Genomic DNA, 57,671 nt, shown 5'->3' with positions numbered 1-57,671 from the left:
CGTCCGCCGCGGCTCTGGACACGGATGTTGTCGTATTGATGCTGAGCAACGATGCCGTCGTACTCGAAGCGGTCCTTGGCGAACAAGGAATCATCCATGGGGTGTCGGCCGGACAAACGGTCATTGACTGCAGCACGGTATCTCCCGATACCAGCAAGCGCATCGCGGGCGAGCTTCTCGGACGAGCCGTCGATTTTCTCGATGCTCCCGTAACCGGCAGCAAGCCCGCCGCGGAAAGCGGTACGCTTGTCTTCATGATCGGCGGCGAGCAGGCTGTGCTGGAGCGGCAGCGTCCCGTATTTGAAGCCATGGGCTCCAAAATCGTCTACATGGGTCCTACCGGGTCCGGCTCTTACGCCAAGCTGGCGCATAATACGATGGTCGGCATTAACGCGCTCGGGCTGGTCGAAGGCCTATCCATCGTGACCAAGGCGGGCCTGGATGCAGAGCAGTTTCTGCAAATCGTATTTGCAGGCAGCGGCAACAGCAAGCAGGCGGAGCTCAAGGGCGGCAAAATCATCAACCGCGACTTCAGCAATCAGTTCTCGCTTCAGCTGATGCTCAAGGATCTGCTGCTGGCTAACGAGGTCACCAACCGCTTCCAGATGCCTTCTCCAATGCTCAAGGCAGCGGCAGGCATATTCCAGATGGGGCTCAGCAAAGGACTCGGCGAGGCTGATCTGTGCTCTGTAGCTCAAGTCTACGAGGACTGGATGCAGCAGCAGATCGGCAAGGCATCCCCCGTGGTGGAGGAGCGCCGCAGATCAAGCCGGGTGCAGCTGAACATTCCTCTGCATCTATCCGTTCATCAGTGGGAGCAGGAAGGCGCCTTTACCGGTCAAACGATCCCGGGCATCCTGTACGACTTGTCCGAGAACGGACTGCAAATCATCTCCCAGTTCCCGCTGGCCGAGGACATGTTTGTCGTCATTCACTTCCCTAAGGAGGCGTCTCTGCCGCCAGTAACCGGACGAGTCATCCGCATCGAGAGTGACAATAACGGCTCCTTCCGTTACGGCTGCCTGCTCTCCGGACTGGCTCCTTTTGACAGGCTGCAGTTGGAGACCTATATTGCCAGTCACTTGAACCAACAATAAGAGATTGGTTCTGCCGGGCTGCAATGTGAATCATCGAAGCTTTTTTCATCCATCGGCGCTCCCCTAAGGATCCGAGCTTTTCTCGACAATAGGAATGTCCTTCACTACGATCATGCTTTAGTGAATTAAACCTCCTGCCGGGAGAAAAAATACCCTGCTGCAATGCATCCTCCTTGGAGTTGCTTGGCGGCAGGGTATTTCTCATTCCATCATCCGTTACAGCTGCCTGGACTACTCTGCAATATAAGAGCAGCAATAGTCAGTCGGTGTTTTCACCTGCAGCTTGAACTTCGAATTCGCAGGAACGGTGAACTCCCCTGTGCCTTGGATATGAAGCCATTCGCTTGCTCCTGGAAGCAGAACCTCCAGCTCGCCGGCTTGGATCTCCATGATTTCCTTAGCATCCGTTCCGAATTCGTACTCCCCTGGAAGCATAACCCCCAGCGTCTTCTTAGTTCCATCCGCGAACAGTACGGTACGGCTGGTTACTTTACCATCGAAGTAAAAGTTCGCTTTTTTCAATACGGTCACATTCTCGAATTGGGACATGGTTCGCTTATCTCCTTTGGAAGCAAGACCGGGCTGATCAGCCCGGTCTACTGGTATTCTTTTATTTCAAAAGCTGCTTCACGCGGGCAACTACGTTCTCCACGGTAAAGCCGTATTCCTTAATAACTACAGGACCTGGTGCGGAAGCTCCGAAACGGTCGATGCCAAGAACGCTGCCTTGCTCGCCTACATAGCGCTCCCAGCCGAAGGAATGACCCATCTCCACTGCAAGACGAGCTTTCACTTCCGGCAAAATAACGGAGTCCTTGTATTCTTGGGATTGCTTGTCGAACAGCTCCCAGCTTGGCATGCTGATAACGCGAACTTGTACGCCTTCTTCAGCCAATTGCTTCTGAGCAGCTACTGCAAGCTGTACTTCCGTACCGGTAGCGATAATTTGCGCTTGAGGCTTGCCGTTAGCCGCATCGGACAGAACGTACGCACCACGGCTCAAGCTAGCTGTCGCTTGCTCTGTGCCTTCCAGCTTAGGAGCAGCTTGGCGGGAGAAGATGAGAGCTACAGGGCCTTTTTTGTTCTCAACCGCATAACGCCATGCTGCAGCCGTCTCATCGCCGTCTGCCGGACGAATCACGGTAACGCCAGGAATGACGCGCAAAGCGGCCAATTGCTCGATTGGCTCATGAGTAGGGCCGTCTTCGCCGACACCGATACTGTCATGAGTAAATACATAAATTGCAGGTACGCCCATGATGGCAGCCAAGCGAACAGCCGGACGCAAGTAGTCGGAGAAGACGAAGAACGTACCGCCGAATACTTTCAGACCGCCATGCAGCAGCATACCGTTCACTGCAGCGCCCATACCGAACTCGCGCACGCCGAAGTAAATGTTTTGTCCGCTGTAATCTTTGTGTGTCATCACGCCAAGATCTTTCATATGCGTCATGGTGGAGGACTCCAGGTCCGCAGAGCCGCCTACAAGAGATTTTACGTTCTTAGCGATAGCATTCAGCACGATACCGGAAGCGGTACGAGTTCCCTTTTCCGCAGGAGCGGCAGCAGGAATGTCTTTATCCCAGCCTTCAGGAAGGTCGCCGTTAACAGCTGTTTCGAACTGCTTGGCAAGCTCAGGATATGCCTTAGCGTACTCAGCAAACATTTGCTGCCATGCAGCATTCGTTTCGATACCTTTTTGCTTTACAGCGGCAAAGTGAGAGCGTACTTCTTCAGGCACGTAGAAGTGTTGATCCTCAGGCCAGCCGTAAGCTTTCTTGGTTAGAGCCACTTCGTCTACGCCAAGCGGAGAACCGTGAGGACCAACGTGACCGCCTTTTCCTGCTTTGTTCGGGCTGCCGTAGCCGATGACGGTTTTTACTTCGATCAGCGTAGGACGCTCGTCTTTCTTAGCTTCCTGGATCGCTTTGTCGATCGCGTTCAGATCGTTGCCGTCTTCGACGCGAAGCACTTGCCAGCCATAGCCTTCAAAGCGTTTGGTCGCGCTCTCGGAGAAGGACAGGCTCAGCTCGCCATCCAGGGAAATGTCGTTCGAATCATATAATACGACCAATTTGCCCAGCTTCATATGTCCTGCAAGCGAAGCCGATTCGGAAGAAATCCCTTCCATCAAGTCTCCGTCGCCGCAAATGACATACGTATAGTGGTCAATGATATTGAATTTATCTTTATTGTAAACTGAAGCCAGATGTGCCTCAGCGATAGCCATACCTACTGCCATACCAAAGCCTTGTCCCAATGGGCCTGTCGTTGCGTCAACACCTGGGGTATGTCCAACTTCAGGGTGACCCGGGGTTTTGCTTCCCCACATACGGAACTGCTTCAGCTCTTCCATAGGCAGATCATAACCGCTAAGATGAAGCAAGCTGTACAGCAGCATGGAGCCATGGCCGGCGGACAGAACGAAACGGTCGCGGTTAATCCAGGTCGGATTGTCCGGATTATGGTTCATTACTTTCGCAAACAGCTCATAACCCATAGGCGCTGCGCCCATCGGCATTCCCGGATGCCCGGATTTTGCTTTCTCGATGGCATCGATGGATAGTGTACGGATCGTGTCAATGGACAATTGCTCGATCGTTTTATTCATTACTGTCATGAAAAAAAACCTCCTACTTATTTTAGTGAAAGCGGCAATTCCGGACGCTGCTCGGCATAATCGGCAGAATGTACGGAAATGAACGCCATTGTTAACGTGTGCATGATCAATTGCACGGAAACTCACTGGCACCATTTTACCATTGTCCGTATCGGTTTGCCAGCTTAAACCTGAATTAGATAGAAAAAATTCATACGGAAATTGTGACGGACACTAGAGGAATTTGTTTTAATCTGGCGAATATGTAGTATTCTGTGGATGAATGAATCCTGTTTACTTGGAGTGGTAGAAGTCAATTATGGATCTGTTATTGGAGCTTGCCAAGACGCGTCAAACCTATCGGAAGATGCTGAATTTATACTGGATTACCATCCTGTTCACCGTGGTTCTGGAATACCTGATTCACCGCTTGGATCCTTCCGGAGGCGAGAAATCGATCTTAAGCCCGCTGGTCCTCCAGGCGATCGGATTAGCAGCCGTGACCGGTACGTCGGAGATGCTTTACAGGTATCGCAAATTACAAAGCGATGATTTAATGATTATTACCGGCATCATCTTCGCCTCATCGATCATCTATTTGAACCCTAACATCGGCATTGTACCTGCAATCTACATTTTTCCCATCCTAACATCCGTACTATCCTTCAACAAGAAGCGAATTGTGATAGCCCTTTCCTTGATACTCATTTGTTTTGCCGCCATGTATGCCATCACTCCCGAGCTGCGTATCTCCATGAAGCCTATCCATATTATCGGTACTTTATTTTTGTACATCGGCGTCACGATCATTGCCATGAACATTTCGAATAGCGGCATTGAGCTGCTGAACAATCTGAAGAACGCGACCGAGACGAAGCAGGAGCTGCTGGTCAAGACGATTATTATGGACAAGCTGTCCAAGATGGATGCATTGACCGATTTGTACAACCATAAGACCTTCCACGAGTACTTGGAAAAGCTGATTGAGCAGAACGAACGGAATCATCTGTCGCTCCAGCTGGCTATTATCGATATCGATAATTTCAAAAAAATTAACGATACGTACGGTCATTGGGTAGGTGACATTATGCTGCAGCGGGTGGCCAACATCATTAAAGAGACCGTTACGCCGAATGATTTTGTGGCGCGTTATGGGGGTGAGGAATTCGCGGTTATCTTCACGGAGAAAACGATGGAGCAATCGTTCCGCATTGCCGAACAAATCCGCCATAAGCTGTCCGTCACGCTGCAGCCCGAGCTCGATTCACAAGCGGTTACCCTAAGCATCGGGCTTCATGATTACAAGACAGGCGAAGGCAAGGAAGCGCTCTTCAAGGGTGCTGACGCCTCGCTCTACTCCGCCAAACGAACCGGCAAAAATAAAACGGTCATTCAGGCGCTCATCGGCGACCATAAAGGTGCTTGAGCGGCGGCTTGGAGGCAAAATATCCGCACAAAGCGGGGCGCAATTTATACACACTGCATTTGAAAAAAAAGAGACTGAGCGTCATGGGAATGACGGCTTCAGTCTCTTTCGATTTCTATTAATTAAATACAACGGTTTTGTTGCCGTGAATGATCACTCGATCCTCAACATGCCAGGATACGGCACGCGCAAGAACGATCCGCTCGATATGGCGTCCGATGCGCTTGAGGTCGTCTACGTTATGGCGATGGCTTACACGCTGCACGTCCTGCTCGATGATCGGGCCTCCGTCCAGCTCTTCCGTTACATAGTGTGCGGTAGCGCCGATAATTTTCACGCCGCGGTTATAGGCCTGCGCATAAGGCTTGCCGCCCACAAACGCCGGAAGGAACGAGTGATGGATATTGATGATCCGGTTAGGGAAATGCTCGATAAACTTCGGTGTAATGATCTGCATATACCGCGCCAGAACAACCGCATCCACCTTGCCCACCACAAGCTCCAGCTGCCGGCGCTCGGCCTCTGCCTTCGTTGTCGGTGTCACCGGAATGTGGTGATAAGGAATATCGAACGATTCGACCAGGCTCCGCATGTCATCATGGTTACTGATAACCATGGCAATATCGGCTTCCAGATCTCCCGCCTGCCACTGCCACAAGAGCTCCAGCAAAGCGTGATCCTCCTTCGATACGAACACGGCTAGACGCTTCTTGCGGCTGGCGCGGGTAATGCTCCATTGCATCTGGAACTGTTCCGCAACCGCTGCAAAATCCTCTTTGAGCTTCTCTCTGCGGTCATCCAGATTATCCAGGTCGAACTCGATGCGGATGAAGAACATGCCGCCTTCCGGGTCCATCGTATATTGGTCCGATTGTACGATATTCGCACCTTGTTCATGTAAAAAGCGGGATACCGCCGCGACGATTCCCGGCTGATCCGGGCAGGAAACTAGCATTCTGGCGCGGTTCTTCAAATCATCCCGCTGGGCTTTTGGCAAAACATTCGGTGTCATGATACAAACTACTCCTTCGTTATTTCAAAATTTCCGTTACAGCTGAAATACTTTTTGGCCTGCAAACCACGCCGTCAAGCGCTGGTTAATTTGCTCTTCCGATAATTCCGGCAGCACGCGATGCTCGGCAACCAGATCGTACAGGCGCTCCATCGGCTCGCGGCCGTCCTCTTTTTTGGCTTTGGCATCCGTTTTGAGCACTTCCCATACATTCAGTACATAATCGCGCGGATTGATGTCCTGCTTGTTGAAGAAATGCGCGAGCCGTTCAACATCCTCCAGGAAATTGGAGCCGAACCGCTGTTCGACCGTACCGCTCAGCAGAGCGATCTCCGCTTCGTACATCGGACGCTGCAGCTTGTCCTCTTTTCCGATCCATGGGGTTTCCAGAATCAGCGGCAAATGAGTCAGCTTCTCGTGATGAACTACATTGTTCATCGCCTCAAACCCGATCCAGCCGGCTCCGACAGGAGCATGACGGTCTTTGCCCGCGCCTTTCGGATTTTTACTGTCGTTCAAGTGAACGACTTTGATCCGGTCAAGTCCGACCACTTTATCAAAATGCTCCAGCACCCCGTCCAGATCATTGATAATGTCATAGCCAGCATCATGAACGTGGCAGGTGTCCAGGCAGACAGATAATCTATCATTATTCTCTACCTTGTCAATGATGGCGGCGAGCTCTTCAAAGCTGCGGCCCAATTCCGTTCCTTTGCCCGCCATCGTCTCCAGGGCGATTTGCACGTTCGTATCCTGAACCCCGGCCAGCACCTCGTTCAATCCTTGAGCGATCCGTGCGATCCCGTATTCCGCATCCTTGTCTGTGTAAGCTCCGGGATGAAGCACAATTTGCTTCACGCCCAAATAATCCGTCCGGCGAATCTCTTCCTGCAAAAAACGAACCGCCAGCTCGTAGGTATCATCTTTATAAGAGCCCAGATTAATAATATAAGGGGCATGAACGATGATCTCTCCGATGCCATGCTTGTCCATCAAGGCTTTGCCTTCATCAATATATTGCGATTCTATCGGCTTACGGCGCGTATTTTGAGGCGCCCCCGTGTATATCATGAATGTAGATGATCCGTAAGAGACAGCTTCCTCCGCCGCATTCAGCAGCCCTTTGTCTGAAAACGATACGTGAGAACCGATTTTTACCATCGTATTCCTCATCTCCTTTTTTTCGCACTCACTCTATTTTACTAGGATTGACTCTTATCCACAAGGCTACTTTTGGATATCGCCAAAGTAAGGTATAATAAGGATGAGGTGACAATAATCATGAATTCGGGTTTTATGTATTTTATCTTCTTCTGGGTTTTTGTGCTTCTCTTCTTTATGTCGATAGGCGGCTATTTTATGTTCCGCAAGTTTCTGAAGGTGCTGCCTAAAGCGGACGGCAAGTCCAAGCTGGATTGGCAAAACCATTATGTCGAAGCCTCCCGCCACCTATGGACAGAGGAAGCCAAGGACTTTCTTGATATGCTGGTCGATCCTGTACCGGCCCCGTTCCGGGACATTGCCCGCCATTCCATTGCCGCCAAAATCGGGGAGGTCGCTCTGGAGGACAAAGCCGACCGGATTACGCAGGAGCATTGTCTCCGCGGCTATATTCTGGCCACTCCGAGACGCGATTACAAAAGCTTAACCTCTTATCTCGACAAAAAACAAATCGACTATAGCGCATTAAAGCATCTTCTTCAATGATACAGCAAAGGCTCCCGCCGGATGGCGGAAGCCTTTTTTCGTTGCTATGGATGGATGACCTCAGGATGAGGTCTTCTTACTTCTTACTTCTTCTTGCCGGGTTTAACAGGCTCCGGCTTCTCCTTATCCAGCTTCACCGTCAAGGTGACCGGAGTGCCTGCGATTTTCAGCGGATTTGGTTTCAGCTGGGTTGTACGGAAGCCTACCAGCTTGACTCCTTCCACCGATATCGTTTTGGGCAGCTCCTTCTGTGTCAGATGAGCAATTTTTCCGTCCAGAATGAGGTACAAATCGACCTCATCGTCCGTTTTCATATCGACGGTCAAATATCGATTGTCCTTAGGCAAAATAGCCGCTTCAATCTCGCCGTTCTTTAGATTTTTTTGCAGCACGCCCTTATCGTCGAAGTAATCGCGAACATTGACGATAGAATCATTCGACCAGCTTGCCCCGTTATTGCCGCCGATAATGGATCCCCCTGTATCCCAGTCCGGATACAAAGCCGACGTGTCAGGGTTGTAAATGCCGGAATTGGGGCCGCTGCCCGCTCCGGTTGAGCCTCCCGAGCCGGAACCTTCCAGTTCAATCGTGGAATAGTCGCCCAGCCAGTAGTTTTTGTTTAAATAATTGTATATCCTGTTCAAAATCGTTACCGCCTCGGCACGGGTTACCTTATCCATCGGACGGAAATACCCCAGCTCATTGGCCGTCATGATGCCGGAAACCTGTAAGCTCGCCAGACTGCTCGCCTGGGCATTGGAGAAAGCATCCGTACCGAAGGTGCAGTCGCTCTTTCCTGTTCCCATCATGAGTATGGGCAGGACGCTGTTCGTCTGCAGCAAGGCCATGCCGGATGCGTCCAGGCGGCCATCCGATTTGGCGGCATCGTCATACTTCGCCTTCTCCTCGAACATTTTGATCGGAATATCTTTATATTCCGATACTACGGAGCATACGTCATTCGGGCTCATGCGCCGATCGATCATCCGCGTGTCAAAGAAGGAGTACAGCATATCCGCAAGCTGGAGCCGTGTCAGCTGGGCATCCGGGCGAAAGGTTAGCTCCCCCGTATTCGTTAATCCGAAAACGCCCCAGTTAAACGTTTGGTTGTAAATCTCCGAAATCGGCTTATACGCCCAATGCTGCGGAGATACGTCGGAAAATCCTTCAACCTTTTGCAATCCTGTTGCATATAAATTAGGCCGGTATTTATCGAACAAACGGTATACCATGGTTGTCCATTCGGCTTTGCTGATCGTTTGGTTCGGTTTGAACGTTCCGTCCGGATATCCGGTCAATACTTGCTTTTGCGCCATCAAATAAATGGAATTGACAGCCCAGCCGTTTGCTTGCGCGCTGACATCGCTGAATTGAACCTCTGCCTTGGCCGGCATCGGGGGCAATGCAAGCCCTATCACCGTCAACCATAACAAACAAGTATAGCGGAAGCCTCGTTTCTTTTTCATTGCATACCCTCCAATCCTCTCTACTTATATCGGTTATTGCCGCCTATTTTGTTAATCCATAGAAAAAAAAGACGGCCCCAAAAGAGCCGTCACATTCCAAGTCATGATGATAAATTCCGTCGAAGCCATTCCAAGATGAGCGACCGCGCTATGGTTGGTTTATGCCTTTAGACCTTCAAATCCAGACTTTGTCCCAAATAGGGATGCTGAGCCGCAGCGAAGCCCTGCAACAGCGCATTCACCTGCTCAGTCTGCATATCGGCCGATTTTTTCAACATGGCAATCCCTACGGATTGCTTCAATGCGCTTGCGCTCAGTGCCATGGATGCCGAGCCTATACTTCCTACGTCCATTGTTCGCGGCCCCCTTTCTGTTCGATTTGGACACGATAGCATCCTCTTCTATTATCGGATACTAAAGTCCTAATCTTTAGAAACGGTTTGCTTTCCGTTTGCGGAAAACAAGTCGAGCCAAACCGATTACGATCGCTGCCAGCACTACGCCGATAGAATCCACCATCACGTCAATAGCGTGGCCGGTTCTCCCCGGAACGAAGGTTTGATGCCATTCATCCGAAGCCGCGTACAAAATCGAAAAGACCGCGCCTATACCAATAGAAGGCAAAGGCTTGTACGGCCTTGACAGCAAGGTCATTACGCTAAAAAAGCAGAGGATCGCAAACTCCGTGACATGACCGCCCTTACGGATAAAAAATTCGATAAAATCATACGGCTTCGTCCAGGTGACCAAGCCTCCGTCGTAATAAAACTCCACGTGAGGAATCCAATGAAGCAACGTTTCATAGGGAAGCCACTCGGCCAGCATCGGGCGAATATCCTGCTCTGCATAGGTTTGGGCCGATTTGACAAATATAAGCACGACCCAAAAGCAGGTAAGCGCCAGCCACACCCAAAACGTCCACCGCTTTGCAACTCGAATATGAATCACTCCTATCCGCAAATAAAATAGGTCTGGTTGTTCATATGCGGGGAAAGAACCCCACAAAGTCGGGCCTTGGTTACAAAGCTGATTCAGGTACATTGCGGAAGCCCCGAGATGAAATCAATTGTATGCATTAAAAAAATCCCTTGTTTCCAAGGGATTGTAACGTTCGGATAATAATGCGGTTGAGAGGACTCGAACCTCCACGAGCGTACGCCCACCACCCCCTCAAGATGGCGTGTCTGCCATTCCACCACAACCGCAAGTTAATACTATGAGGGATAAAACATGAGCCATGAAGGACTCGAACCTTCGACACCCTGATTAAAAGTCAGGTGCTCTACCAACTGAGCTAATGGCTCTAATCAAGGCATGCTATTCAATTCGATAACCTTCGAAAAGAATGGTGACCCGTAGGGGATTCGAACCCCTGTTACCTCCGTGAAAGGGAGGTGTCTTAACCCCTTGACCAACGGGCCTCGTTATGCATGTTCTTGGTTGCCTTTTTGACGACAAAAGTTATTATATCTGAATGTCTCGAAATTGACAAGCCTTTTCTTAAAATAATATTTTCGTCTTCAAAAGAATTGTATGATATGCTTTGTACAACGAGGTGAACGTAAAAATGATGATCGTACGCTGTCCGGGTACGGATCATGTGTCGGAGGAAGCCATCCGGCCCTTAACTCCGCATGAGACCGTCTGGATTCATTTGTCCAAGCCGGAGCCCGCCGAAGTCAAGCGCGTACTTGTAGAGATGTTCCACTGCCACCCTCTCGCCGTGGAGGATGCCATCAAGCTGAATCAGCGGCCCAAGATGGACCGGTATAAGGACCATATCTTTCTTACTTTTTTCGCTATTACCGATAAACGATTGGCTCCTGTGGAGATCGGCATTGTCATAGGCGCTAATTATATCGTGACCATATGCAAAAAGCAGCTTAAACTGTTCGAACTGCTGCGGCAGCAATTATTAGCAGTGAAAGAGCTCGCTGATCATCCAGGAGATATTCTGCACCGTTTGCTCGATCTGTGCGTAGATGAATATACCGAAATCACGAATCGGATCGAGGATCAAATGGACGAGCTGGAGCGCAAAATATTCGAGAATCCTTATCTCAAGGTGTCTCATGAGGTGTTTCACCTAAAACGGGCGATGCACCTGTTTCGGCGTATCGCTCTGGAGGAAAGAGCCATCGTGGGATCGATCAGCCACCAGACGTTTCCTTATACCCGTCAGGAAACCGACGCTTATTTCGTCGATATCTGCGACCATATCTCACGGGTGCTGGATTCCCTGGACATGTTCAAGGAATCGTTTACGGCTCTGCTTGAGCTTCAAGTGAATATGAAATCGGACCGGATGAATCAAATCATCAAGACGCTGACGATCGTCAGCTCCATCTTTTTGCCGCTGACCTTCATCGCGGGGGTGTACGGCATGAATTTCAAAAATATCCCCGAGCTAAGCTGGGATTGGGGCTACGCCTATGTCTGGGGAGTCATGATTGGGGTCAGCCTGCTCTTGTGGCTCGTTTTTAAGTGGAAACGATGGATTTAAGAAATACAGGATTACTCAACATCCAGGAAACAGGTGATAGTGTTGCAGACGTTTTTTTTCATCCTGCTGGGTTTTCTGGACGTTATAGCCACTCTCGCGCTCATGTTCAAAACGTTCCGGTGGCCCTTCTGGGAATATTGGCCCCAATTGACAATCATCGGGCTGGTATTATCGATCGTTTCTTATTTGAACCGGATGGTGCTGGATATCCCAAGCTATGATCTGGCCATCCAGTTTGTTTTATGTGTCCTTCTATTGAGATTTCTGGTTAAAGTCAGTCTTGTCCATGCCATTGATGTCTCTGCCATCGGGTATCTCGGCTTTAACGGTATCGTGCTGCTCGTCTATTTCGGCTTGCTGCGATCGGGAATCGTGACCGTTGATGACGGGCAGCAGTCCGCTAACTGGGGAACCTTCATCATCCAGGTATCCGGCGAGCTTGCTGCATTTTTGACGGCCTATCTTCTGTACTATTGTCATTACGGCTTTTCCTTCATCATGAGGCCGCCGCATAATTTGTACTATACCCGTCAATTATCGGGGTTCAAAAAAATAAAAGCCATCGTCAATACGATTGGCATTCTAACCATCTTTGTCTCCGTGTACTGGATTATGAATTATCATGAATCCATCTACATTCTGCTGCTGATCATAGTGGTATCTCTGGCCATACTCGTTTACTTGTCGTATAAGCGGGATCTTCAGGATTGATAGCCGTTCTTTTTTCAATACGCGTGCGGCCTACAGGGAGGATTTTGGAGCTATGGGTTTGCGGTCATGCGCAGTTCTACTCCATTGGGGGATTGCAGGAAAGGATGCTTTTGCAGCCTTCCCTCCCCGGCAGGGGCTGGTCATGTACATGGTCAGAAAAAAGAAAGAACCGTCCAAACGGACGGTTCTTTCTTTTACGGAGAGAGAGGGATTCGAACCCTCGCACCGCTTACGCAGTCTAACCCCTTAGCAGAGGGTCCCCTTATAGCCACTTGGGTATCTCTCCAAAGCTATGGCTCCCCGAACAGGACTCGAACCTGTGACAACTCGATTAACAGTCGAGTGCTCTACCAACTGAGCTATCAGGGAATACATTTTTAAATTTATCATGAATTTTATTTGAAGTCAAGCGTATGCAATTTCAATTTCCCCCTGCATTTTCCACATGCATATTTGCGCGGGTCCAGCTTTCTTTTGCGCATATACTCCGTCTTGCAAGCCGTGCAAACCAGCTTGTACCGGTACGGCTCACGCCGTTTGGCTGTGGGCAGGGATCTGCAGAACCTGGTTCCGCCTACCTGCTTCAGCAGCGCCTTAAAGTCCGCATCCCGGTGCTGGTATCCCCTGTTCAGCAAATGCAGATGATAATGACATAGCTCATGCTTGATGATTTTCTCGACGTCTTCCTTCCCGAATTGCTCCAGCTGATGCGAGCTGATCTCAATATCATGGGACTTTATAAAATAGCGGCCTCCCGTCGAAGTCAGCCTGCGGTTGAATCGCGCTTGATGCAGAAACGGACGGCCGAACGATTCCAAAGAAATTTGCTCCACCCACTCCTGCAGCTGCTGGTCATTCACACTTGTCCACCCACGTTTCTTTCGCTATTCTCACTTGAATTGTAACCGCATCATAGGCTACACTGTCAAGTAGATAGTTTATCCATCGGATAGTTAGAGCAGCAAAAGCACGAGAGGAGTCCTTATTCATGTCCAAAATGAAATACGCCGTTCTGCAGCTGGGCACAGCCATCGAATTTGTCGAGCTGCCCGCTTCCCACATGTACCAATTAACGGCATTAAATTTACGTCTCCATAAAGAATTAGAAAAACTGACCGCATCCAATGTACCTTCCCTTCCTAAGGTTATTGCCGAATGCGACGGCTTGGATATCGTGAATCCGGAATACAAGCTGCATCACGGTCTGGACTACATTAACCAGCTGGAGAAAGCCTTCTCCTCCATCAATGAACAAGCCTACCCGCTGATTTCCCTGCTGACCGAAATTCGCGCACTGCAGGCTCAGCTGGAACAGTGGTACGAGGACGAAGAAGAACTCGCCGATTAGGACCTGCACCTATCAGCCCACCCAGCCATATGCTATACCATAAGAACGAAGGCGCATAACGGAAGGGCGGGAAGGGGCTGATTCATATGCCGCAATGGCTTTGCAATCAATTAATGCGGGCATACTATAACAAGAATTTAAGACAAATCCGGTTGTTGAACGATTGCTGGTTTTTCTACCGAACGCGAAGGAGCGATTCGGAGGAATCCTCATCTTCACAACTTTAATAAAGCGAGTGTTCACCAAAAAATAGAGCATAGCAAGGAGATGTATCTCCGGCTATGCTCTATTTTTATGTAGCCCATAAAAGCTTCTGCTGGCTTTAAGGCCTATCCGGTTTAGCGTATTCCCTTCAAATTGATCGTAGAGGAAATCTCACCTTTTTGCTGGGCATTATGAAGCCCTGGAAAGAAGACGCCGAGACCAGAACCGAGGAAAACGGTTTTGGCCTCGGGCACGCTCCCCCATGCCTATGAGGGCCTTCACATTACCATTAAGGCTTTTTCATGGTCAGGCTAACGCGGCCCTTTTTCAAATCCACGCTCAACACCCATACGGTTACCGTGTCTCCGACAGACACCACATCCATCGGATGCTTCACATAAGAGTCGCTCAATTGGGAAATATGGACGAGACCGTCATTTTTGATGCCGATATCGACAAAAGCACCGAAGTCAATAACGTTGCGCACCGTACCCTGAAGCTCCATGCCCGGCGCCAAATCCTCGATCTGCAGCACATCCGTACGGAAGATCGGGGCTGGCAGCTCGTCCCGCGGGTCGCGTCCCGGGCGCTGGAGGCTGTCCAAAATGTCGCGCAGCGTAGGCACGCCGACACCCAGCTTAACAGCCAGCTCCGCAGGCTCCACCTGCTGAAGCATGTCCTCGAGCTCCTGGGAGCCCAGCTGGGACAGCTTCAGCTTCAGCTCAGCGAACAGCTTGTCCACGACCTCGTAAGATTCCGGATGAATCGGCGTGTTATCCAGCGGATTTTTCCCGTCGCTAATACGAAGGAAGCCGGCGCACTGCTCGAAGGCCTTCGCTCCCAAGCGGGGTACCTTTTGCAGCTGTGAGCGGCTCACGAACTTGCCGTTATCCTCGCGGTACTTCACGATATTTTTGGCTAACGTGCTGTTGATCCCCGATACATAAGAAAGCAAAGAAGGCGAAGCCGTATTCACATCCACCCCGACATGGTTAACGGCGGATTCAACGACGAACGTCAAGCTCTCGTCCAATCTTTTTTGCGTCACATCATGCTGGTATTGACCGACACCGATCGCCTTGGGCTCGATTTTGACCAGCTCAGCCAATGGATCCTGCAAACGGCGGGCGATAGAGATAGCGCTGCGTTCCGCAACATCAAGATCCGGGAATTCGGTTTGCGCCAGCTTGGAAGCCGAGTAGACGCTCGCACCCGCTTCGTTGACGATCAAATACTGCAAGCGGCGCTCCTTGATCTCGCTGATCAGCTCGGCTACGAACTGCTCCGTCTCGCGCGATGCCGTACCGTTACCAATAACAATGAGCTCAACTCCGTAAGTCTCGATCAGCTTGCGGAACTTGGCCTTAGCCTCGGCTACTTTATTGTTAGGAGGGGTCGGATAGGTCACGGCAATCTCCAGCATCTTGCCCGTCTCGTCCACTACAGCAAGCTTGCAGCCTGTCCGGTAGGCCGGATCGACTCCCAGCACCACCTTCCCCTTCACGGGGGCTTGCAGCAGCAAATTGCGCAAGTTTTCGGCGAACACCTGGATGGCCTTCTCCTCCGCCTTCTCCGTCATCTCGTTGCGAACTTCGCGCTCAATAGACGGCGCCAATAGCCGCTTATACGCGTCTTCGATAACCGCCTGGAGCGTGTCCTTCACGACGGAAGGACCCTTGATCGTCCGGCGTCCGATATAATCGTGGATCCGGTCTGTTTGGACCTCCAGCGACACCTTCAGCACATCCTCCCGCTCCCCGCGGTTAATGGCCAGAATACGATGCGGAGGCAGCTTGCGGACCGGCTCCTGGTAGCTGTAATACATTTCATAGACGGATTCCTGCTCGGCATCCTTCGCCTCGGTTCTTACAATCCCTTGGTCATATGTATATTGACGTATCCACGCGCGGATTTTGGCATCGTCGGCAAGCTGCTCCGCCAGGATATCCATCGCCCCCTGCACAGCCTCGTCCGCTGTCTTAACGCCCTTCTCTTCGCTGACGTACTTGCCCGCTTCCGCTTGGAGATCTCCCTGCCGCGGCTGGGACAGAATCCAGGCTGCCAGCGGCTCCAGGCCTTTTTCCTTCGCTACGCTTGCCCGGGTTTTCCGCTTCTGACGGTAAGGACGGTACAGATCCTCCAGCTCCTGCAGCTTGACGGATGCTTCGATAGATTGCTTTAGCTCATCCGTCAGCTTGTCCTGTTCGGCAATAAGCCGAATGACCTCCAGCTTGCGTGACTCCAGATTGCGCAAATACGTCAGTCGCTCTTCGATGTCCCGAAGCTGGTTCTCATCGAGCTCCCCCGTCATCTCTTTGCGATAGCGAGCAATAAAAGGAATCGTATTGCCTTCATCGAGCAAGCCAACCGTAATACGAACCTTGGCTGCGGCTAACCCCAGCTCACCCGCAATTTGCTTCAAAATGCGCTCCTGAATGGCCGCCTTCATCTCTTCATTTAGCTCGGTCCCCGCTTTGTTGTCCTCTAGCTGCAGCACTTCATCCTTCGACATCGACATGTACTCCTTGTCCTCCTCCGTATTCCCACTACTAAGGGCTATCCAGTTCCGGCACAGCCCCCGAGCCCTTGTTTTAGCTGCATGCTGACCCCTCTATGGGGCCAATTTGTAGACTGCCATGCTTATCGAGAGCACAACAGCAACTCTTGTTCACGATGGTCAAAAGCATACAGACAATAAAAAACGAGGGATCCCCCACGCGGTCCCTCGCTTCAATCCCATGAATGCGTTAAAACTCAATCAGTCCCACGCTTACCTGCAATGCATCGTCCACTTTACGCATCGTCTCTTCGTCAAGGTGAGTAATTTTATCTGTCAGACGCTGCTTATCAATCGTGCGAATTTGCTCCAGCAAAATGACAGAATCTCTGTCAAAGCCGTGAGATTCCGCATCGATCTCAACATGTGTAGGCAGCTTAGCCTTTTGAATCTGAGCTGTAATCGCTGCTACGATGACCGTAGGACTGAAGCGATTCCCAATGTCATTCTGAATGATGAGCACCGGACGAATACCGCCCTGCTCGGAACCAACGACAGGTGATAGATCTGCGAAAAAAACATCGCCTCGTTTGACAATCAATAGTTACACCCCGCTAACTAAACGGTCAAGAGTGCTATCCGCTTCTTCCTCCGCTTGAAATGCCTCCGAAGCCATGTGTAAGTTGATTTTCGCCATTTCCATATATCCGCGCTGCATGGATTCCCTCAGGTGACGTTTCTTCCGTTCCACCAGATACAGCTTCATCGCCTGACGAATAAATTCGCTGCGATTCGAGTTTTCCTTTTCCACAATACCGTCTACTTCCTGCAGCAAATAGTCCGGTAAGCTGATCATGATTCGTTTAGTGTTCTGCGCATTGGACACCAAGCATGCACCCCCAAAAACATACAAACAGTATTACCATTATGGCGAATATACAGCAAAATTATACAAGATGAGTATATGCCAGAGGTATAGCAAATATGTTATACCTCTCTTGTTCCCACACCATAGAGTTCCAAGTCATAAGAATCCACAGAAGTATGTATTATACATATTCGCGGCCAAACCCGAAATTCCTCTACTGAGCTTCTATGAAAATGATTGGAAAATGTTCACATCGAGCTGCTATAACCGGGCGTTCCAGCCCTGACGCATCAACGGGTTCACCGTGGATACGACTTCTCCGTCACGGATATATACGCGCGGTACGCGGTGAGAAATCATGCAAGTAATCTCGTAATTGACCGTACCGAGCCAATCGGCATGCTCTTCCGCGGTAATCTTCTCTTCCCCTTGTCTGCCAAGGATAACAACCTCTTCGCCATTGTGGACATCGTCAATTCCCGTCACATTCATCATGCACTGGTCCATACAGATCCGTCCGACGATCGGCTTCCGTTCCCCCTTCACCAGCGCCTGCGCTTTGCCGGTCAGCATTCGGGAGAACCCGTCCGCATACCCGATCGGAAGCGTAGCAATCGTCTCCTCGCCTTGAGTCCGATAAATCGTCCCGTAGCTGATCCCCGAGTTGGCCGGAAGCGTTTTGACCATGACGACCCCCGTTTTGATGCTCATCACGGGCTCCAGCTCAATGACCTGATGGTTCACTTCATCCGATGGATACAAGCCGTACATGCTGATGCCAAGACGCACCATGTTATAGGTTAATTCAGGAGAATCAATCGCTGCCGCGCTATTGCCGGCATGGACATAAGGAAACTCCATACCTTTCTCCTCAAAGTAGGTTACAATCCTTTCAAAACGCCGGTATTGCTCCAGCGTATACGTTTTGTTCTCTTCATCGGCACAAGCGTAGTGAGTGAACAGCCCCTCGACATAAAGCCCCGGTATCGCAAGCGCCCGTTCGATGAACGAAATCGCTTCGGATTTCGTTGTAAGCCCTAAACGGTTCATGCCGGAATCGATCTTGACATGGATTTTCAGCGGCTTCTCTCTCAGCTGCAGCTGTTCAAATGCGTCCAGCAGCTCCTGGCTGTACATATTGACGGTAATATCGTACTCCCAAGCCATCTCCAAGCCTTCCGGAGGCGTATACCCCAATACCAGGATCGGTGCTGTAATCCCAGCCTGCCGAAGCTCCAAGCCTTCATCCAAAAAAGCCACCGCAATATATTCGACGCCGCACTTCAGCGCCTCCCGGCTGACCTCCACCGCTCCGTGCCCGTAAGCATCCGCTTTGACCACGGCCATCATCTTCACCTGGGCAGGCAGCACTCGACGAAACCCTAACAAATTGTGTCGCAATGCGTCCAAGGAAATCTCTACCCGTGTAGGCCGGTAAAACGAATCCATAAGTCCACCTTCTTCTGCGAAAATCAAGGGAAGCTCCCTTAAGCAGGGAACTTCCCCCTTGTCGTTTTCCATGTGTCATTCAATAAACCTATGGTAATCCGATCTACAACAGGTGTCAATGAACAAAATCTTGAATGACGATTAAATTATGAATCTCTTAGAGTAACTAGTTTTGACTTTTTACTTTTACTTTTACTTTATTTGATTCCGAAACAAGTATTTTTTTACTATCAAAAAGCTTAATTTGTAGATCTAATATTCCTGCCTTCGAGTAAAAATTATCAGGAACAATGGCAGTAATAAAGCCTTTATCGCCATACGTGGTCTCTAAAGGTTGATCATTTATATACAGAACACTCCCTGGCAAAATATTTTTTCCTTGAACAGCAATAGCGGATTTTCCCATCCATTGGTTGAAAATTACTCCTGCCTGTATTTCTGAAGGACTAACTCCAGTAATTTCCATCGCTTCTTCTCCAAGTTTATACCTCGGGTTAGCGATTTTGTCTAAAAGATTCAGTTGGCTATAAGCGTACTTTTTACCAAATAATATATCATACTGTAGTTTTGCATAATCTTCTAATTTATTGGGATCAATATTTAACTCTTGATAGTTCACTTCATTGGGTATGACAGGATTCTTTTTATAAATTGAGTATAAGTAATCTGTATAATAAGACCCCTTCAAATCAGCTAGATTAAGAAGATATGTCCCCAGAAAGGAAGGACTCATATAAAGATCCTCTTTCTCGGAGTTCATGTAATTATTCCATATTAGTAATGGAACATTATACATTTTTTGGACATCACTAAAACTATTAAAGATTTTATCATTATTTATATATTTAGCCTCTTTATAAACTTTGTAATCATCACCTAAGATAGGCAAATGGTCTCCATAAAAAGCAATTATTGTAGGTTCATCACTATGTTCATAATAATTTACTAATTGCTCTAACATTTTATCAGCATCTACGAGCCCTTGAAGATATGTTTCTAATATTTTCTTTGATTCTTCTGATAGATCACCTTTCGTAACGGTTATTGTGTTTTCCTCGTACCTGTCTGGTCCATAAGTTCCATGGTTTTGCATTGTTGCGGCAAAGATAAAATCCGGACCTTTAGTTTTTCCAGTCTGTTTTATTATCATATTCCCAACTTCGCTATCGGCTAAAAATGGACCTTTATACTTTTTGTCAAAAAATTCACTACTAATAAATTGTGCAAAGCCCATATAATTATAAACTTTTCTTTGATTATAAAACCAATTATCAAAGGCACTAAAAACTGTTGGATAGTACCCTTGTCTCGATAATATACTCGCTAGGGAGTCAATTTCGCTATTTATATAATCATTATACGCTATCGACCCTTGGCGAAGAAATCTCGTTGAGTTCCCCGTCAATACTTCAAATTCAACGTTTGCTGTACCTCCACCAAAAACTGGAGATAGCATTTTGCCTGAGGAATATTGTTTTTCAAGTTTATGAAAAAATGGCAATGGGTCTTGACTAAATGAAACTTCCTTCATTACTGTAGGGTCCCAAAATGCTTCGCTCAAAATTACAATAATATTGGGCTCCACTGTGGAAATAATATTTTTTTTCTCGATAGAATTTATAATGTTAGCTATATTTTCAGGACCATAGTTACCAGGCTCCTTAACGAAAATAGTCTCTAAATTAAGTCCTGTAGCTAACATAAACCCATTCGCATTATAATTAGTTAACTGATCCCAGTGGTAATCTTGTATACCAAATAAATTCTTTATTTGGAATGGCCTATCTAAGTGTATTGGTACTAAGATCACTAGCCCTACACACAACAAAATGATTCTTTTTTTATAATCAAGTACAGTTCTCTGCTGCGATTTGTACAACCATAGTATACATAATATTATTAACGCATTTATCGCAATAATTAATAAAATGTCTGGCGAAAAAACACCATTTAAATATTGAACTATATCAGTACCTTCATTAAACAAAAACAAATCTGATGGAAGTAAGGGTATACCTAAATATTTAACTTTAGTTTGACTAATAAGTGCAATGATTAAATAAATAATTGCATTAACACAGAAAGTTATCCTTATTCTTCCAATTATTGAATAGAGTACAAAAAATAACCCTAACGATATCACATAATTCAAAAGAAATGACTTAATATTAGAGAATATCCATGAAAGTGCTTCAATAAAACTAGTTCTTACAATAGATTCAAGCAATAGCAATAATAATAACGTTAATACTAAGTATAAAAAAGGTATGCTCTTAAATTTAATTCTGAATCCAAACAAAATAATCCCCCACTCTCTTTATTCGTAAAACAATAATATATTACTTTTTTAATGTATTGTAAATAATATATTACAGTTATATAATATCATTCCAGAACATCCGTTCTTACCAGGTCACAAAATTAGCTGACCTCGTTAACCGAAGTCAGCCTGGAATTTTTTTGTCGCAAAATAGAAATTACTCGATATCATGAATTTCTATTTAGTCGGAAATAATCCTTTACTTGCCCATCTCATCCTGGACGGCTTGAGCAACTTTAATCATCTCTGTCTGATGAAGATCCGCCGTCGACAGCCGGAATTCTACACCTTCATAGGTCCATGTCATCGTCTTCTTCTCGTCCCCGATAACAACAGCCAGGGTGAAGCCCAAATCAACAATGTTGCCCGGAAGCGAGGTTACGGTTTGCGTCTCAGGACGGGACTCCACAAGCGTATAGTTGTACTTGCCGGAGTAGCGCAGCATCACCGCATCTTCATCGCCCAGCTTGATCATCTTGACATCCTGCTTCTTCACGCCGTTAGGTACATAGTGCGGCTCGATTACGCCAAACGACAAGCCTTGTTTGGATGTATCGCCTTTCGTTCCGGCTGCTGTGCCGGTAGTACCTGCTGCGGCACCCGTGGCCGCTCCGTTGGCTCCTGTACTGCTGGAACCGCTTGGCGGGTTGGTCGTCCCGTTCGTCGGATTAGCTGCACCTGTGCCATTGGCAGCCCCCTTGGTTGCCGTACCGCTAGCTGCACCAGACGTCGTTTTGTCTGCCGGCGCTGTGGCGCCAGCATTGCCGCTGCTAGACGTTCCGGCTTTTGTTCCCTTCGCTGCGTCACTGGAAGCTCCGTTAGTGCCTGCAGCGGATCCCGCTTTAGCTCCAGTTGTGCCATTGGCAGTATTGCTGCTATTCGTGGATGTGCCACTGCTGCTAGTCGCTCCGCTAGTAGTGCCTGCCGCTTTATCTGTGGCTGCTCCCTTGCTGTCCGCCTTGCCGTCTATCGTTCCGGCATCATGAGTGCCTGGCTGTCCGGATGTCGGTAAGGACATGATGTTCCAGCTTGTCATATTCCGCTGCATGTCAAAGGAATCCTTATCAAACTTCTTACCGAATTCAAATTGATTGAAATCCACAATCATCATCACATTGGCATTCGCATCGGATACTTCCACGTGCTGCGGCGCGTAATTCTTTTTGTCCAGCCAAATCTTCTGCCGCGCAAGCGATCCGTTCTGGTAATTCGCCAAAACATCGAACACATACGCATTTTGATCCGTCGTAAAATGACGCTCATTATCCATCAGAATGCTTTGAATAAGAGATTGGTACAAATAGACTTGTCCTTGATTTTCCGGCCAATCGCTCTGGAACCGGAAGCTCTTGTTCAAGTGAGGCGTCAGCACAAACACCCCGTCATCGTTACGCAGTACAATCTGAGTAATGTCCTTCTTGGCATTCGTCAACGAGATCCGGTAGTAATGAGGGTTCTGGTACCATACCTCCACTTGATACTCCTGCGGCTCCTGCCCCGTGTGCAGCACCATCCGCCCGCTGCCTTGATAGCTCTGCAGCTTATTCATGACCGAATCCAAATCCTTCACCACTGATCCCGAATCCTTCTTGCCGCAGCCCGCCAAAACCAGGCTCAAGCTCAACACTAAGGCAATCACCCACGTGAATCGCCGCATCTTGAATCCCCTCCACCACACTAAGTTAATTTCAACTGATAACATGTCTATGTGGGGACTTGGACAATTATGCAGACAAGGTTGGGGGAGGAAATTTAAAACTCCTATAACCAGTTGGTTATAGGAGTTGATAGTAATGTCCTCATCACCCAGATATCAAAGAACGAGAAGCTCAATATGTTAGTTTCAACGGTCTAGGATCACTTGACCTTACCTCTTACATTCGATCAAACGAATAAGAGAGCTTGTTATTTCCAATAGGTAACCGAAGGGTTGTAAAAAGAAAAAGTAACACAGTTTTGGGCTAATTAGAATTAACTGCAATTTTCTTTTTCTTAAACACAAAATGTTTTTGTCCTAAATAGTTTAAAACCGTATATAGAAAAGTTCCCAGGAGTACAGCTATGTCATTATTAGATAAATATAAAACAAATAAATCAACAATCTCCTTACTTGCTGTATACGCTATAAAATAACTCCCTATAATCACGATCACAAACTTCCAAAAACTATCTTTTATTAAAGCAGTACTATTAAATGTAAATCTTCGATTAAGTATAAAACTTACAAGGGCACCGATACTATTACCAACAAACGTTGAAATCCAGTAATTGAAACCCATTATTTTTAAGCAGGCATACATTACCGATAATCCAATAATTGTATTAATTATTCCGACTAAAAGGAATTTAACTACACTTGAGTTGCAAATTTTATTTAACATGTTACCTCATACATTAAGAATTTTAGCCAATAGATATTGAATCCTTTGACTTAGTAGTAATAAGTTCATTTTCATTTAATGTCAAATCAATATCAACACAATATTTAGGACGATTTTTTACTTCTTTATATATCTTACCGATATATTCACCTAAAAGTCCTAATGCTATTAACTGAATACCTCCAATGAACCAAATCGACAAAATGATCGATGTCCAACCGGATACAACATTACCAATTAACTTAGCTATTAGTGCGTAGGCTCCTGCTATAAAACTTATGAAAAATATGGTAGAACCAATTAATGTTACAAGGCGTATAGGGGTAATACTAAAAGAAGTAATTCCTTCTAATGCAAAAGCTAGCATCTTTTTTATAGGGTACTTTGATTCACCTGCAAATCTTTCGTTTCTATCATAATACACTTCGGTAGAGGTAAATCCAATTAACGGAATAATTCCTCTTATGAAAAGATTGACTTCTTTAAAATTAACAAAATGATCTAGTGCACGTTTACTTAGTAAACGATAGTCTGCGTGGTTATGGACAATATTGACACCCATTTTTTCCATAATTCTATAGAACGCAAGTGCTGTATTTCTTTTAAAGAATGTGTCTGACTCCCGACTTCTTCTGACACCATATACAATATCAAATCCTTCATGATACTTCGCAATAAATTCATATATTGAATTTACATCATCTTGAAGATCTGCATCAATTGATATGACACAGTCTGAAAATTCCCTTGCTTTATTTAGTCCAGCCAGCAGTGCATTTTGATGTCCAACATTTTTTGCTAATTTTAATCCTTTTATATATATATTTTCTTTATTTAACTGCTCAATGATAGACCAGGTACTATCGCGACTGCCATCATCAACAAATAAAATTATACTTTGATTAGATATTTGACTCCTTTGTATTAGGTTCTTAATAATATCCGTTAATCTTATTGCTGTTTCGTGCAATACTTCTTCTTCATTAAAACAAGGAACTACAATACTTAAAATCGGCATCCCCTCTGTTTTCATTGAATCCTCCATGTGACATATTTTAATAAGCATTTTTATTAACAAAACCATTAATTATGGTTTTAAAAATAATTTTAATATCGAATAAAAAACTCCAATTCTCAATATAAAATATGTCATGCTTAATTCGTTCTTCAATGGAAGTATCTCCTCGTAATCCATTAGTCTGAGCCCACCCTGTAATACCAGGACGAATATGGTGTTTAACCATGTACTTTGGAATTTCTTCCTTAAACTGATCAACAAAATATGGACGTTCTGGTCTTGGACCCACAACGCTCATATGTCCAAACAATACATTAAAAAATTGTGGTAGTTCGTCAAGACTAGTTTTGCGTAAAAAGGCACCAAACTTTGTCTTACGCGGGTCATCTTCCGTTGTCCATTGAGTATTAGATGATTTTTCAGTTTGAACCCGCATACTTCGGAACTTATACATCATAAAATTTCGCCTATTTAACCCTACACGTTCTTGTTTAAAAATTATAGGACCAGGTGATGTTATTTTCACCCCTATAGCAATAATTATTAAAACAGGAGATGTAATAAAGATAGCAAATGCTGAGAATAATATATCAAAAGCACGCTTAAAGAAACGATTTCTAAATTCATCAAGAGGTATATCTCTGACATTAATAAGCGGCATGCCTGCAAAGTTATCAAAATAAGGCTTTGATGGAAGATAATTATAAAAATCAGGGATGATCAGAGTCTTGACTCCAGCTTTTTCGCATACGTTAATAATTCTTGCATATTTTTCGTGTGCATACAAAGGGAGCGCTATGATTACTTCATCAACTAATTTCTCTTCTAACAATCTTTCAAGATCTGATGTTTTTCCCAATATAGGTTTATAATAATTATCTGGATCAAATTCATGCTCTTTCTGATTATCATCCAAAAAACCTATTATCTCATAACCAAGGTCAGGTCTCTGAATAACATTTTTATAAAATCTTCTCCCGAGTGTACCTGCACCAATTATTAACAAAAACTGTTTGTTATAACCCTTTTGCCTGTAATGCTTTAATGTAGTTTTAAGAATATACCGATAAAAACTAACAACCAAAATATTATTTACCAAAAATAAAATCAAATATGATCTGGATATATCAAGTTCCTTAAAAACGAACAAGAAGCTTAGCAATACAAGTAAACTTATAATATGAATTTGAATAATAGTAAAGAGTTCGTATGAAAATCTTTTTTTTCGCTTAGGTGTGTAAAAATTTAAAAAATAGCTAATGATTATAGCTACACCACCATAAACTATACTCCATATAAGGTAACGACGAAATGGTAAGGCATTATCATAAGGTATAAATTCACTTTCAAATTTTATCCACCATGAAAATAAAAAAACAATTTGTACGCTTATAAAGTCAGCTATCGCATAAAGCTGTGAGAGAAAAGAATTACTTTGTCTTACCAAAATCAATCACCTCACTGATCCAAAGCGATTTAGTGCTACTGATAGCAGGAATTTAATGAAAATACCGAGATAGACAAGGGCATTAACAACGATGCTATATTTTTGTTTATAATGTTTTTTATGAAACAAGTACATAGCTCTATGAAATTCATATATAATTTTAAATGGCTTCCGCCTACTACTTGCCCCTTTTAAATGAAGAATTTGTGTATAGGGATAATAATGAATCTCCCAGCCCGCTTCCTTTATCCGATAACACCAATCTACATCCTCACCATACATAAAGAAATCTTCATCAAGCCCCCCGATTTGATTGATAACCTGGGTTCTTACCATCATAAAAGCCCCCACAAGACAATCGACAGGATAATCTTGATCCTCATCCATATAGCTAAGCTGGTATTGATTAAATTTGGGATTATTCGGAAACATTTTAGATATTCCAAACGCATAGTAGAAGGATGCTGATGGCGTAGGAAATCCCCTCTTACAGGCTTTATCTAAGGATCCATCACTTAAAACCACCTTACAGCCAGCTGCTCCAATAGAGGGGTGGTTATCCATAAATCTGATCATAGTATCTAATGTTTCGGTTTGTACAATTGTATCGGAGTTTAACAATAAAATATAACGACCGGATGCAATTTTAATTCCTTGATTATTGGCTTTTGAAAAACCTAAATTTTCATTGTTTTCAATTACAATTACTCGGGAAAACTGCTTCCTAACTTCATTCACTGAGGAATCTGATGAGTTATTATCTACTAAAATGACTTCGTACTCAAAATCAGTCTTCGATGCAAAAACCGATTGCAATGCATTCAGGGTAAGTTGACAAGTATTATAACTTAAAACAATAATGCTTAGATCCATCGCTTTTCTCCATAGTATTAATAATACGAATAGTATACCATGAAAACAATTGTATGACGATCAGCAAGCATTATTTGAAATACCTGTAAATATCCGTTAAATCTGCAGCGATGTTATTTTGTATGAACTTCCGCTTGCGTGTTAAATCGGGGAGTTTCCGATAAAAGTCCAACCACGAAGCTAGCACTTTCGGTTCCTTAAGAAGAAAATAAAATAAGCTACCGATTTCGTAAATAATAAAGGGGAAGAAATGCCTAACAATCTTACTCGGCTTGTCATTTTTTATTATCATTTTATACCTATTTATATAGGATAACTTTCGGACAAACAAAGAGATTTGGGATCTTCCTCCCTTCTTCCAACCTCTGTCGTGATATGCAATAGCATCACTACAATAATAAGCCTTCCAGCCGAATAATTGACCGCGCCATGCAACATCTACGTCTTCCTTATAAGCAAAAAAATCTTCATCAAAAAAACAGCCATCTATACTAATACTTTCAACCATTCTTTTTGTATATAGTGCCGCTGCCCCGGAAACACCAAACACCTCACCACTATATTCCCATTTGCCGTTTATATCTCCAGCTCCTCGATCAAAGGCTCTTCTTGCTTTATTCATAACCAGACCTGTACTATCAATATAATCTGGCGACTGTTTAAAAAGAAGTTTTCCCGTGGCACTACCGAACTGTTTATTGTTTTCTAGTCTATTTACCAAGGCATAGACATAATCCGGATGTAATATGACATCCGGATTTAAAATCAAACAATATTCACAATCTGACATTCGAAGAGCTTGGTTATGCCCTGCAGCAAAACCACCATTGTGCTTATTTTCAATGATAATGATATTGTTGTATTTTTGAAGTTTTTCTTTTGTAGAGTCTTTTGAATCGTTATCAACTACGATAATAGAGTGAATCGGGTAGCTTTGTCTGAAAACAGCTTCTAAACAACTATCAATGTAAGCTTCGCTATTGAATGTTACAATGTGTACACTTACCCGTTTCATACGGACTCTCCATTATATTTTTTCAAAAATGCTACAAGAGCTTCTCTCCAGGGACGCAAATCTTCAAAATTATTTGTACGAATAGATAGATGGTCCATCACTGAATATTTTGGACGTGCAGCTGGTCTAGGAAATTCTTCCGTAGAACAAGGATTCACCGTTATGTCTAAGCCACTTTCTTCAAATATAGCTTTGGCAAAATCAAACCACGAGCAAATTCCACTATTACTCGCATGATACACTCCATAATTTTCAGTCATAACCAACTTGAATAGAAAGGCTGCAAGATCTTCTGTAAACGTTGGCGAACCGATCTGATCATGAACTACCTTAAGTTGATCACGTTCTTGAGCAAGCTTTAACATCGTTTTCACAAAATTGTTACCGTGGAGACCATAAACCCATGAGGTCCTAACAATAAAATATTTTGTACTTAGGCTCTGAACAAGCAGTTCTCCTGCCCTTTTAGATTTGCCATAAACTCCAACAGGATTTGTGTTGTCATATTCTTTATAAGGCGAAGTAGCTGTACCATCAAAAACATAATCCGTACTAATATAACACATTTTACTCCCAATATGTTCCGCGGCTATTGTAACATTACGAGTCCCAATAGCATTTACTCTATATGCCTGCTCTTCTTCGCTCTCTGCTAAATCAACGGCCGTATATGCCGCACAATGAATGACAACGTCAGGACAATGGGCTTTAAATGTTTTTTTACACTGCTCAATATCCGTTATATCTAACTCATTACGGCCTAATCCTACTACATCACAAAACTTTTCAAATAATGAAACAACATCTCTCCCAAGCTGTCCATTCGCACCTGTCACTAGAACCTTCATGACGACGTTCTCCTATCTCGATGCGTATTGTTTTTCGTAATACTCTTGGTATGCACCCGATTGAATTCGCTGCCACCATTCTTTGTTATCCAAGTACCATTGAATTGTAGCTTTAATACCCGATTCGAAATGGTATTGAGGTTGCCATCCTAATTCATTTGTAATCTTTGTAGCATCGATACCATAGCGTCTGTCATGACCTAAGCGGTCCTTCACGTGAGTAATTAGTGATTCCGGCTTACCGAGCTCAGCTAAAATAGTCTTGATAATCTGCATGTTTGTTCTTTCGTTGTTTCCGCCTACATTATATACTTCTCCATTAACACCTTTGTGCATAACCAAGTCAATTGCACTGCAATGATCTTCTACGAACAGCCAATCCCTAATATTTAGTCCATCTCCGTATACTGGTAATGATTTATCATTCAAAGCATTAGCGATCATTAAAGGAATTAGCTTTTCAGGGAATTGGTACGGCCCATAATTATTTGAGCAACGAGTAATATTTACATTCATTCCGAACGTCTCGTGATAAGCTCTAACCAGCAAATCCCCTCCAGCTTTACTTGCTGAGTAGGGACTATTTGGTGATAATGGAGTTTGCTCAGTAAATAGACCGGTTTCACCTAAAGAACCATAAACTTCATCCGTTGATACTTGTACAAACTTGGTGACACCATATTTTTTAGCTGCATCCAACAAGACCTGTGTCCCCATAACATTTGTTTTCACAAAAATCTGAGGATCCAGTATGCTGCGGTCTACGTGAGATTCTGCAGCAAAATTGACTACGTAATCGATTCCTTGCGCAAATAAACTATCGACAAGCTGAGCGTCCGCAATGTCGCCTTTGACAAATGTATAATTTGAATTCCCTTGAACATCAGCAAGATTCTCCAAATTCCCCGCATAGGTTAAGGCGTCTAAATTAATCAGTTGATAATCTGGATATTTCTTTAGCATATATATGACAAAGTTACTTCCAATAAATCCGGCACCACCGGTAACAAGAACTTTCATGTTAGCCTCCGTTAGTCAAAATTAATTTCAGCATCTTTTAATAAAGGATGTTTGGAATCCTTCTCGGACAAAATAGGATTGGTTGTGGGCCAGTCAATGGCCAGCGATGGATCGTTCCAAGCAATCCCCCTGTCATTCTCTGGCGAATAATATTCATCTACTTTATAGAGCACTTCAGTATTAGGCACAATTGTACAAAACCCATGTGCAAAACCTTTTGGAACCAACAACTGACGTTTATTGGCAGCACTTAAAATAAAACCGGCCCACTGACCAAACGTAGGAGAGTTTTTTCGGATATCTACAACAACATCATAAATAGCTCCCGCAGAAACTCTGACAAGTTTAGTTTGAGCTTTAGGATTCAACTGGTAATGCATCCCCCTTAAAACACCTGTTTCCACAGAAAGGGAATGGTTGTCCTGAACAAATGAATACTCAATTCCCAGCTCTTTAAATTTTTGATCATTATAGCTTTCCATAAAAAAGCCGCGATTATCACCAAAAACTGCCGGTTCAATAATAAATAAGCCCTGCATTTTTGTAGAAATTAGCTTCACCAATTTCACCTTCTTATAATTTTAATTTGCCGAACTCTTCACCGAAAATAATATCTTTAGCCAATTCATTCGCTTTTTTTAATGATTCGTGAGTGCCTGCATCCGTCCACCAGCCCTGTAAAATATCATAAGTAAGCTGATTTCTTTGAATATATGCGTTGTTAACATCCGTTATCTCTAATTCACCGCGGCCAGATGGTTTTAATGTTTTAACAATACCAAATACAGAGCTATCGAACATATAAATTCCTGTTACAGCGTAACTGCTCTTAGGATTCTGAGGCTTTTCTTCAATTGAAACAATCTTATCCCCCTGAAGCTCTGGAACCCCATACCTTTTAGGGTCATGGACTTCTTGAATAAGAATTTTAGCCCCAAGTCTTTGATTCTTAAAGTTATTTACATACGCTGTAATACTATCTGAGAAAACATTATCTCCTAAGATTACTATCATTTGCTCATTTCCAACGAAATGTTCCGCCAAGTCCAGTGCTTGTGCTATACCGCCCGCTTCATCTTGGACCTTATAAGTAAAACTGACTCCTAATTCACGACCACTCCCAAGCAAATTCACGACATCTCCCATATGTTCTTTACCTGTTACAACAAGAATATCATGGATGTCAGCTTCTTTAAGTTTGGCTACTGAATGAAAAATCATAGGATATTTCCCTACAGGGAGCAAGTGTTTATTTGTAACTTTAGTTAGAGGATAAAGTCGTGATCCAGTACCACCAGCAAGAATTATGCCTTTCATAAATATTACCTCCTAAATTTCAATGGTTAGATCAGACAACAAAGTAGTAATGGTTAAAAAATGCTGTAGTTATTATGACATTCAGTACTACAAAAAACAACAAAAACAACTGATGCAGAATATGATATTTGCTTAGTAACTTTGAAAGGTATATATAAAAAGGTATACATACCATCATATATCGTACTACGCTAGTTAACCAAACATCGGAACTTGCAAAAGGTATAACAATTAATGAAACAGCATAGATAAATAAAACTAATTGAGTCTTATCATTTAAAATATCCCTAATATTTTGGATAACATATGTTAATAATACAAATAAAACAGCGATACTCACAGAAAAAGATATAACTCCATTATCCCAACCACCAGGTGCTATAAAATATGGATTTTTCACAAAATTATACAAATTAATAAAAGGAATTGTTGTGGATCTAAACCAATTAATTGATTGTTCGTGAAAAGGAGCCAAAAAGTCTCCTGTAATACTTTTCATATAAAATAAGTATGAAATAAAAGGAACTAGAGAAAGCAAGAAATATATTAAATATTTAAAATTCTTATAAAAAGGCATATCTTTATTTTTAAAGAAATTAAATATAATTAGTCCTACTAAAAAACAAATATTAATAAAACCTGGAACTCTTGTAATAGTGGATAACCCAGCAAACATAAAAGCAATAAACCATTTTTTTTTCAATCCATAAAATAAAGTCGCTGAAGATAATAATAAAAATAAACTTTCAGTATACGGTATAGAAAAATAAATGGAAGTTGGGTATATCGATATAAAAAAAATAACGTTTATTGCTTGTAAATTTGTTAATTTATTTTCTAAACATATATGATAAATAAAAATCAGACTTATAAAAAAACAAATGTTAGATAGTAGAACTGCAACAGAATTAATAGACATAAAATATAATATCTTTGAAAAAAACTTTATTAATAATGGATAAAAAGGGAAGAATACCCAATTAGCTGCAGAGTGCTTTTCAGATATTTTGTATTTATCATATCCATTTTTGGCGATATTTAAGTAAAATCCCGAGTCAAACTTTCCAAGCTCTTTGATATTTGGGAATTTTGTTTCTTCAATATGCGATGGCAACTTGAGATTTAATCTTTCCCATCCATCACTTTGAGATATAATTGAATATTCAGGTTTTTTTTCATAATTCGGAAATAAATTTATTCCTAAATAACCAACAAAGAAGATCATGCATCTGCTAATCAAAAAAACTAAACATATTACTACGAACAACTTTTTATTTAGAAATGCTTCAATTTTGTTCATAAATGGTTACTACTCCTGATCATAATTAATTCGTAATTTTAGTTAGTTTTTTTTCTAGGTATGCAAGTAAATCAGTTCTTAAATCTTCGCGTTCAAGTGCACACTCAATAATAGTGGTAATAAAACCCAACTTCTCACCTACATCATATCGAGTTCCATCAAAATGATAACCGTATATATCTTCATAATTATTTAATTGTGCTAATGCATCCGTTAATTGAATTTCTCCACCGGCTCCAGTTTCTTGTTTTTCCAAAATATCAAATATAACAGGGGTTAATATATATCTTCCCATAATTGCTAGATTTGATGGTGCTTCATTCAATTTTGGTTTTTCAACCATATTATTAATTTTATATATTTTTTCCTCTATTTTATTTGCATCTATAATCCCATATCTAGATACTTCCTTAAATGGTACTGGCTGCACTCCAATCACTGAAGATTGAAATCTATTAAAGATTTCTAACATTTGTTGTAAGCATGGTTTAAAAGAAGATTGAACAATGTCATCTCCCAATAAAACAGCAAAGGGTTCGTTACCAATAAACTTTCTAGCACACCAAACAGCATGTCCTAGACCCTTTGCTTCTTTTTGACGAATATAGTGTATATCAACAAGACTCGTTACTTTTTGAACTTCATTTAATAAGTCAAACTTCCCTTTCAATAACAAATTCTGTTCTAATTCTAAGTTTCTATCAAAATGGTCTTCAATTGCTCTCTTGCCTTTGCCAGTAACTATTATGATATCTTCGATACCGGATTTCACTGCTTCTTCAATAATATATTGAATTGTGGGCTTATCCACTATGGGTAACATTTCTTTTGGCATAGCTTTCGTAGCTGGAAGAAATCTTGTACCTAAGCCAGCTGCAGGAATTATTGCTTTTTTTACTTTCAAAACTTTAACACCCTCTTTCTATTTTTCAAGAAGATTCTTAAGTGATTCCAATATATGATTCCATTCATAATTCTTTTGAAAATTATGACTCATAGAATTATTTCTTGTTTTTTGACTTAATTGCAATAAAGAATCAGTAATAGAATTAACAGAAGAAGGATTGCAATATAAGGCGAAATCACCAAAATACTCCTTGACAGGTGGCACATCTGAAACTACAATAGGACATCCAAGCGCAGCGGCTTCCAATGAAGCAAGTCCAGGTGTTTCAATATAGCTAGGTTGAATATGCCCAATGCTTCTATTTAAAATATAGAATGCTGTTTGCTGATCAACATAGTCTATGAAGTGAATATTCTTATTTGATATTTCCTTTACTTTTTTTGCATATTCCTCAGCCCCAGTAGATGTCCTTCCTAAAATCAACAAATTAATCTTCGTTTTATTGGCTGCTCTAACCAGATTTAATTGATTCTTCCTGGGGCCAATCCCTCCTATACAACAAATGAACTTTTCAGGTAATTCAACATTAATAGATTCAATCTTTTGGCTTATTAGTGCTTGAACATCAATCCCGTTTAGTATTACAAATATTTTTGACTCTAAATGCTCTATCTGGAACTTTTGTATTAAATGAATTTTCTCGGCATTTGAATTTGGACAAATAAATTTTGCATGTTCTAATATAAATAAAGCTAGTTTATGGAAATTAATAATATCTAAAAAATCAACTAACTTTTTATTATTCTTATAAAATCGATACCCCCTTAGATAAGAATTCATTTTAGTAGGAAGAACAAATTTAATAATAGACTTAAATGACTTAATCTCATCCATATTAAGCTTATCAATATCCCAATAAATAGGGAAAAAAATATAAGGTATATTTTTCTGTATAGCAGCTTTAGCTTGCAAGTAAGCTTCATATGGCCGCTGTAAATTAAATATGAATACAGTATCTACATCAGACAAATCATATTTCAAATCATTTGTAACTACAACGTTATAATTAATACTTTTCAGATATTTTGCTATTGCATAAATTTGTACAGTATCTCCACCCGGAGTTATCCCTGCATCAGTTCTATTAAATAAAACAATATTTCCTTTAGAGTTCATCAGGAGAATCACAACCTTTGGTTGAGTAAACATAAAACTTCTCTTATTCTATCATTCCATGTATTAGCTTGAGCAATCCTTTGCATTTCATCTCTTAGAAAAGGATCCTTCAATCGTGTTAAAGCAAGTTTAAGCTTCTTATCAAAATCCTCAACGCTACTAGCAATCAGTACAGCTGACATATTATTTATTTCAGGCATATTTGAAGCAATGGTTAATTTGCCTCCAGCCATATACTCATATACTTTGACTGGGGAAGTATTAAGAGTAATATCATTAAGTTTAAAGGGAATCATAGCTACGTCAAAAAAAGATAAAAGTTGCGGAATTTGACTATATGTCACTCTAGGCAATATTACGACATTTGAATTATTTTTTAGCTGCTTTATTTTATCCTCTACACTTGGGTAAACTTCGCCAACCAATAAAAATATGCAGTTCGGATTTTTTACCGCCATGTAATTTACAGCCTCAAAATCAAACCAATCAGCAATAGCCCCATAGTAACCAACTATATATTTATTTTCTTTTTTAGCAACAGCCAAATGACCCCAATTGGAGGGATACTGCTTATTATAAAAAATATTAAAATCTTCAAAATGAACACCATTAGGAATCAAATAACAATCTGCTCTTATATTTTTCGTTTCTGCTAATATTTTTTTTGCAGTTGCTAGGACCAAATCAGCGTCAATTAATGATTCTTTGAAATCCTCGTATATATTCTCATAATTATTGAATGTGTTGATATGATCAATACAATCATATATTTTTGTAACATAGTTTGGGAGTTTTTTTACAAAATTATGTTGATGAGGCCAATATTGCCAAACTACTATATTATTAATCTTATATTGAGTTATTGATTTTATTAGTAATTGTCCCTGCATATTATCATTGTATAAATAAATATTATCTTGAACTTTTTTCAATCCTCTTACATTCCAATCAGGGCTGTAAGGAAAGGATAAATCAACTAAATAAATAACCGTATAACCAAGATTAGCCAAAGATCTAGCAAGTTGCTGAGGTCTTTGGAACATATATCCCCAGGGACAAGAAGGCCCTGGGAACACAAAAATTTTCCTTCCCTGTGATTGTTTGAATAGCAATTCAAGTTCTTCTAATATCGTATTTTGTGAAGGGAACTTTATTAACACATTACGAAAAAAGGTCTTATAGATTAATTTTCTAACTAATATCTTGGGCGATTTAAGCAATTTGAGTCCTTTAATAATTTTTTTAGTGTGCGTGCTCATATGAAGCAGCTCCTATTAAATTCAAAATTTCTTTGGAATTTTTTACCAGTTTTACATGTTTATTACCCTGCTTTATTTTATAAATATTATCTTCGCTTAAACGATCCTCATATATTATCGTTTGCTGAGAGCCTGAAAACTCTGTAAAATCAGTTTGTCCGCAATATATTACATAATCAAATGAAGTTTTTTCAAACAAATCTGTTCTATTTGAAAAATATAAAGTAGGTGCTATTTTCCTAATGCCAACAAGTTCTTTGCTATGATAATTGTAAATAATGGAAATTGTTAAAAACTCCTCAAACTTAGAAAGAATTCTAACAACTTCTTTACTTAATGTATCCTTAGTAGTCCACTCAGTATCACCAAGTACTAATATTGTTTTTTTATTTATTGATTTTATTTTTTCCCTTATAGTTATGGCATCAACAGCATCATAAAATATTGTAGAAGGTGGTTTTGGAAGACTCCATTTTTTCTTCCATTTTTCTTCAAAATATGATTTATTTTTTTCAAATAGATTTCTGTATTTCTCATCATCTAACTTCTTAAAACTAACACTTCCATGGTGATAAACAAATGCATCCTCAATAATAGCTAGTTTATATCCTAGACTCAACACTCGTTCGCAATAATCATCATCTTCAAACATTCCAATACCGAATGCTGTATCTAGATCCCCTACTTTATCATAAACTTCTCTTCTTATTGCTACACAATAAAAACCCAATAAATTTGTATGCCTCATCTTATTATCGTAAAAATAATAAAAATCTCTTAGCCATTCAACATCAGGCCCATTTTGTGAAGTGCCTTGAAAAAAATCCAACATTTGGTCGTTGCCTACTGAATTAGAAACCGGACCTACCATCCCAATTTCGCTATTTTCATTAAGAGGTCTAATTAACCTTTCAATCCAATTTTCCGTAAGGATAGTATCATTATTTAATAAAATGATGTATTTTCCTGTTGCTGATTGACAGCCCAAAGAATTACCTCCAGAAAAACCTAGGTTTTTAGGAGAAAAAATTAATTTTAATCTTGGATGTTTTAATTTAGATAATTCAAGGCGCGTCTCATCACTAGAAGCGTTATCAACTATAATATATTCAGTATTTGGGTAAGTGTTATTATTAAATAAACTTTCTAGACACTGTTTAGTAAAATTCCAATTGTTAAAAGTTACAATTACTATACTTACTAGTGGATAAAATTCATTTTCTACAATATTTTTAAAATCTTTATATCTCGCTAACCATGTGTTTTCTTTAGCAAATTGCTTACGTTTTTCAATATCTTGTTTTCTTCCATTCAGACACTCTCGAATTTTCCTCTCAAATTCGTCACATGAATTTGCAAGATGAACTAATTCCTCTCCTATAATTTCCAATTCTGGCAACTTTGTTGAGACAACCGGTTTTCCTGCAGCTAAATATTCATAAACCTTTACAGGGTTTGTAGACATTGTTAATTCATTTATTAAGAAAGGAATAATACACACATCAAAACCATAAAGATATTTTGGTAAATCTTTATAGGGCTTTTCACCTGTAAATATAATATTTTCTATATTCTCCGCAGTTGAAGTATCACAGCCAAATGTATCGCCTACAAGCACAAACGTCCAATTTTTATTCCTTTTTGCTAAATTTTCTATCAGACGGATATCAAACCATTCTGAAATTGCGCCATAATAGCCTATAACCGGACCTTCTAAATTTTCAAACTCTCCTGCAAGTTTTTTTGGAGGCACAGAAAAATGCTCAAATTCACCGGCATTTCTAATTAATTTAACATTGTTGTTTTTACGATGCATTTTATCATATAATCTTTTAGATGATGTCACTACTACATCTGCTTTATTTATTAAAATTCCTTCGGAGGAAAGCATATCGGATGAATTAGTAGAAAAACCAGCATGATCATCCATACAATCATAAATTACCTTATTATTATCAAGTGACAACGCAAGGGGAGCCCAATAAGGTAAATCTAAAATTGAGACACTACTTTTGATTGAGAATTTCTTTTTCAAATGATCTATAGACCACTGCAAGTATTTTAAGTCTATTTCATCATTAATAGTATTTTTATAAGCATTCAAAAAATTATTAGAACAAAGCTTTACCCACCAAACATTTTGTTGCAAAATTTGTATTTGGAGTTGATCAGCAATATCTTCCTTTCCTAAATTTGGGTTATTAAGTGCCAGCGTTTCAATTGAAAAATAAAAAACCCTATGATTGTTCTTTGAAAATTCTGATGAAATCTGCTGCGGTCTCTGCCAGCGGAAATTCCACTCAATAACAGGGAATCTAAAAATATCTACACCCTCTACACATTCATTGGCAATTTTTTGTAGATTTTTTATATCAGATATATCTTCCATTTCATTTAAATCAATATGCAAATTTTGAATTTGTTTTTTATCAACATATGCTATTTCAAATTTTTCAATGGGACTGAACCTTGCAAGTTCTTGATCTTTAATTATTGGCTTTTTTAGTATTTTATTTAATGACCATCTTATAAAATTCTTTTTTTCCAGTCTGCTACCTTTAAGAAATTGTTCATTAAACCGACGCATAAGACACATTACTTTCCAAGCCTTAGTTACACTTGCTCTATTAATTTGGGTATCAAGCTTTATAAGTGTTTGAGTATTTATTTCGTTTACATTTTGTGTGATATCATACATCTTATCTTTAATAACTATACTTTTTTCCAATGTTCTCTTTATTTTGTCTAACCGATCCATGAATTATTCCCCAGCCCCTATACATAATTAAATTTAAAATTGACCAGACCAATACGACATCTGATCAATTCCTGCATTTAACTCCGTCAATTTTTGTTCTTTTTCATTAAGTTCTTGTTGTAGTGATTTAGCCCATTCCGAAACAGAATTAATCTTCTCATTAAGTTCATTTATTAAATTATCTTTCTCTGCATTTTCTTTTTGTAACTTCATTGCCCAATCTGAAACTTCACTTATTTGTTGATTCATATTTAGAATTATTGAATCTCTGTTTTCAAGCTCTTCTTGTTGTTTATTAACCCACTCCGATATTTCTTGTATTTTTTTATTTAAATTCATAATTAAGTCGTTTTTAAGTGAGCACTCTTCTGATAATTCGTTTTCTATTTCTTTCAGCTTTTTTATTTTTGTCTTAATATCATTGATCTTTTCTAAGTCAAAAATATAAAAATAATTTTTAATAAACATATCTTCATCATGTTTATTAGTTTCCAATTGCTCATGAAGTTCAATAAAATAATGACTAATTATGCATTTATCAAAGAGTTTGACACTGCCATTTGATTTTCTTATATTGTACATAACAGGATATTCGCAAAATGAATTTATAAATCTACTATCAAATGAAAGAGCATTTAAAGCTATTTTATTTACCATAAAGCAACTTTCGGAACATTCGAGCAATATTTCATTCTCTGGTTTTGGCTCAAACAATTTTTTATAATTAATTTTATCACAATCAATATCTATTCCCAAACAATGATTTCCATAATTAACTCCATCAACATATAATTGCGTAAAATTAACAAAGTCAACGTCATTTGATTCTAGCAGATATATGCGTAGATGATGAAAGAATTTCGGATCAAATAATATATCACTGTGGCAAAAAATAATAAAGTTATTATTCGCAATTTCAATACCTTTTTTATACAATTCTGCTTTACTTGTTTTTTTCTTGAATTGATAAACAAAACTTGAATTTTGTTGAGCTATATCTACTGATCTGTCTATTGAGGCATTATCTATAAAGACGATTTGGTTTGGCTTGTAATCACAATTATTCAAACTTTTAAAGAATCCGTAACAGTACTCCTCTGCGTTTTCATTAATTACGACAAGTGTTATATTATCCATAACTCCTCCTAGATAATATTATATCTGCAGCCTCCCTCACACAACCTTGGCCTCCGGGTCTTTCACATATATAGGAGGCACTCTGCTTAATTGTGTTATGTCCATCTGATGGAGTAAAGGAGTAAAAAACATGTTTCATACAATCTAAATCATTTATGTCATCGCCAATATAAATTGTTTTGTCGTATGAATATTCTTTATGTTGACTAAAAAAATCATCCAGAAATTTTTTTTTGTCTTTAATTCCCATAAAAACAAAATCTATTTTTAATTTCGTTGCACGATTTTGAACGATACTAATATTTTCAGATGTTAGAAACATTACAGATATTCCTGCATTTCTTAATAATTCAATTCCTTTTCCGTCTTTTGTATTAAATTTTTTCAGCTCATCTCCTATCTCTGAATAATACATTCCAGAATCTGTAAGCACTCCATCAACATCTGAAATAAATAAATTAACACCATTAAAATCTAATTTTTCTTGAGACTGTGTTAGTTTTTTTTTCAATTGTTCTGCAATCAACCAATCTGCTTCTTCGTCAATTTCAAAATAAGTTTCTTCTTTCATTTCATACAATGTTATTTTCCCTGAAATCCTACATCCAGTGCTGAGTAATTTCGACCGAGAAGTAATATAAAAACACCCATTTTCAACCAAAAAACCTTTATTTTCTTGTCTCCTAGGTCTTTCCATTGGATTATAATTTATAGGTATCGCTCCTACAACAGGAGAAGCTTCACTCCAAATAAATCTTTTTTGCCTAACAACTGAGAGTAAGCTATCACAATCACTATGAATGTATTGATTAATAGCCTCATCTAGATCTTGAGACTCTACTAATGGTGAAGTTGCTTGAATTAAGATAATATTGCTAAATAAATGATTATAAGCGAATTCCATCATTGCAGATTCAGTTGTAGCAACATCGCTTGCTGTTTCATCACTTCTACGAATAACATTAACATTTTTAAAAGCAAATTGTTGTACTGCCATTCTTATTTCTTCGCTATCTGTCGAAACATAAACCTTGTCAATATATCGACAATTAACAGCTGCATATATCGCCCAATATACAAGTGGTTTACCATTAAATAGCTTAATGTTTTTCAATGGGATTGATTTACTTCCACCCCTAACTGGAATAAATGCTACAAACTTATTATCATCAGTTTGATTCTCTCTTAAGTTTCTTACGCTGAACCCTTTCAATTTCTAGTAAATCCTCCTTCTTATAAGTCAGGGCTTTACTTACATTAGTTATATCCCTGACTAACTTTCTTAAACCGTCTGGTTCTAAGCTTGCGGCATGGTCAGTACCTTTCCATGTCCGATTTAAAGTAAAATGTCTCTCAAAATAAGTTGCTCCAAGGGTTAGAGCTGCAATATCTGCTGCAATTCCAAGATGATGTCCAGAGAAACCTATTGCTTTAACTGACTCACCATATAATCTTGAAACTCGTTCAATATCAAGCAATGACAAATCTTCAAAACTAACCGGGTACCCCGAAACACATGAATATATCACTAGATCTTTATTTCTTTTCTCCTCAATGAAGAACTTTAGAATTTGTTCTTCTTCCTTTGGAGTAGTCATACCAAATGATAAATGAATTTCCCCAGTATAGTTTTGGGTCAAATATGAAAGCATTTTAAAATCGAGATTACATGCAGATGGTATTTTTATCATTTTTGGAGATAGCGAAGTTATTTCTTTAGCTGAGCTTAGATCCCATACTGAAGTACTGTAATCAACATTATATTGATGGCATGTTTCAATTAACTCTTTATGTTGGTCCAAACTAAACTCCAAGAATTCCCTATGCTCTCCATATGTTTTTCCATAAGAATTTTCCGGATGAGGATGAGGAGCGTTATATTCTAATTCAGATAAAAGTTCTTTTGGGTTTCTTTTTTGAAATTTAACGACGTCTACATTGCAAAATTGAGCTGCTGTTTTTATCATTTCTTTGGCAATTTTCATATCACCTTTATGGTTACATCCTATTTCAGCAATAACAACATTTTTATTTTTATTCAACTCGATCAACTCCTAATTTTTCATAACATAAACTTAAAATTCTTTCCAAAGCATTTCCGTCATTTAAATAATTCATAAAATTTGCAGCATCTCTCTGATCTAAACAATTAGAATCAAGCAAGTTGGAAAAATCGCTCCAGATTTGTTCAACACAATAAACTCCAAAAGCCGCTTTCATCCTTACAAAAGGAAAAAAGTCTTTTTGATCGACTAAATTTATTAACATAAGTGGTTTCTCTAGTATAACAGCATCTATTGCAGTTGTTGAAAAAAAAGTTATAACAGCATCTGATACAGCTATTAACTCTTCTGTATTTTTGTATTTACATACAATTGCAGTTGATTCCGAAATCTCATTAACATGCTGTTGTATATCTATAATTTGCTGATCTGGATGAACTTGAAATATTAATTGAACATCATCAAAATCCTTTGCTCTTCTTGTTACAGCTTGAACTCCACTTATAATTTCATTTTTTGTAGGTCTTCCTCCTGCCCCCACACCTTGTGTTGTGAAGAGAACCCATTTCTTATTTTCATCTATGCCTAACAATGGAGCGACTTGCTTCTTATTTGTTTTGATATTTAATGTTCGATCAAAATTCATACCACCAGTAACTATTATTTTGTTTTCAGGGACCCCATTTTGAATTAGATACCTTTTTGTAAACTCCCCCCAAGCAGCAAAAGTTTCTCCTTCAAATGGAGCGAATGCATGTAATGAATAATCATTTGGAGTCCCATGCTGTATTATCATATTAGGGATATTATTCTGTTTACAATATCTTATGGCATTTCTTAATATATAATTAACTTCAATTGCAATAAAAAGATCTGGCTCTACTAACTTAAGACAATTAATTAAAGGCTCAAGACCCCATGAAATATCGAAGTTTTGTCTCCTTGGCAAGTTGGTGAATTCGTCCAACATTATATAAGGAATATTGTGATATCTAGCCAAATTTTCCTCTTCTTTAGTCATCAATACTAACGATAACTTAATATTTTTATCATCTATTAATCTAATTAACAGTGGTATTAACTTTTTTAGATGTCTTTCCAGATAGGTAAAAACAACTATTTTTTTCATGCTTCTTCCTCAGATCATCATTTATTTTGATGACACATTAATATCTATATCTTGAATGAATGCCCCCGCATAAAGTCTTTTTGAGCTAATTACCTTATATAAAAGAACATCGTACCTTATCTGCATTTGAACAATTTCATCATTCTCAATTTTCGCCAGAGAAAGAGCTATTGTATAGTCATTAGGTACGAAGCTTGCCTTGAGCTTAACATGTACTATATAAGTCTTTCCTTTTTTAACATTTTTAATCGGAAAATCATCAAAAGACGAAGTACCGTTAAAAACCACTAAATCTTGACCTTGAATATTCCTTAAACCAAAACCAAAATAGATTTGATCGTTGTCCTCTTCTGCTACAAATTCTGCTTTTATAGCAATAGTACTACCTACTTCATACTGAGTTTCAAAGTTCCCCTTTTCGTCAAATAATCCTATTCTTGTGAATCTAGCCCCACCTACACCATACTTATATTCATTTTTGTTATACCATATCGAATCTTCAATTAATTGCAAAGATTTATCTCCGGTATTACTAAGGACTAATGATTCTTTATTTAAATTTTTTTCTTCAATATCTAGTTTTCGCAATATTTTAAGATATGAATTTACAACATCTTTAGGAGCACCTATCTCTTTTAATACTCCATTATCAATAAGTATCGCTCTACTGCAATACATTTTTATCGCTTCCAATGAATGTGTCACAAATAAAATAGTTTTCCCTGCTTCTTTAAATGATTCTAATTTTGCGTAACATTTTTGCTGAAATCTTACATCACCAACACTAAGAGCTTCATCAACAATAAGAATGTCTGGATCAACATTAATCGCCACAGCAAATGCTAATCTCACAAACATGCCACTGGAATATGTTTTTACTGGTTGATAAACAAAATCACCAATATCAGCAAATTTCAATATTTCATCTAGTTTAGAATCCATCTCAGATTTACTATATCCCATGATGGTACCATTAAGATATATATTTTCAATTCCTGTGTACTCCATATTAAAACCTGCACCAAGTTCTAACAATGCTGATATCTTTCCTTTAATTTCAATGGAACCTGATGTAGGAGTAAGCACACCAGTTATCATCTTAAGTAAAGTAGATTTTCCCGAACCATTTTTTCCGACAATACCCAAAATTTCTCCTTGGCCAACTTTAAAAGATATGTTATTAACAGCCATAAAATTTTTGTGGTATTTTTTCCCTATAGGAAGAAGCGATTCTTTTAATCTATCAATGGGTTTATCATACAGTTTATACAATTTAGAAACATTATTCACTTGAATAACAAATTGTTCACTTTGTTTTTCCACAATAAATTCTCCTTTATAACACATCTGCAAAATGAGGCTTTAATTTCTTATATAAAACTATTCCAATAATGAGTACAATGCAAGTGAACGACCAATAATAAAATGATAGCCCTGGATTTTCCCAAAACCACTTCTTATAAATAAAAGATTCTCTATAACCGTTAATAATATAATAAAATGGGTTTAACGTTAATAGATCATGGTATTCAATAGGTATCATTTTCAATGACCAAAAAATGGGCGTTAACCAGAAACCAAATTGAAGCACCATATTAATAAATTGACTTATATCTTTTAAAAATACAACTATCGAAGAAGTAATCAACGAAATCCCAATAATTAATATAATTGAGGAAATTGTGTAATATATTCCTTGTAACCAATATAGGTCGAAAGAATAACCATACAAATAAAACATAATAATGAGTATGCATAGAAAAAATAAATGAATTATCAGTGAAGAGGTGATTTTAACTATAGGAAGTACACTTAATTTAAATACAACTTTCTTAACAAGATGAGTATTTTCTAGAAAACAATTAATAGAGTTTGAAATACTATCTTGAATAAAAAACCATGGAATAATACCAGTAATTAACCACAATATAAACGGAAAATCATCTACCGGCATATTTTTAAATCCTACCTGAAATACGAACCAAAATATCAAGATACTTACTGTCGGTGGTATAAAAGCCCATATTACACCTAAAGTCGAACCAAGATATTTCGATTTAAAATCATTTTTGGCTAATTCACCAATTAGTTTAAAATTTCTTTTTAGTTCGGGAAAATTCAGCATTTCGCATTCCTCTTTTGACTTTTATTGTAAGATCTAATCTCCAAGTTAATTCTAGCAAAAATAAAATGTCATTGCTACTCTGTTCATATTTATATAGTAGCACCCTTACCTTTATAGATTCCATTAAATTATTATGGTAAGATATTGTCGTATTTTGGAGCTAGAACTATAAATATTCCTTCACTTCTATAGTTGAGTGCCTTCTAACATAAGGTGTGATAAAATTATAAACATATTTTTAAATAAATAAAGGAGAAAACACATGTCATACAAAAATCCAAAGAGTTCGACAAAAAAAGCTATGGCAAAAGACGAGCGAACCTCCATCTTATTCTGGATACTTTTAGGCTTAACAGTTCTTTTTTTATTTTGGGCACCTTTTCAAAAAGGACTATTTAACGGAAATACCTATGATTTCGAGAGACCTCTATTCAGTTCTTTTATCTGGTCAGCTATTATTCTCTTCCTTGTCTCACTCTTTCAATTTTATAATTGGAAGTTATCTAGTCAAAGAGACCTTATAAGTATCGTCATCTGGTTAATACCCATCAGTTATGTTATATCTCTAAGTTCTTCTGCCTCATCGTATTATGCACAAAATGGAATATATATACAACTGCTTTATGTAGTATTTTTTTTGGTAGGTCTGTATATTAATCGCTCGGAATCAGGTACTAATCTTCTTAGACGATTTTTTGTAGCTTCAAGTTATTTTGTAGTCCTATTCGGGTTATTTAATTGGCTTGGAAATAAAGCCATCATTTTTAATATGGTTTCCTGGTTCACGAACGGTATGGATGGTTTTGGATTTTATAAAGATGCTGTAATGACAGATGCAAATGGGTTTCGTTTAACTTCCATATTCCAATATGCTAACTCATACGCTGCTTATTTAATTGCCATTTTATTCTGCTGCATCTACTTAATTATCAGTTCAAAGAAACTGATTCCGACACTTGTACACGGTATGATGGCTGTGCCGATCATTATTTCTTTTTTCCTTACTCTTTCCAGAGGCGGACTTGTTATTTTGCCGATTGTTTTGCTAGTAATACTACCTTTCCTGAAACCTTATAAACAAGTACTTTACCTTGTTCATTGTATTATTTCGTTTGTTATTTCCTTAGTGATTTTAAATAAAGTTACTTCCTTAGGAATTGAAGTTAATAAAGAATCTATACCTAATATCTCTTACCTTGGCTGGGGAATTTTGCTGGCAGCTTCTCTAATCAATGGTGTAATTTCAGTGGCAATTCAAAAATGTGAACCATTTGTTGAAAAGAAATTGAGTAATATCTCGAAATACCGTGTATCAAACATTTTTATTCCTGCAGTTGCAATTATTATTGGAGCTCTTGGAGTTCTTCTTCTTCTTTATGGAACGGGACTAACCCAGCTGCTTCCGGAAAACATTAAAAATCGTATCGAAAGTATTAATTTCCAGCAGCATAGTGTTCTGGAGCGCGGAACCTTCTATGTAGATGCGATTAAATTATACAAAGATTACCCTATTATAGGCGCAGGCGGAGGAGCTTGGGCAGCACTTTATGAGAAATACCAAAATAATCCTTACGTAAGTAGACAAGCTCACAATTTCTTCCTTCAGTATTTAGTTGAGGTTGGTGCACTGGGTTTCCTTATTTTATTGTTTGTTATTGGATGGGTTTTATATCTCTTTATTAGACACTCCATTAAAAGTCAGTCTGCCGCTAGCGACGACAAACGATTCATGTTCTACATTGTCACAATTTCGTTACTTGTTCATAGTATGATCGACTTTGACTTGAGTTATGTTTATTTGGGAGCCCTTCTATTCCTTTCCTTAGGGGGGATGATTTCGGGTTCTGAGCAACCAGCATTGTCCGAAAAATGGCTCGCTTTCAATAAATACAAATGGATTTATCCTTCTGTGCTTGTGGTCTTATCCATCTTTATGTTCTTTAGCTCGACGAAGATGTTAACTGCCAACAGTAATTTTCAATCCGCTTTATCATTGGCTCAGTCCAGTAAAACTATTAATGAGGTTTTCATTCCGTTGGATAATGCATTAAAGCAGCATCCAAACCACCCAGACTATGCATCGTATAAGATTGACCTTTTACTTCAAGCTTATAATCAAACCAAAGATGAAAAACTCTTTAATCAGGCTACGGATATGATTCAAAAGACCCGGGCGAAGGAACCTCATAATAGAGCACTTATTGACAAGGAAATTTACACCTTGGCCATTAAAGACCAGCTGCCAAAAGCTCTAGAGCTCGTGAACAATGAAATTAACAACTTTCCTTGGGACATTACGCTTTATGAGAAAAACATTCTGATGAACTACGACTTGGGGACAAGATCTCAATCGGACAAAGCTTTAGCTGAAAAATATTGGAGCCAAGCCATGGAAACTTACAATACTATGGTAAACAAGTCTAAAGAATTAGAGCTTCTCCCTAAAGGTCAACAGCAAGGACGTCCTTTCGGCTTAACCAAAAATATGGCTTTTACTTTGGGACAGATTGAATTTATGCATGGAAAGTATGCGTCGGCAGAATCTTTTTTAAAGTTCCAATTGAATGATCAATTCAATGAACAGGTCGATGTTGAGATGGCTAGATGGTACTTAGCCTCACTTCAGAAACAAAATAAAAACGATGAATCCTTATATAATAAGCTGATTACCAAGGATCCTAAAGAAAAGGATGAAATTAACACGCTGTTAAACGCAACTTTTTCCGTTAAATAACGTTCTATTATTTGGGAGTTTGTTTTTTTGAGCAAAATGCTACCAATTTTAGTCGATAGATGTTAGAATGGGTTTTATGTTTTTTTAAAACTGTTTAACTAGGCCTAGCCTTGTTATATAACTTCCGTCGAGAAAGGAGGTGAATGACGATAATGGCGAACAATAATCTTCACAAAGGATCAAACAGAGAAAGAAATAGGAGGAGAAATCTGGTGTTAAATCGCACTTTCGTAAAGAAAACATCTGCATTGCTATCATTAATGCTTGTTATCGCAATGATGGTTCCTGTGCTGGCTTTCGCCGCCACTGGATTTTCAAGCTTGACTTATAGGAACGGTTCTGTAACCGGCAGCGTATATTCCGACGTTTATCTAGATTCCAGCGTTGGTGACGCAGTATATGTAAACGTATATAGCCCTGATGGTAAGTTCTTGACTGCTACTAAGGCTGTATATAACAACGTTTACCAAGAAGGTAAAGGCTGGTTCTACGATATCCAAGGTATTTCCAACATTAATGGTTACAACTCGCTAACTGTTAATACTACTGTTTATAAAGAGGGCGTAGTGTCCGTTGGTGATTCCGTTTACTCCACTGTAAATAACACTTCTACAACCCCTGGTAATGGCGGTGGTAGTAGCCGTGGCGGCGGTGGCGGCGGTGGCGGTGGTATCAGCACTGGTAGCACTATCTCCGTAAGCAGCGACGGTTCTGTTGATGCGAACACACTGACCAATGCTTTGGCAAACAACAACACAGTTACTTTGAACCTTTCCGGTGATCTTGCCCTTCTTCCTGCTTCCGCATTGGTTGATGCAGTAAAAGCTGGCAAAACCATCATTATTGTTAACAGCAATGGTTCTTTGACTCTTCCTCTTTCGGTACTTAATTTGGACGATCTTTCTAAAACGCTTGGCGTAGAAGTAAAAGATATGAAAATTAAAGTATCTATCGCTAAAGTAACTGGCGAAACTGCAGACGCTGTGAAAGCTGCTGCAACAGCACTGGGTGCTACTCAAGTAGCTGACGCAGTTGACTTTAACGTGGTAGCAGTGGATAACGGTAGCAAGACTGCAGCGGTTGACTTCGGTAAAACCTATGTATCTCGCTCCATCAAAGTTTCCAAATCTGTTGATTCCAAATTTGTAACTGGTGTTCTTTACAACGAAACAACGAAAAAAGTAAGCTTCGTTCCTTCCACTTTTGCAACTGCAGATGGTGAAACAACAGCTACTTTGAAACGTAACGGCAGCAGCATCTACACTGTAGTTGAATCCAAGAAAAGCTTTGCCGATGTGGCTTCCCACTGGTCCAAAGCTGATGTAGAGCTTCTTGCTAACAAATTGGTTGTTGACGGTGTGACTGATACAGCATTCCAACCAGACCGTAACATTACTCGTGCTGAATTCGCAGCATTGGTAGTTCGTTCTTTGGGACTGTCTTCCGCAGCAGCAACTAGCAGCTTTACTGATGTTAAATCCGATGCTTGGTATGCAAGCACTGTAGCTACTGCAGCTAAAGCTGGCATCATCGATGGCTACGAGGATAAAACTTTCCGTCCAGATGCTCAAATCACTCGTGAAGAATTGGCAGCAATGGTTATCCGTGCAATGAACTATGCTGACATCGCTACAAGTGTTTCGGATCCAGAATCCGTACTGAGCAAATATAAAGATTCCAACAAAATCGTATGGGCTCAAAAAGAAATCGCTGCTGCGATCAATGCTGGTTTGATCAACGGTATGACTGATGATACTATCGGTTCCGACAGCCAAGCTACTCGCGCACAATCAGCTACTATGCTGAAACGTTTCTTGAGCGTTGCGAACTTCATTAACTAATAAGTTTATGAAGGAAGACTCGATACTTCGGTATCGGGTCTTTTTTTTATGTAGAGTTTTCGGTTTGTCCCTTCGCTTTAGGATAAGTTAGCAAACTCACATTCATCTACAACACTCGGATAACTTAAAGGGGAACGGTAACCGAGGTCAAACAATTGCATGTAACCGTACAAGCAATAAAGGCCCTGTATAATAACTTAATGATCCATGCGTTGAGCTTCATGGGATCATTTCAGCGCGTGTTTCTTTCGTGTCATGCTAATTACACTAGGGGCTTCTTCACTATCTCTTCAAGCTCCATACAGCTTCTATAGTCTTCCTCCATATGGATGGTACTATTCTTCTTCTCCCCTTTGCGAAGCCTGTTTGAGTACACGGTAGAATTCAATTTTATGATATAAACCAGTACATGGCCTATGCTTGTCACCAGCAGGTATTTTCCGTCGATGCCTTTATACACACAAATACCTCCGTACATAAGTCTCTTAGCACGCCTGGGCTTGCTTACCCCTCCCACCGGACTTTCATCAGCTACATCTGCTTGTTTACACATAAAAAACCGGCAGCCCTCACTCGAAAGTGATAGCTGCCGGCTTTATATTGCCGGAGGCAGATGGATTACATCATGCCGCCCATGCCACCCATGCCGCCCATGTCAGGCATAGCTGGTTTGTCTTTTTCTGGTTTGTCTGCGATAACCGCTTCGGTTGTCAAGAACATAGCTGCAACGGAAGCTGCGTTTTGCAGTGCGGAACGGGTTACTTTAGCAGGGTCAACGATACCGGATTCGAACATGTTAACCCATTCGCCGGTAGCAGCGTTGTAGCCGATGCCTACGGCTTCTTTTTTCAAGCGCTCAACGATAACGGAGCCTTCTTGCCCAGCGTTAGCTGCGATCGTGCGTACAGGCTCTTCCAGAGCGCGCAGAACGATGTTTACGCCTGTTTGCTCGTCGCCGGAGGATTGTACTGCCGCAACTGCATTGTATACGTTCACGAGGGCTGTACCACCGCCAGAAACGATACCCTCTTCAACTGCTGCACGAGTAGCGTTCAGAGCATCTTCGATGCGAAGCTTGCGCTCTTTCAGTTCAGTCTCAGTAGCAGCACCAACTTTGATAACGGCTACGCCGCCAGCCAATTTAGCCAGACGCTCTTGCAGCTTCTCTTTGTCGAAGTCGGAAGTGGTTTCTTCCAATTGCGTACGGATTTGGGAGATACGAGCGCCGATGTCTTTTTTGTCGCCTGCGCCGTCCACGATGATTGTGTTTTCTTTCGTTACGCGGATTTGACGAGCTGTACCCAATTGCTCAGGACGAGTGGATTTCAATTCCAAACCAAGCTCTTCCGTGATCACTTGTGCGCCAGTCAATGCAGCGATGTCTTGCAGCATAGCTTTACGACGGTCGCCGAAGCCAGGAGCTTTAACCGCTACGCAAGTGAACGTTCCACGAAGTCTGTTCATGATCAGGGTTGCCAAAGCTTCGCCTTCCACATCTTCAGCGATGATCAAAAGCGGTTTGCCTTGTTGTACGATTTTTTCAAGCACAGGCAAGATCTCTTGAATGTTGGAGATTTTTTTATCTGTGATCAAGATGTATGGGTTATCCAGAATAGCTTCCATTTTGTCCGTATCCGTGATCATATACGGAGAAATGTAGCCACGGTCAAATTGCATACCTTCTACTACTTCAAGCTCAGTAGCGAAGCCTTTGGACTCTTCAACGGTAATAACGCCGTCTTTGCCCACTTTTTCCATAGCTTCAGCGATCAGTTGGCCTACTTCATCGTCAGCAGCAGAGATAGCAGCTACTTGAGCGATAGATTGTTTGCCTTCGATGGTTTTGGAGATGTTCTTCAGCTCTTCTACAGCCGCTTTAACCGCTTTGTCGATCCCTTTACGGATTACCATTGGGTTAGCGCCAGCTGTTACGTTTTTCAAGCCTTCGCGAATCATAGCTTGTGCAAGAACCGTAGCTGTTGTAGTACCGTCACCGGCTACATCGTTAGTTTTGGTTGCTACTTCTTTAACGAGTTGAGCACCCATGTTCTCGAATGCATCTTCGAGTTCGATTTCTTTAGCAATGGTAACGCCATCGTTAGTGATCAACGGGCTGCCGAATTTTTTCTCCAGAACCACGTTGCGGCCTTTAGGACCCAAAGTAACTTTTACGGCATTCGCCAAAGCGTCTACACCACGCAGCATCGCGCGACGAGCGTCTTCACTGAATTTAATTTCTTTTGCCATGAGTGATACCCTCCCGAAAAATAAGTTTGTATTTAAAGTCGTACCATTATTTGCATCGTAAGTAAAAAGCTCGCTCGCTCATAAAGCAGCAGCTTATAGGCTAACTTAAGTAAAGGCCCCTCAATTAAGCAAGTACGGCCAGAATGTCGCTTTCACGCATAATCAAAAGCTCGCGGCCATCAAATTTCACTTCAGTGCCTGCGTATTTGGAGAAAATGATGCGGTCGCCTTCTTTAACCTCAAGCGGTACGCGCACTCCGTCTTTAAGAGCGCCGCTACCAACTGCTACGACTTTGCCTTCTTGCGGTTTCTCTTTTGCTGTGTCTGGCAGCACGATACCGCTTGCTGTGGTTTCCTCCTTAGCAATGGCTTCAATGACTACGCGATCACCCAACGGTTTGATCATGAGAAAATAGCCTCCTTTAGATTATGGTTGTTTTCATATATCCCGTTAGCACTCGAATATGCTAAGTGCTAACAACACTTATTATGATAATCAGTTTGTGTGAATTTTGCAAGTGGTTTTATGCATTTTACGGAACTTTCACACCCCACTCATTGTATCCATCCAAATTCAAAATATACGATGTCGAATAATAGTGCAAAACTTCCGTAGACTAGCTTTCTCCGGACCGCTGCAAAGCATTGCCCGGCAGGAAACGGCACACAAATCGGTCCCGTTACCCGAGAACAATTCTGTATGTACGAGAAGCATCGAATTCAGCAACCCCATTAAAAAAAACGGCCCGTCCTCCGGTGATGAAAAAAAGCCTGCCCTCGGCCAATCAGAGACTGACAGAAGCAGACTTATTTGGCGCCGTATTCTTCCTCCCAGGCTTGATCCTTAAGGAGCTGCTTGCGGTATACTACGCCGGACAGCAGTACGCTGCATTCATACAAAATAATCATAGGAACGGATACGATGACAGCCGACAGCATATCCGGAGGCGTAATCATCGCAGCGATAATGACGAGAATCAAATAAGCGTAACGGCGAATCTTATGCAGCCTCTTAGGGTTTAAGATACGCAGCTGGGTCAGAAACATTATGACAATCGGCAGCTCGAACAAGAGTGAGATCGGAACCAAGATATTGAACATAAACGAAAAATATTGGGCAGCGCCGTAGGTTTCCTCGAGCCCCAATCTTTCCGAAATGCCCGATGTAAACATAAACGCCATTTTAAATACGACAAAATAGGCAAAGGCCAGTCCGATCAAAAAGAGTAAAAAGGCAAACGGAACAAATTTGAGCGATGCCTTTTGCTCTTCTTCCCGCAGACCCGGTTTAAGAAAAGCCCAAATATGATATAAAGCGACGGGAATCGTCAGAATAAGTCCGGTTACCAAAGCGAAGCTCATGTACATACGGATAGAATCCCAAGGCGAGAACACGTGCCATGGAATGTTTTTGGCAGGCGAGACGCTCTTCAAATACATAATAAGCGGCTGAGCTACGATAATGCCTATGACCATTCCGATAATGAGCACGAGCAGCACCCACATAATCCGTTTGCGAAGCTCACTGAGATGCTCGACCAGCGTCATCCCTTCATCGTTCTCTTTCATTTGTTCACCAACCTGCTGTGTGAAGTGAATAGTGATTAATCCGGCAGCCTGCGCGAATCTGCGGCCGGTCGTTCCTGCTGGCTCGTTCCGCCCGTTGCTGCTTGCTGACTGCCGCTCGGATTCGTTCCGGACGGTGTGACATCTTTGCGCTGTGGCTGTGGCTGCGGTTCGCTATCGTTCAATCCGCTCATCAAATCATTGGCGGTGCTTTTAAATTCCCGGATCGTCTTGCCTAACGCTCTGCCGAGCTCGGGCAGCTTTTTGGGGCCGAATAACACCAACGCCACGATAGCGATAAGCAGTATGTGAGAAATACTCATAGGACCTCCTTCATCATGCTCTAATCTTGACCAAACAACAAGCTAACATCCGTATAACCCTCCGTACCCCATTTCGACGATATCTTCACGCGTAATGAGCTCGCCCGCACAAATTCGCGGCAGCAGAACATCGAACGAGGTGTACGGATCATGCATCACGCAGCCGGGAAGGCCCATAATAGCCGTCTCGCCCAAGTAGCCAATCAACAGCATGGAGCCGGGAAGCATCGGTGTCCCATAGCTTACTATGCGGGCTCCCGCCTGCTTAATGGCACCCGGAGTCCGGTCATCCGGATCTACGGACATCCCGCCGGTCACAAGGATCAGATCGACCTTTTGCTCTTCCAAAAAATAACGGATTTCGCCGGCAATCGTGTCGCTATCATCCGGTGCCAGCCTTTGCTCCACCACTTCGGAGCCGAGCGCCGCTACTTTTTCCCTGACAATAGGACCGAATTTATCCTGAATCCGTCCCTTAAATACTTCACTTCCTGTAGTAATCAAGCCTACACGGAGCGGTCGAAACGGCTTGACCTCAACCAACGGCTGGCTCGCCCGCTTCTCTACTTCTATGATTTTGTCCTCTTCTATAATAAGAGGAATCACCCGCGTGCCGACCAACGCCTGTCCCGGTTGTACGACCGTATTCGTCTTGATCGTGGACATCACAATCTGCTCCAGGCTATTCACCGCATCGACCAGCGGCTTGTGTACCTTGGCTAACCCATGAATAGAGGACTTCAGCGTGACCTTCCCTTCATGGGGCTCCGTCAGCACGACATTGCATCCCGCCGCTGCCTTGGCCATTCGCTTGGCCGCTTCATCCTCATGAAGCCAGCCTTGCTCCAATGACATGGCATAAATGTGCTCCTTGCCGATATTCAAAAGGGCCGGGATATCGCTTTCCTGGATTACGTGGCCCTTCTTGAACAGACGGCCCTTGAACTCGCCGGGCAGAATCTGCGTCAAATCATGCGCCAGCATCATCCCGACGGCATCCTCTACCCTAACCTCACGAAGCATGCTGTCAGGCTTCATAGCCATGATCTCCTTCGCGGCCAGTCAGGATGCCCAGAGCATGGGGCAGCTGATCCATGATGGCGGCCAAATTTTCCGATACGCCCTTGGGGCTGCCTGGAAGATTAATGATCAGCGTTCTTCCGCGAATCCCGGATACCGCCCGCGAGAGCATCGCTCTAGGCGTCTTTTGCATCGAGATCATTCGCATCGCCTCGGCAAATCCCGGAGCTTGGCGATCAATCACTTCCAATGTCGCTTCCGGTGTTACATCCCTGGGGGCCAAGCCCGTTCCGCCTGTGGTCAAGATAAGATCAACCTTGAAATAATCGGTCATTTCGATCAGTGCGGCCATGATTTCGTCCTTTTCGTCCGGCACTACACGGTATTCAATAATTTCCCCGTTAATTTCCTCTTCGATCAGCTCCCGAATGACTTGGGCGCTCGTATCTTCACGCTCTCCCCGGGATCCTCGGTCGCTTGCGGTTAAAATCGCCACTTTCCAACGCATAAGCTTACTCCTCTCCATGGGCTTATTGTACCGTAAAGTGATTACCTGTCGGTATCGTTTCTATAAAAATCTCCGTTTTTGCCGCCGGTCTTGTTGACCAGCAGGGTCGGACCTATCACCATATCCTTCTCCGCGGCCTTACACATATCATAGACGGTCAAAGCGGCGGCCGAGACGGCAGTCAACGCTTCCATCTCCACTCCGGTCAGCCCTTTCGTCTTAACGGTCGCTTCGATATAGAGACAGTTATCGTCGTTGTCGCTAAACCGGACGTCGATCCCCGTTAAGGATAACGGGTGGCACATCGGTATCCAGTCCGACGTTTTCTTGGCGGCCATGATGGCCGCGACCTGCGCCACGGCAAGCACGTCCCCCTTACCGATGCGTCCTTCCTTGATCAAAGTCAGCGTAGAAGGCTTCATCGTGACGCTCGTCCTTGCCGTTGCAGTGCGGCTTGTCTCCTGTTTATCGGAGATGTCGACCATTCGCGCTCTTCCCTGCTCATTAAAATGAGTCAACGGATTAGATTCACTCATCGCTTCACCCCTCCCGTTGCGGAGGCGCGGAGCGTTCGTTCCTCCGTAATCAGCTCGTCCAGCCGGAAGTCGAACAAGCCCATCGGAACCTCCTTAATCATTTGCAATTCAAAGGCTCCTGCAATAATATACGGCATGCTCCAGCCGGAGCGTACATACTGCTGCATAAAACGATCGTAGAAGCCGCCGCCGTAGCCCAGTCTTCCGAATCGCAAATCAAAAGCAAGACCGGGAACCAGAATCACATCGATCTGTTTCACGTCATGGAACCGGGGCGCACTTGACACCGGCTCGGGAATGTTCCAGGACCCCTTCTCCAAATCGTCATAGGACGAGATTTCGAACAGCTTCAGCTGCTTGGGCTCCTGCTGCACTTTGGGGACAAGCACACGGTATTGTTTGGCCCAGCAGGCCTCCATTACCGGCGTCACATCCACCTCGGATTTAACAGGTACATACGTAAATAAAGTGGGCCGATGACCCGGCCTGACACTGGAATCCATAATCTCGCCGATTCGGCGAACCAACGCTTCACTAATCCGCTTCGACTTGCTGCTGTGCTCCGAAGGAGACAATGCATTTCGCTCTGCTTCCGCATGGCGTCGAAGCTCTACTTTCCATTCTTTGATATTCATGTAACGGCCTCTCTTTGATGGGGTCGGAAACGTGAGGAAATTGCCTTCTGCTGAAAAAACATCGTTTTCATTCAGTTTACAACAATTATCCATTAAAAAAAAGCAAGAGAACCGTTTCCTCGCTTTTCTTTTTCATTTTTGTCCATTTAGGGGCTAATGGGCTTCATAATGACATAGGGATACCCGGAGCCTTTCCGTATTTCCTCGAACGGAAATGGGACCAGCTGGCCTTCAGAATTGAGAAGATAGAAGCAATACCCCTTCTCTTGCTCGTACTTATGCAGCAGCTCGTGAAAGGGCTCCAGATCGTTTTGCAGAGCCGCGCTATTTAGCTCGAAGACCACCGTTCCCACAGTGCGGCGCTCCAAATATTGCTGCATGCCCAGGAACGCGTGATATTCCCCGCCTTCGATGTCCATTTTCAGCAGGTCGATCTGAGGCAAAGCATCATAATGCAGGTCTAATCTCTCGGCAGGGACATCCACAGAATGAACCTCTTCTTTATCATGTTGAAAATAATCCGCATTATGCTTGTTTACGGAAGCATTTCCTTTAAATTTTTCATTGGCGTAAAAAGGAATGGTCCTCTCCGCACTGTAGACCGCCTTGTTGCAGACGATCGTTCGGTCATGCAAGTAGTTGATAGACAACGAATCGTTCAAATACTCCACCAGCTTGGGATTGGCCTCATAGGCGATCACCTTGCCAAGCGGCCCGACAAGCATACCGAACAGGACCGAAAAATACCCGACATTTGCCCCGATATCGACAGCGATTTGTCCGGCCTTCAACGTGTTCAATACATAGCGGGTCAACGGCAGACTATGGCCCCTGTCAAAGCCAGATGAGGCATCAAGCTCAGATCATCAGCGGGCACAATAAGCTGACCGTTCCAAACCGTCGAGATCAGCATTCGGCTGTTTCCTATATATAAACCGTGCATGCTCCCCCTCCTGAACACCTAAATGGATTTCATCTAAAGCATATGCGTATCGGGAGGTAAACATGGCTTTCATTTCAGGGAATCGTTGAAGACAACCTGCTGCATAACAGGCACATGATCGGACGCCCTCGTAGGTTCAGTCCAAGCAGGCGAACCGGTTACTCCATGAAAGCTGGTGAAAATATGATCAATTTGTCCTCCATGCAGCACTGTCGGCTGGGAAGGAGGCAGCGGAGCCTGGCGAAGCAAAGCATTCAGTTCCTTCATAAGAGGATCGTCATCGGACATATTCAGGTCGCCCATGAAGAGGATGGGGGTTCTGATCTTCTTCACAATCCGAACCAGCTCGGGCACCTGCTGCTCCCTATCGGCCCGGGAAACCCCAAGATGCGTGGTCACCACGGTCACTACCTGTTTTTCATGCCCCGGTTCAGAGCTGTGCTCTCCTTGGAGCTCAA

54 protein-coding genes and 5 tRNA genes (2 of these 59 only partly in view) are annotated in these 57,671 nt (G+C 41.6%); 9 read left to right on the top strand and 50 right to left on the bottom strand.

Annotated features, from left to right (window positions below; all coding sequences use genetic code 11):
* On the top strand, positions 1 to 1,097 hold the 3' portion of the coding sequence (locus tag ABEA66_RS01225; RefSeq protein ID WP_345585294.1) for an NAD(P)-binding domain-containing protein. The gene continues 151 nt to the left of window position 1, outside the view; the window shows 1,097 of its 1,248 coding nt (coding positions 152-1,248); the start codon falls outside the window, past its left edge; its stop codon occupies positions 1,095 to 1,097.
* 231 nt (positions 1,098 to 1,328) lie between these two features.
* On the opposite strand, the gene ppnP is transcribed toward ABEA66_RS01225, so the two are convergent.
* Together ppnP and tkt are read right to left on the bottom strand one after the other, a co-directional pair.
* Entirely contained in the window at positions 1,329 to 1,646 is a 318-nt protein-coding gene (gene ppnP / locus ABEA66_RS01220) for a pyrimidine/purine nucleoside phosphorylase (protein ID WP_079913875.1), read from the bottom strand.
* Positions 1,647 to 1,707: 61 nt separating this feature from the next.
* Positions 1,708 to 3,717, bottom strand: a complete 2,010-nt coding sequence (gene tkt / locus ABEA66_RS01215) for a transketolase (protein ID WP_345585291.1) — start codon at positions 3,715 to 3,717, stop codon at positions 1,708 to 1,710.
* A gap of 298 nt (positions 3,718 to 4,015) precedes the next feature.
* Here tkt and ABEA66_RS01210 point away from each other — a divergent pair, with 298 nt between their 5' ends.
* Positions 4,016 to 5,122, top strand: coding sequence for a GGDEF domain-containing protein (locus tag ABEA66_RS01210; RefSeq protein WP_345585289.1), 1,107 nt, complete (start codon positions 4,016 to 4,018; stop codon positions 5,120 to 5,122).
* 118 nt (positions 5,123 to 5,240) lie between these two features.
* Here ABEA66_RS01210 and purU read toward each other — a convergent pair whose 3' ends face one another.
* Together purU and ABEA66_RS01200 are read right to left on the bottom strand one after the other, a co-directional pair.
* Entirely contained in the window at positions 5,241 to 6,134 is an 894-nt protein-coding gene (gene purU / locus ABEA66_RS01205) for a formyltetrahydrofolate deformylase (protein ID WP_079913872.1), read from the bottom strand.
* Positions 6,135 to 6,170: 36 nt separating this feature from the next.
* Positions 6,171 to 7,295 (bottom strand): deoxyribonuclease IV, encoded by a 1,125-nt coding sequence (locus ABEA66_RS01200; protein ID WP_079913871.1) that lies wholly within the window; start codon positions 7,293 to 7,295, stop codon positions 6,171 to 6,173.
* A gap of 120 nt (positions 7,296 to 7,415) precedes the next feature.
* Between ABEA66_RS01200 and ABEA66_RS01195 the strand changes: the two genes are divergently transcribed.
* Complete coding sequence (locus ABEA66_RS01195) at positions 7,416 to 7,841, top strand: DUF2621 family protein (protein WP_345585284.1); 426 nt, start codon at positions 7,416 to 7,418, stop codon at positions 7,839 to 7,841.
* 83 nt (positions 7,842 to 7,924) lie between these two features.
* Here the strand turns inward: ABEA66_RS01195 and ABEA66_RS01190 are convergent, their stop codons facing one another.
* From ABEA66_RS01190 to ABEA66_RS01165, 6 genes are all read right to left on the bottom strand, one after another.
* Positions 7,925 to 9,307: an S-layer homology domain-containing protein gene (locus ABEA66_RS01190; RefSeq protein ID WP_345585282.1), complete on the bottom strand. Its 1,383-nt coding sequence runs from the start codon at positions 9,305 to 9,307 to the stop codon at positions 7,925 to 7,927.
* A 167-nt stretch (positions 9,308 to 9,474) separates the two neighbouring features.
* A complete protein-coding gene (locus ABEA66_RS01185) occupies positions 9,475 to 9,660 on the bottom strand; it encodes a YjfB family protein (protein ID WP_345585280.1) in 186 nt (61 codons plus the stop codon).
* A gap of 76 nt (positions 9,661 to 9,736) precedes the next feature.
* A complete protein-coding gene (locus ABEA66_RS01180) occupies positions 9,737 to 10,216 on the bottom strand; it encodes a VanZ family protein (RefSeq protein ID WP_345585278.1) in 480 nt (159 codons plus the stop codon).
* A 213-nt stretch (positions 10,217 to 10,429) separates the two neighbouring features.
* A tRNA-Leu gene (locus tag ABEA66_RS01175) sits at positions 10,430 to 10,512 on the bottom strand.
* Positions 10,513 to 10,538: 26 nt separating this feature from the next.
* Positions 10,539 to 10,611, bottom strand: a tRNA-Lys gene (locus tag ABEA66_RS01170).
* Between the two features lie 42 nt (positions 10,612 to 10,653).
* Positions 10,654 to 10,728, bottom strand: a tRNA-Glu gene (locus ABEA66_RS01165).
* A gap of 146 nt (positions 10,729 to 10,874) precedes the next feature.
* On the opposite strand from ABEA66_RS01165, the gene corA reads away from it, so the two are divergent.
* Positions 10,875 to 11,810, top strand: coding sequence for a magnesium/cobalt transporter CorA (gene corA, locus ABEA66_RS01160; RefSeq protein ID WP_345585276.1), 936 nt, complete (start codon positions 10,875 to 10,877; stop codon positions 11,808 to 11,810).
* A 39-nt stretch (positions 11,811 to 11,849) separates the two neighbouring features.
* A complete protein-coding gene (locus ABEA66_RS01155; RefSeq protein ID WP_345585274.1) occupies positions 11,850 to 12,521 on the top strand; it encodes a hypothetical protein in 672 nt (223 codons plus the stop codon).
* A gap of 197 nt (positions 12,522 to 12,718) precedes the next feature.
* Here the strand turns inward: ABEA66_RS01155 and ABEA66_RS01150 are convergent.
* From ABEA66_RS01150 to ABEA66_RS01140, 3 genes are all read right to left on the bottom strand, one after another.
* Positions 12,719 to 12,807 (bottom strand) — tRNA-Ser (locus ABEA66_RS01150).
* 7 nt (positions 12,808 to 12,814) lie between these two features.
* A tRNA-Asn gene (locus ABEA66_RS01145) sits at positions 12,815 to 12,890 on the bottom strand.
* Positions 12,891 to 12,916: 26 nt separating this feature from the next.
* Positions 12,917 to 13,381: a SprT family protein gene (locus ABEA66_RS01140; protein ID WP_345585272.1), complete on the bottom strand. Its 465-nt coding sequence runs from the start codon at positions 13,379 to 13,381 to the stop codon at positions 12,917 to 12,919.
* Positions 13,382 to 13,509: 128 nt separating this feature from the next.
* Between ABEA66_RS01140 and ABEA66_RS01135 the strand changes: the two genes are divergently transcribed.
* Both ABEA66_RS01135 and cmpA read left to right on the top strand, forming a co-directional pair.
* Complete coding sequence (locus tag ABEA66_RS01135; RefSeq protein WP_079913864.1) at positions 13,510 to 13,869, top strand: hydrolase/acyltransferase; 360 nt, start codon at positions 13,510 to 13,512, stop codon at positions 13,867 to 13,869.
* Positions 13,870 to 13,955: 86 nt separating this feature from the next.
* Positions 13,956 to 14,096, top strand: coding sequence for a cortex morphogenetic protein CmpA (gene cmpA / locus ABEA66_RS01130; RefSeq protein WP_144028043.1), 141 nt, complete (start codon positions 13,956 to 13,958; stop codon positions 14,094 to 14,096).
* A gap of 266 nt (positions 14,097 to 14,362) precedes the next feature.
* On the opposite strand, the gene ABEA66_RS01125 is transcribed toward cmpA, so the two are convergent.
* The 26 genes from ABEA66_RS01125 to ABEA66_RS01000 all read right to left on the bottom strand — a co-directional run bounded on the left by ABEA66_RS01125 (position 14,363) and on the right by ABEA66_RS01000 (position 44,860).
* Complete coding sequence (locus ABEA66_RS01125; RefSeq protein ID WP_345585371.1) at positions 14,363 to 16,585, bottom strand: Tex family protein; 2,223 nt, start codon at positions 16,583 to 16,585, stop codon at positions 14,363 to 14,365.
* A 235-nt stretch (positions 16,586 to 16,820) separates the two neighbouring features.
* Positions 16,821 to 17,171 carry a type II toxin-antitoxin system PemK/MazF family toxin gene (locus ABEA66_RS01120; protein WP_028553083.1) on the bottom strand — a complete coding sequence of 117 codons (351 nt, stop codon included), beginning with the start codon at positions 17,169 to 17,171 and terminating at the stop codon, positions 16,821 to 16,823.
* A 3-nt stretch (positions 17,172 to 17,174) separates the two neighbouring features.
* Positions 17,175 to 17,456 (bottom strand): CopG family ribbon-helix-helix protein, encoded by a 282-nt coding sequence (locus ABEA66_RS01115; protein ID WP_079913984.1) that lies wholly within the window; start codon positions 17,454 to 17,456, stop codon positions 17,175 to 17,177.
* Between the two features lie 243 nt (positions 17,457 to 17,699).
* Positions 17,700 to 18,887, bottom strand: coding sequence for an alanine racemase (gene alr / locus ABEA66_RS01110; RefSeq protein ID WP_345585257.1), 1,188 nt, complete (start codon positions 18,885 to 18,887; stop codon positions 17,700 to 17,702).
* Positions 18,888 to 19,053: 166 nt separating this feature from the next.
* Positions 19,054 to 21,186, bottom strand: coding sequence for an LTA synthase family protein (locus tag ABEA66_RS01105; protein ID WP_345585255.1), 2,133 nt, complete (start codon positions 21,184 to 21,186; stop codon positions 19,054 to 19,056).
* Between the two features lie 220 nt (positions 21,187 to 21,406).
* The gene (locus tag ABEA66_RS01100) at positions 21,407 to 22,864 is read right to left on the bottom strand and encodes an outer membrane lipoprotein carrier protein LolA (protein ID WP_345585253.1); all 1,458 of its coding nucleotides are present in this window, start codon (positions 22,862 to 22,864) and stop codon (positions 21,407 to 21,409) included.
* 304 nt (positions 22,865 to 23,168) lie between these two features.
* Positions 23,169 to 23,588 (bottom strand): GtrA family protein, encoded by a 420-nt coding sequence (locus ABEA66_RS01095; RefSeq protein WP_345585251.1) that lies wholly within the window; start codon positions 23,586 to 23,588, stop codon positions 23,169 to 23,171.
* A 22-nt stretch (positions 23,589 to 23,610) separates the two neighbouring features.
* Entirely contained in the window at positions 23,611 to 24,621 is a 1,011-nt protein-coding gene (locus ABEA66_RS01090) for a glycosyltransferase family 2 protein (protein WP_345585249.1), read from the bottom strand.
* A 22-nt stretch (positions 24,622 to 24,643) separates the two neighbouring features.
* Positions 24,644 to 26,053 (bottom strand): undecaprenyl-phosphate glucose phosphotransferase, encoded by a 1,410-nt coding sequence (locus ABEA66_RS01085; protein ID WP_345585247.1) that lies wholly within the window; start codon positions 26,051 to 26,053, stop codon positions 24,644 to 24,646.
* 6 nt (positions 26,054 to 26,059) lie between these two features.
* Positions 26,060 to 26,926: a glycosyltransferase family 2 protein gene (locus tag ABEA66_RS01080; protein WP_345585245.1), complete on the bottom strand. Its 867-nt coding sequence runs from the start codon at positions 26,924 to 26,926 to the stop codon at positions 26,060 to 26,062.
* A 70-nt stretch (positions 26,927 to 26,996) separates the two neighbouring features.
* Positions 26,997 to 27,941 (bottom strand): glycosyltransferase family 2 protein, encoded by a 945-nt coding sequence (locus tag ABEA66_RS01075; RefSeq protein WP_345585243.1) that lies wholly within the window; start codon positions 27,939 to 27,941, stop codon positions 26,997 to 26,999.
* Positions 27,938 to 28,789 carry a dTDP-4-dehydrorhamnose reductase gene (gene rfbD, locus ABEA66_RS01070; protein WP_345585241.1) on the bottom strand — a complete coding sequence of 284 codons (852 nt, stop codon included), beginning with the start codon at positions 28,787 to 28,789 and terminating at the stop codon, positions 27,938 to 27,940. The genes ABEA66_RS01075 and rfbD overlap by 4 nt, the downstream gene beginning before the upstream one ends.
* Before the next feature lie 12 nt (positions 28,790 to 28,801).
* On the bottom strand, positions 28,802 to 29,809 hold the full coding sequence (gene rfbB / locus ABEA66_RS01065) for a dTDP-glucose 4,6-dehydratase (RefSeq protein WP_345585239.1): 1,008 nt from the start codon (positions 29,807 to 29,809) through the stop codon (positions 28,802 to 28,804).
* An 11-nt stretch (positions 29,810 to 29,820) separates the two neighbouring features.
* A complete protein-coding gene (rfbC, locus tag ABEA66_RS01060; RefSeq protein WP_345585237.1) occupies positions 29,821 to 30,369 on the bottom strand; it encodes a dTDP-4-dehydrorhamnose 3,5-epimerase in 549 nt (182 codons plus the stop codon).
* A gap of 13 nt (positions 30,370 to 30,382) precedes the next feature.
* Positions 30,383 to 31,126 carry a sugar phosphate nucleotidyltransferase gene (locus ABEA66_RS01055; protein WP_345585235.1) on the bottom strand — a complete coding sequence of 248 codons (744 nt, stop codon included), beginning with the start codon at positions 31,124 to 31,126 and terminating at the stop codon, positions 30,383 to 30,385.
* A gap of 31 nt (positions 31,127 to 31,157) precedes the next feature.
* Positions 31,158 to 32,426, bottom strand: coding sequence for a mannosyltransferase family protein (locus tag ABEA66_RS01050; RefSeq protein ID WP_345585233.1), 1,269 nt, complete (start codon positions 32,424 to 32,426; stop codon positions 31,158 to 31,160).
* A gap of 25 nt (positions 32,427 to 32,451) precedes the next feature.
* Positions 32,452 to 33,330, bottom strand: coding sequence for a UTP--glucose-1-phosphate uridylyltransferase GalU (gene galU / locus ABEA66_RS01045; RefSeq protein ID WP_345585231.1), 879 nt, complete (start codon positions 33,328 to 33,330; stop codon positions 32,452 to 32,454).
* 18 nt (positions 33,331 to 33,348) lie between these two features.
* Positions 33,349 to 34,482 carry a glycosyltransferase family 4 protein gene (locus tag ABEA66_RS01040; protein WP_345585229.1) on the bottom strand — a complete coding sequence of 378 codons (1,134 nt, stop codon included), beginning with the start codon at positions 34,480 to 34,482 and terminating at the stop codon, positions 33,349 to 33,351.
* Positions 34,458 to 35,708: a glycosyltransferase gene (locus ABEA66_RS01035; protein WP_345585227.1), complete on the bottom strand. Its 1,251-nt coding sequence runs from the start codon at positions 35,706 to 35,708 to the stop codon at positions 34,458 to 34,460. The genes ABEA66_RS01040 and ABEA66_RS01035 overlap by 25 nt, the downstream gene beginning before the upstream one ends.
* The gene (locus tag ABEA66_RS01030; RefSeq protein WP_345585225.1) at positions 35,692 to 38,466 is read right to left on the bottom strand and encodes a glycosyltransferase; all 2,775 of its coding nucleotides are present in this window, start codon (positions 38,464 to 38,466) and stop codon (positions 35,692 to 35,694) included. The genes ABEA66_RS01035 and ABEA66_RS01030 overlap by 17 nt, the downstream gene beginning before the upstream one ends.
* A gap of 33 nt (positions 38,467 to 38,499) precedes the next feature.
* A complete protein-coding gene (locus ABEA66_RS01025) occupies positions 38,500 to 39,603 on the bottom strand; it encodes a glycosyltransferase (RefSeq protein WP_345585223.1) in 1,104 nt (367 codons plus the stop codon).
* Complete coding sequence (locus ABEA66_RS01020) at positions 39,596 to 40,816, bottom strand: cytidylyltransferase domain-containing protein (protein WP_345585221.1); 1,221 nt, start codon at positions 40,814 to 40,816, stop codon at positions 39,596 to 39,598. Before ABEA66_RS01020 ends, ABEA66_RS01025 begins: the two co-directional genes overlap by 8 nt.
* Positions 40,773 to 41,645 (bottom strand): N-acetylneuraminate synthase family protein, encoded by an 873-nt coding sequence (locus ABEA66_RS01015; RefSeq protein ID WP_345585219.1) that lies wholly within the window; start codon positions 41,643 to 41,645, stop codon positions 40,773 to 40,775. The genes ABEA66_RS01020 and ABEA66_RS01015 overlap by 44 nt, the downstream gene beginning before the upstream one ends.
* Positions 41,638 to 42,735, bottom strand: a complete 1,098-nt coding sequence (locus ABEA66_RS01010) for a UDP-N-acetylglucosamine 2-epimerase (RefSeq protein WP_345585217.1) — start codon at positions 42,733 to 42,735, stop codon at positions 41,638 to 41,640. The genes ABEA66_RS01015 and ABEA66_RS01010 overlap by 8 nt, the downstream gene beginning before the upstream one ends.
* Positions 42,736 to 42,756: 21 nt before the next feature.
* Positions 42,757 to 44,058, bottom strand: a complete 1,302-nt coding sequence (locus ABEA66_RS01005) for an ABC transporter ATP-binding protein (protein ID WP_345585215.1) — start codon at positions 44,056 to 44,058, stop codon at positions 42,757 to 42,759.
* A gap of 13 nt (positions 44,059 to 44,071) precedes the next feature.
* A complete protein-coding gene (locus tag ABEA66_RS01000; RefSeq protein WP_345585213.1) occupies positions 44,072 to 44,860 on the bottom strand; it encodes an ABC transporter permease in 789 nt (262 codons plus the stop codon).
* Positions 44,861 to 45,122: 262 nt separating this feature from the next.
* On the opposite strand from ABEA66_RS01000, the gene ABEA66_RS00995 reads away from it, so the two are divergent.
* Together ABEA66_RS00995 and ABEA66_RS00990 are read left to right on the top strand one after the other, a co-directional pair.
* Entirely contained in the window at positions 45,123 to 47,594 is a 2,472-nt protein-coding gene (locus ABEA66_RS00995; protein ID WP_345585211.1) for an O-antigen ligase family protein, read from the top strand.
* 152 nt (positions 47,595 to 47,746) lie between these two features.
* Positions 47,747 to 49,435 (top strand): S-layer homology domain-containing protein, encoded by a 1,689-nt coding sequence (locus ABEA66_RS00990; RefSeq protein WP_345585208.1) that lies wholly within the window; start codon positions 47,747 to 47,749, stop codon positions 49,433 to 49,435.
* A 618-nt stretch (positions 49,436 to 50,053) separates the two neighbouring features.
* Here the strand turns inward: ABEA66_RS00990 and groL are convergent.
* The 11 genes from groL to ABEA66_RS00935 all read right to left on the bottom strand — a co-directional run.
* Positions 50,054 to 51,682 carry a chaperonin GroEL gene (gene groL / locus ABEA66_RS00985; protein WP_079913837.1) on the bottom strand — a complete coding sequence of 543 codons (1,629 nt, stop codon included), beginning with the start codon at positions 51,680 to 51,682 and terminating at the stop codon, positions 50,054 to 50,056.
* A 124-nt stretch (positions 51,683 to 51,806) separates the two neighbouring features.
* Positions 51,807 to 52,088 (bottom strand): co-chaperone GroES, encoded by a 282-nt coding sequence (gene groES, locus ABEA66_RS00980; RefSeq protein ID WP_079913836.1) that lies wholly within the window; start codon positions 52,086 to 52,088, stop codon positions 51,807 to 51,809.
* Positions 52,089 to 52,489: 401 nt separating this feature from the next.
* Complete coding sequence (gene tatC, locus ABEA66_RS00975; protein ID WP_079913835.1) at positions 52,490 to 53,251, bottom strand: twin-arginine translocase subunit TatC; 762 nt, start codon at positions 53,249 to 53,251, stop codon at positions 52,490 to 52,492.
* 35 nt (positions 53,252 to 53,286) lie between these two features.
* Positions 53,287 to 53,571 carry a Sec-independent protein translocase subunit TatA/TatB gene (locus ABEA66_RS00970; RefSeq protein ID WP_192704635.1) on the bottom strand — a complete coding sequence of 95 codons (285 nt, stop codon included), beginning with the start codon at positions 53,569 to 53,571 and terminating at the stop codon, positions 53,287 to 53,289.
* 42 nt (positions 53,572 to 53,613) lie between these two features.
* Positions 53,614 to 54,609, bottom strand: coding sequence for a molybdopterin-binding protein (locus tag ABEA66_RS00965; protein WP_345585199.1), 996 nt, complete (start codon positions 54,607 to 54,609; stop codon positions 53,614 to 53,616).
* A complete protein-coding gene (gene mog, locus ABEA66_RS00960) occupies positions 54,599 to 55,099 on the bottom strand; it encodes a molybdopterin adenylyltransferase (RefSeq protein ID WP_079913832.1) in 501 nt (166 codons plus the stop codon). The genes ABEA66_RS00965 and mog overlap by 11 nt, the downstream gene beginning before the upstream one ends.
* Positions 55,100 to 55,140: 41 nt before the next feature.
* Complete coding sequence (gene moaC / locus ABEA66_RS00955) at positions 55,141 to 55,635, bottom strand: cyclic pyranopterin monophosphate synthase MoaC (protein WP_079913831.1); 495 nt, start codon at positions 55,633 to 55,635, stop codon at positions 55,141 to 55,143.
* On the bottom strand, positions 55,632 to 56,270 hold the full coding sequence (locus ABEA66_RS00950) for a 5-formyltetrahydrofolate cyclo-ligase (RefSeq protein ID WP_345585196.1): 639 nt from the start codon (positions 56,268 to 56,270) through the stop codon (positions 55,632 to 55,634). The genes moaC and ABEA66_RS00950 overlap by 4 nt, the downstream gene beginning before the upstream one ends.
* A gap of 146 nt (positions 56,271 to 56,416) precedes the next feature.
* A complete protein-coding gene (locus tag ABEA66_RS00945; protein ID WP_345585194.1) occupies positions 56,417 to 57,085 on the bottom strand; it encodes an FkbM family methyltransferase in 669 nt (222 codons plus the stop codon).
* Positions 57,082 to 57,213, bottom strand: coding sequence for a hypothetical protein (locus tag ABEA66_RS00940; RefSeq protein WP_345585192.1), 132 nt, complete (start codon positions 57,211 to 57,213; stop codon positions 57,082 to 57,084). The genes ABEA66_RS00945 and ABEA66_RS00940 overlap by 4 nt, the downstream gene beginning before the upstream one ends.
* A 69-nt stretch (positions 57,214 to 57,282) precedes the next feature.
* Positions 57,283 to 57,671, bottom strand: the 3' end of a protein-coding gene (locus tag ABEA66_RS00935; RefSeq protein ID WP_345585190.1) for an endonuclease/exonuclease/phosphatase family protein. Its footprint extends 490 nt past the window's final position; only the last 389 of its 879 coding nucleotides appear in the window; its start codon lies beyond the right edge, outside the window — the gene reads right to left on this strand; it ends in the stop codon at positions 57,283 to 57,285.

This window comes from Paenibacillus vulneris (genome assembly GCF_039543185.1).
GTDB lineage: Bacteria > Bacillota > Bacilli > Paenibacillales > NBRC-103111 > Paenibacillus_S > Paenibacillus_S vulneris.
This window is presented reverse-complemented; position numbering and strand designations above follow the sequence as displayed.

Bases quoted from the DNA above. Each gene is read 5' to 3' on its own strand.
- ppnP (WP_079913875.1), bottom strand. From the start codon at position 1,646: ATGTCCCAATTCGAGAATGTGACCGTATTGAAAAAAGCGAACTTTTAC.
- tkt (WP_345585291.1), bottom strand. From the start codon at position 3,717: ATGACAGTAATGAATAAAACGATCGAGCAATTGTCCATTGACACGATC.
- ABEA66_RS01210 (WP_345585289.1), top strand. From the start codon at position 4,016: ATGGATCTGTTATTGGAGCTTGCCAAGACGCGTCAAACCTATCGGAAG.
- purU (WP_079913872.1), bottom strand. From the start codon at position 6,134: ATGACACCGAATGTTTTGCCAAAAGCCCAGCGGGATGATTTGAAGAAC.
- ABEA66_RS01200 (WP_079913871.1), bottom strand. From the start codon at position 7,295: ATGGTAAAAATCGGTTCTCACGTATCGTTTTCAGACAAAGGGCTGCTG.
- ABEA66_RS01195 (WP_345585284.1), top strand. From the start codon at position 7,416: ATGAATTCGGGTTTTATGTATTTTATCTTCTTCTGGGTTTTTGTGCTT.
- ABEA66_RS01190 (WP_345585282.1), bottom strand. From the start codon at position 9,307: ATGAAAAAGAAACGAGGCTTCCGCTATACTTGTTTGTTATGGTTGACG.
- ABEA66_RS01185 (WP_345585280.1), bottom strand. From the start codon at position 9,660: ATGGACGTAGGAAGTATAGGCTCGGCATCCATGGCACTGAGCGCAAGC.
- corA (WP_345585276.1), top strand. From the start codon at position 10,875: ATGATGATCGTACGCTGTCCGGGTACGGATCATGTGTCGGAGGAAGCC.
- ABEA66_RS01135 (WP_079913864.1), top strand. From the start codon at position 13,510: ATGTCCAAAATGAAATACGCCGTTCTGCAGCTGGGCACAGCCATCGAA.
- cmpA (WP_144028043.1), top strand. From the start codon at position 13,956: ATGCCGCAATGGCTTTGCAATCAATTAATGCGGGCATACTATAACAAG.
- ABEA66_RS01125 (WP_345585371.1), bottom strand. From the start codon at position 16,585: ATGTCGAAGGATGAAGTGCTGCAGCTAGAGGACAACAAAGCGGGGACC.
- alr (WP_345585257.1), bottom strand. From the start codon at position 18,887: ATGGATTCGTTTTACCGGCCTACACGGGTAGAGATTTCCTTGGACGCA.
- ABEA66_RS01100 (WP_345585253.1), bottom strand. From the start codon at position 22,864: ATGCGGCGATTCACGTGGGTGATTGCCTTAGTGTTGAGCTTGAGCCTG.
- ABEA66_RS01095 (WP_345585251.1), bottom strand. From the start codon at position 23,588: ATGTTAAATAAAATTTGCAACTCAAGTGTAGTTAAATTCCTTTTAGTC.
- ABEA66_RS01090 (WP_345585249.1), bottom strand. From the start codon at position 24,621: ATGAAAACAGAGGGGATGCCGATTTTAAGTATTGTAGTTCCTTGTTTT.
- ABEA66_RS01080 (WP_345585245.1), bottom strand. From the start codon at position 26,926: ATGGATCTAAGCATTATTGTTTTAAGTTATAATACTTGTCAACTTACC.
- ABEA66_RS01075 (WP_345585243.1), bottom strand. From the start codon at position 27,941: ATGAAACGGGTAAGTGTACACATTGTAACATTCAATAGCGAAGCTTAC.
- rfbD (WP_345585241.1), bottom strand. From the start codon at position 28,789: ATGAAGGTTCTAGTGACAGGTGCGAATGGACAGCTTGGGAGAGATGTT.
- rfbB (WP_345585239.1), bottom strand. From the start codon at position 29,809: ATGAAAGTTCTTGTTACCGGTGGTGCCGGATTTATTGGAAGTAACTTT.
- ABEA66_RS01055 (WP_345585235.1), bottom strand. From the start codon at position 31,126: ATGAAAGGCATAATTCTTGCTGGTGGTACTGGATCACGACTTTATCCT.
- ABEA66_RS01050 (WP_345585233.1), bottom strand. From the start codon at position 32,426: ATGAACAAAATTGAAGCATTTCTAAATAAAAAGTTGTTCGTAGTAATA.
- ABEA66_RS01040 (WP_345585229.1), bottom strand. From the start codon at position 34,482: ATGTTTACTCAACCAAAGGTTGTGATTCTCCTGATGAACTCTAAAGGA.
- ABEA66_RS01035 (WP_345585227.1), bottom strand. From the start codon at position 35,708: ATGAGCACGCACACTAAAAAAATTATTAAAGGACTCAAATTGCTTAAA.
- ABEA66_RS01030 (WP_345585225.1), bottom strand. From the start codon at position 38,466: ATGGATCGGTTAGACAAAATAAAGAGAACATTGGAAAAAAGTATAGTT.
- ABEA66_RS01025 (WP_345585223.1), bottom strand. From the start codon at position 39,603: ATGGATAATATAACACTTGTCGTAATTAATGAAAACGCAGAGGAGTAC.
- ABEA66_RS01010 (WP_345585217.1), bottom strand. From the start codon at position 42,735: ATGAAAAAAATAGTTGTTTTTACCTATCTGGAAAGACATCTAAAAAAG.
- ABEA66_RS01000 (WP_345585213.1), bottom strand. From the start codon at position 44,860: ATGCTGAATTTTCCCGAACTAAAAAGAAATTTTAAACTAATTGGTGAA.
- ABEA66_RS00995 (WP_345585211.1), top strand. From the start codon at position 45,123: ATGTCATACAAAAATCCAAAGAGTTCGACAAAAAAAGCTATGGCAAAA.
- ABEA66_RS00990 (WP_345585208.1), top strand. From the start codon at position 47,747: ATGGCGAACAATAATCTTCACAAAGGATCAAACAGAGAAAGAAATAGG.
- groL (WP_079913837.1), bottom strand. From the start codon at position 51,682: ATGGCAAAAGAAATTAAATTCAGTGAAGACGCTCGTCGCGCGATGCTG.
- groES (WP_079913836.1), bottom strand. From the start codon at position 52,088: ATGATCAAACCGTTGGGTGATCGCGTAGTCATTGAAGCCATTGCTAAG.
- tatC (WP_079913835.1), bottom strand. From the start codon at position 53,251: ATGAAAGAGAACGATGAAGGGATGACGCTGGTCGAGCATCTCAGTGAG.
- ABEA66_RS00970 (WP_192704635.1), bottom strand. From the start codon at position 53,571: ATGAGTATTTCTCACATACTGCTTATCGCTATCGTGGCGTTGGTGTTA.
- ABEA66_RS00965 (WP_345585199.1), bottom strand. From the start codon at position 54,609: ATGAAGCCTGACAGCATGCTTCGTGAGGTTAGGGTAGAGGATGCCGTC.
- mog (WP_079913832.1), bottom strand. From the start codon at position 55,099: ATGCGTTGGAAAGTGGCGATTTTAACCGCAAGCGACCGAGGATCCCGG.
- moaC (WP_079913831.1), bottom strand. From the start codon at position 55,635: ATGAGTGAATCTAATCCGTTGACTCATTTTAATGAGCAGGGAAGAGCG.
- ABEA66_RS00950 (WP_345585196.1), bottom strand. From the start codon at position 56,270: ATGAATATCAAAGAATGGAAAGTAGAGCTTCGACGCCATGCGGAAGCA.
- ABEA66_RS00940 (WP_345585192.1), bottom strand. From the start codon at position 57,213: ATGCACGGTTTATATATAGGAAACAGCCGAATGCTGATCTCGACGGTT.